This is a genomic window from Paenibacillus sp. FSL H7-0323, assembly GCF_038002725.1.
GTDB lineage: Bacteria > Bacillota > Bacilli > Paenibacillales > Paenibacillaceae > Paenibacillus_AQ > Paenibacillus_AQ odorifer.
In genome coordinates, this window is the sequence record NZ_JBBODB010000001.1 from 1,787,383 (window position 1) to 1,845,053 (window position 57,671).

The 57,671-nt window shown below is 42.8% G+C and carries 55 protein-coding genes, 2 pseudogenes and 1 other annotated feature (2 of these 58 only partly in view); of the genes and pseudogenes, 11 read left to right on the forward strand and 46 right to left on the reverse strand.

Going from position 1 to position 57,671, the window contains the following annotated elements; translation table 11 throughout:
• The 8 genes from MHH89_RS08200 to MHH89_RS08235 all read right to left on the reverse strand — a co-directional run.
• On the reverse strand, window positions 1-421 hold the 5' end (the start) of the coding sequence (locus tag MHH89_RS08200; RefSeq protein WP_340033163.1) for an SDR family oxidoreductase. The gene continues 446 nt to the left of window position 1, outside the view; only the first 421 of its 867 coding nucleotides appear in the window; it begins with the start codon at window positions 419-421; the stop codon falls past the left edge of the window.
• A gap of 2 nt (window positions 422-423) precedes the next feature.
• Window positions 424-927 carry a hypothetical protein gene (locus MHH89_RS08205; protein WP_175619959.1) on the reverse strand — a complete coding sequence of 168 codons (504 nt, stop codon included), beginning with the start codon at window positions 925-927 and terminating at the stop codon, window positions 424-426.
• Window positions 928-1,043: 116 nt separating this feature from the next.
• On the reverse strand, window positions 1,044-1,604 hold the full coding sequence (locus MHH89_RS08210) for a MarR family winged helix-turn-helix transcriptional regulator (RefSeq protein WP_076279322.1): 561 nt from the start codon (window positions 1,602-1,604) through the stop codon (window positions 1,044-1,046).
• A gap of 200 nt (window positions 1,605-1,804) precedes the next feature.
• Window positions 1,805-2,671 carry a GNAT family N-acetyltransferase gene (locus tag MHH89_RS08215; RefSeq protein ID WP_340033164.1) on the reverse strand — a complete coding sequence of 289 codons (867 nt, stop codon included), beginning with the start codon at window positions 2,669-2,671 and terminating at the stop codon, window positions 1,805-1,807.
• 130 nt (window positions 2,672-2,801) lie between these two features.
• Window positions 2,802-3,036, reverse strand: a binding site (T-box leader).
• A 196-nt stretch (window positions 3,037-3,232) separates the two neighbouring features.
• A complete protein-coding gene (locus MHH89_RS08220) occupies window positions 3,233-4,225 on the reverse strand; it encodes a helix-turn-helix transcriptional regulator (protein WP_341086801.1) in 993 nt (330 codons plus the stop codon).
• A gap of 524 nt (window positions 4,226-4,749) precedes the next feature.
• A complete protein-coding gene (locus tag MHH89_RS08225) occupies window positions 4,750-5,205 on the reverse strand; it encodes a DinB family protein (RefSeq protein ID WP_076281723.1) in 456 nt (151 codons plus the stop codon).
• A gap of 159 nt (window positions 5,206-5,364) precedes the next feature.
• Window positions 5,365-5,853, reverse strand: a complete 489-nt coding sequence (locus tag MHH89_RS08230) for a YfbM family protein (RefSeq protein WP_076130031.1) — start codon at window positions 5,851-5,853, stop codon at window positions 5,365-5,367.
• A 510-nt stretch (window positions 5,854-6,363) separates the two neighbouring features.
• Window positions 6,364-8,619, reverse strand: coding sequence for a type IA DNA topoisomerase (locus MHH89_RS08235; RefSeq protein WP_341086804.1), 2,256 nt, complete (start codon window positions 8,617-8,619; stop codon window positions 6,364-6,366).
• Window positions 8,620-8,781: 162 nt separating this feature from the next.
• On the opposite strand from MHH89_RS08235, the gene MHH89_RS08240 reads away from it, so the two are divergent.
• A complete protein-coding gene (locus tag MHH89_RS08240) occupies window positions 8,782-9,645 on the forward strand; it encodes a pentapeptide repeat-containing protein (protein ID WP_341086807.1) in 864 nt (287 codons plus the stop codon).
• Window positions 9,646-9,660: 15 nt separating this feature from the next.
• Here the strand turns inward: MHH89_RS08240 and MHH89_RS08245 are convergent, their stop codons facing one another.
• The 9 genes from MHH89_RS08245 to pdhA form a co-directional block, all read right to left on the reverse strand.
• Entirely contained in the window at window positions 9,661-11,373 is a 1,713-nt protein-coding gene (locus tag MHH89_RS08245) for a proline--tRNA ligase (protein ID WP_341086809.1), read from the reverse strand.
• 399 nt (window positions 11,374-11,772) lie between these two features.
• On the reverse strand, window positions 11,773-13,260 hold the full coding sequence (locus MHH89_RS08250; protein WP_341086811.1) for a glutamate synthase subunit beta: 1,488 nt from the start codon (window positions 13,258-13,260) through the stop codon (window positions 11,773-11,775).
• Window positions 13,261-13,495: 235 nt separating this feature from the next.
• Window positions 13,496-13,987 carry a dihydrofolate reductase gene (locus MHH89_RS08255; RefSeq protein ID WP_076130027.1) on the reverse strand — a complete coding sequence of 164 codons (492 nt, stop codon included), beginning with the start codon at window positions 13,985-13,987 and terminating at the stop codon, window positions 13,496-13,498.
• Window positions 13,988-14,068: 81 nt separating this feature from the next.
• A complete protein-coding gene (locus MHH89_RS08260; RefSeq protein ID WP_076279318.1) occupies window positions 14,069-15,049 on the reverse strand; it encodes a thymidylate synthase in 981 nt (326 codons plus the stop codon).
• A gap of 141 nt (window positions 15,050-15,190) precedes the next feature.
• On the reverse strand, window positions 15,191-16,165 hold the full coding sequence (locus MHH89_RS08265; RefSeq protein ID WP_076304095.1) for a S66 family peptidase: 975 nt from the start codon (window positions 16,163-16,165) through the stop codon (window positions 15,191-15,193).
• 151 nt (window positions 16,166-16,316) lie between these two features.
• Window positions 16,317-17,729 (reverse strand): dihydrolipoyl dehydrogenase, encoded by a 1,413-nt coding sequence (lpdA, locus tag MHH89_RS08270; RefSeq protein WP_036687684.1) that lies wholly within the window; start codon window positions 17,727-17,729, stop codon window positions 16,317-16,319.
• A 2-nt stretch (window positions 17,730-17,731) separates the two neighbouring features.
• Window positions 17,732-19,369, reverse strand: coding sequence for a 2-oxo acid dehydrogenase subunit E2 (locus MHH89_RS08275; RefSeq protein WP_341086812.1), 1,638 nt, complete (start codon window positions 19,367-19,369; stop codon window positions 17,732-17,734).
• 106 nt (window positions 19,370-19,475) lie between these two features.
• Complete coding sequence (locus tag MHH89_RS08280) at window positions 19,476-20,453, reverse strand: alpha-ketoacid dehydrogenase subunit beta (RefSeq protein ID WP_038571553.1); 978 nt, start codon at window positions 20,451-20,453, stop codon at window positions 19,476-19,478.
• A 15-nt stretch (window positions 20,454-20,468) separates the two neighbouring features.
• On the reverse strand, window positions 20,469-21,536 hold the full coding sequence (gene pdhA, locus MHH89_RS08285; protein ID WP_038571556.1) for a pyruvate dehydrogenase (acetyl-transferring) E1 component subunit alpha: 1,068 nt from the start codon (window positions 21,534-21,536) through the stop codon (window positions 20,469-20,471).
• Window positions 21,537-21,801: 265 nt separating this feature from the next.
• Between pdhA and MHH89_RS08290 the strand changes: the two genes are divergently transcribed.
• Window positions 21,802-22,533 (forward strand): alpha/beta hydrolase, encoded by a 732-nt coding sequence (locus MHH89_RS08290; RefSeq protein WP_076279314.1) that lies wholly within the window; start codon window positions 21,802-21,804, stop codon window positions 22,531-22,533.
• A gap of 137 nt (window positions 22,534-22,670) precedes the next feature.
• On the opposite strand, the gene MHH89_RS08295 is transcribed toward MHH89_RS08290, so the two are convergent.
• Complete coding sequence (locus MHH89_RS08295; RefSeq protein ID WP_340977033.1) at window positions 22,671-23,135, reverse strand: low molecular weight protein-tyrosine-phosphatase; 465 nt, start codon at window positions 23,133-23,135, stop codon at window positions 22,671-22,673.
• A gap of 165 nt (window positions 23,136-23,300) precedes the next feature.
• Between MHH89_RS08295 and MHH89_RS08300 the strand changes: the two genes are divergently transcribed.
• Entirely contained in the window at window positions 23,301-23,942 is a 642-nt protein-coding gene (locus MHH89_RS08300; RefSeq protein WP_036687693.1) for a thiamine diphosphokinase, read from the forward strand.
• 294 nt (window positions 23,943-24,236) lie between these two features.
• The gene (locus tag MHH89_RS08305) at window positions 24,237-24,737 is read left to right on the forward strand and encodes a C40 family peptidase (RefSeq protein ID WP_076128433.1); all 501 of its coding nucleotides are present in this window, start codon (window positions 24,237-24,239) and stop codon (window positions 24,735-24,737) included.
• Window positions 24,738-24,782: 45 nt separating this feature from the next.
• Here the strand turns inward: MHH89_RS08305 and MHH89_RS08310 are convergent, their stop codons facing one another.
• The 18 genes from MHH89_RS08310 to MHH89_RS08395 all read right to left on the reverse strand — a co-directional run bounded on the left by MHH89_RS08310 (window position 24,783) and on the right by MHH89_RS08395 (window position 42,771).
• Complete coding sequence (locus MHH89_RS08310; RefSeq protein WP_076128431.1) at window positions 24,783-25,502, reverse strand: response regulator transcription factor; 720 nt, start codon at window positions 25,500-25,502, stop codon at window positions 24,783-24,785.
• 116 nt (window positions 25,503-25,618) lie between these two features.
• Window positions 25,619-26,659 (reverse strand): ThiF family adenylyltransferase, encoded by a 1,041-nt coding sequence (locus MHH89_RS08315; RefSeq protein ID WP_076302608.1) that lies wholly within the window; start codon window positions 26,657-26,659, stop codon window positions 25,619-25,621.
• A 73-nt stretch (window positions 26,660-26,732) separates the two neighbouring features.
• The gene (locus MHH89_RS08320; RefSeq protein WP_036687697.1) at window positions 26,733-28,286 is read right to left on the reverse strand and encodes an ABC-F family ATP-binding cassette domain-containing protein; all 1,554 of its coding nucleotides are present in this window, start codon (window positions 28,284-28,286) and stop codon (window positions 26,733-26,735) included.
• A 114-nt stretch (window positions 28,287-28,400) separates the two neighbouring features.
• Window positions 28,401-29,894, reverse strand: a complete 1,494-nt coding sequence (locus MHH89_RS08325) for a serine/threonine protein kinase (protein ID WP_341086814.1) — start codon at window positions 29,892-29,894, stop codon at window positions 28,401-28,403.
• 123 nt (window positions 29,895-30,017) lie between these two features.
• A complete protein-coding gene (locus MHH89_RS08330; RefSeq protein WP_076184506.1) occupies window positions 30,018-31,034 on the reverse strand; it encodes an SAM-dependent methyltransferase in 1,017 nt (338 codons plus the stop codon).
• 47 nt (window positions 31,035-31,081) lie between these two features.
• Window positions 31,082-31,867, reverse strand: a complete 786-nt coding sequence (locus MHH89_RS08335; protein WP_282579836.1) for an ABC transporter ATP-binding protein — start codon at window positions 31,865-31,867, stop codon at window positions 31,082-31,084.
• On the reverse strand, window positions 31,864-32,187 hold the full coding sequence (locus MHH89_RS08340; RefSeq protein ID WP_038571558.1) for a thioredoxin family protein: 324 nt from the start codon (window positions 32,185-32,187) through the stop codon (window positions 31,864-31,866). Before MHH89_RS08340 ends, MHH89_RS08335 begins: the two co-directional genes overlap by 4 nt.
• Window positions 32,184-32,528, reverse strand: coding sequence for a cyclic-phosphate processing receiver domain-containing protein (locus tag MHH89_RS08345; protein ID WP_076128423.1), 345 nt, complete (start codon window positions 32,526-32,528; stop codon window positions 32,184-32,186). The genes MHH89_RS08340 and MHH89_RS08345 overlap by 4 nt, the downstream gene beginning before the upstream one ends.
• Window positions 32,525-33,388, reverse strand: coding sequence for a deoxyribonuclease IV (locus tag MHH89_RS08350; RefSeq protein WP_341088800.1), 864 nt, complete (start codon window positions 33,386-33,388; stop codon window positions 32,525-32,527). The genes MHH89_RS08345 and MHH89_RS08350 overlap by 4 nt, the downstream gene beginning before the upstream one ends.
• Window positions 33,378-34,193, reverse strand: a complete 816-nt coding sequence (locus MHH89_RS08355) for an Fpg/Nei family DNA glycosylase (protein ID WP_076133771.1) — start codon at window positions 34,191-34,193, stop codon at window positions 33,378-33,380. Before MHH89_RS08355 ends, MHH89_RS08350 begins: the two co-directional genes overlap by 11 nt.
• A 45-nt stretch (window positions 34,194-34,238) precedes the next feature.
• On the reverse strand, window positions 34,239-35,027 hold the full coding sequence (locus MHH89_RS08360) for a TIGR01457 family HAD-type hydrolase (protein ID WP_076128417.1): 789 nt from the start codon (window positions 35,025-35,027) through the stop codon (window positions 34,239-34,241).
• Window positions 35,028-35,320: 293 nt separating this feature from the next.
• Window positions 35,321-36,259, reverse strand: a complete 939-nt coding sequence (rnz, locus tag MHH89_RS08365; RefSeq protein WP_076279308.1) for a ribonuclease Z — start codon at window positions 36,257-36,259, stop codon at window positions 35,321-35,323.
• Window positions 36,260-36,402: 143 nt separating this feature from the next.
• Window positions 36,403-39,780: a methionine synthase gene (gene metH, locus MHH89_RS08370; protein ID WP_370511261.1), complete on the reverse strand. Its 3,378-nt coding sequence runs from the start codon at window positions 39,778-39,780 to the stop codon at window positions 36,403-36,405.
• 179 nt (window positions 39,781-39,959) lie between these two features.
• Window positions 39,960-40,385 carry a FixH family protein gene (locus MHH89_RS08375; protein ID WP_038571571.1) on the reverse strand — a complete coding sequence of 142 codons (426 nt, stop codon included), beginning with the start codon at window positions 40,383-40,385 and terminating at the stop codon, window positions 39,960-39,962.
• Between the two features lie 262 nt (window positions 40,386-40,647).
• The gene (locus MHH89_RS08380; protein WP_340951278.1) at window positions 40,648-41,433 is read right to left on the reverse strand and encodes an HAD family hydrolase; all 786 of its coding nucleotides are present in this window, start codon (window positions 41,431-41,433) and stop codon (window positions 40,648-40,650) included.
• A gap of 34 nt (window positions 41,434-41,467) precedes the next feature.
• Window positions 41,468-41,989 carry a hypothetical protein gene (locus tag MHH89_RS08385; protein WP_076128411.1) on the reverse strand — a complete coding sequence of 174 codons (522 nt, stop codon included), beginning with the start codon at window positions 41,987-41,989 and terminating at the stop codon, window positions 41,468-41,470.
• A 49-nt stretch (window positions 41,990-42,038) separates the two neighbouring features.
• On the reverse strand, window positions 42,039-42,248 hold the full coding sequence (locus tag MHH89_RS08390; RefSeq protein WP_036687717.1) for a DUF896 domain-containing protein: 210 nt from the start codon (window positions 42,246-42,248) through the stop codon (window positions 42,039-42,041).
• A 109-nt stretch (window positions 42,249-42,357) separates the two neighbouring features.
• Window positions 42,358-42,771 (reverse strand): LysM peptidoglycan-binding domain-containing protein, encoded by a 414-nt coding sequence (locus MHH89_RS08395; protein WP_076128409.1) that lies wholly within the window; start codon window positions 42,769-42,771, stop codon window positions 42,358-42,360.
• 251 nt (window positions 42,772-43,022) lie between these two features.
• Between MHH89_RS08395 and lexA the strand changes: the two genes are divergently transcribed.
• The 4 genes from lexA to MHH89_RS08415 all read left to right on the forward strand — a co-directional run bounded on the left by lexA (window position 43,023) and on the right by MHH89_RS08415 (window position 45,498).
• Window positions 43,023-43,649, forward strand: a complete 627-nt coding sequence (lexA, locus tag MHH89_RS08400) for a transcriptional repressor LexA (protein WP_036687720.1) — start codon at window positions 43,023-43,025, stop codon at window positions 43,647-43,649.
• Window positions 43,650-43,827: 178 nt separating this feature from the next.
• Window positions 43,828-44,166, forward strand: a complete 339-nt coding sequence (locus tag MHH89_RS08405; protein ID WP_076217985.1) for a L,D-transpeptidase — start codon at window positions 43,828-43,830, stop codon at window positions 44,164-44,166.
• A 150-nt stretch (window positions 44,167-44,316) separates the two neighbouring features.
• The gene (locus tag MHH89_RS08410; protein ID WP_139329870.1) at window positions 44,317-44,697 is read left to right on the forward strand and encodes a hypothetical protein; all 381 of its coding nucleotides are present in this window, start codon (window positions 44,317-44,319) and stop codon (window positions 44,695-44,697) included.
• Between the two features lie 222 nt (window positions 44,698-44,919).
• Complete coding sequence (locus MHH89_RS08415) at window positions 44,920-45,498, forward strand: hypothetical protein (protein ID WP_076217986.1); 579 nt, start codon at window positions 44,920-44,922, stop codon at window positions 45,496-45,498.
• On the opposite strand, the gene MHH89_RS08420 is transcribed toward MHH89_RS08415, so the two are convergent.
• From MHH89_RS08420 to MHH89_RS08440, 5 genes are all read right to left on the reverse strand, one after another.
• Window positions 45,499-46,275 carry a methyltransferase domain-containing protein gene (locus MHH89_RS08420; protein ID WP_076279302.1) on the reverse strand — a complete coding sequence of 259 codons (777 nt, stop codon included), beginning with the start codon at window positions 46,273-46,275 and terminating at the stop codon, window positions 45,499-45,501.
• A gap of 37 nt (window positions 46,276-46,312) precedes the next feature.
• A complete protein-coding gene (locus tag MHH89_RS08425; protein ID WP_076184438.1) occupies window positions 46,313-47,095 on the reverse strand; it encodes an MBL fold metallo-hydrolase in 783 nt (260 codons plus the stop codon).
• Window positions 47,088-47,585: a cupin domain-containing protein gene (locus tag MHH89_RS08430; protein WP_341086823.1), complete on the reverse strand. Its 498-nt coding sequence runs from the start codon at window positions 47,583-47,585 to the stop codon at window positions 47,088-47,090. The genes MHH89_RS08425 and MHH89_RS08430 overlap by 8 nt, the downstream gene beginning before the upstream one ends.
• A 35-nt stretch (window positions 47,586-47,620) precedes the next feature.
• Complete coding sequence (locus MHH89_RS08435; RefSeq protein WP_076184440.1) at window positions 47,621-47,824, reverse strand: DUF5316 domain-containing protein; 204 nt, start codon at window positions 47,822-47,824, stop codon at window positions 47,621-47,623.
• Between the two features lie 426 nt (window positions 47,825-48,250).
• Window positions 48,251-48,940 carry a hypothetical protein gene (locus MHH89_RS08440; RefSeq protein WP_076309784.1) on the reverse strand — a complete coding sequence of 230 codons (690 nt, stop codon included), beginning with the start codon at window positions 48,938-48,940 and terminating at the stop codon, window positions 48,251-48,253.
• A 1,416-nt stretch (window positions 48,941-50,356) separates the two neighbouring features.
• On the opposite strand from MHH89_RS08440, the gene MHH89_RS08445 reads away from it, so the two are divergent.
• On the forward strand, window positions 50,357-50,833 hold the full coding sequence (locus MHH89_RS08445; RefSeq protein ID WP_076220480.1) for a ferritin-like domain-containing protein: 477 nt from the start codon (window positions 50,357-50,359) through the stop codon (window positions 50,831-50,833).
• Between the two features lie 2,027 nt (window positions 50,834-52,860).
• Here the strand turns inward: MHH89_RS08445 and MHH89_RS08450 are convergent.
• Window positions 52,861-53,643, reverse strand: coding sequence for an SDR family oxidoreductase (locus MHH89_RS08450; RefSeq protein WP_341086824.1), 783 nt, complete (start codon window positions 53,641-53,643; stop codon window positions 52,861-52,863).
• A gap of 286 nt (window positions 53,644-53,929) precedes the next feature.
• Window positions 53,930-54,697 (reverse strand): nucleotidyltransferase domain-containing protein, encoded by a 768-nt coding sequence (locus tag MHH89_RS08455; RefSeq protein WP_076220482.1) that lies wholly within the window; start codon window positions 54,695-54,697, stop codon window positions 53,930-53,932.
• Between the two features lie 186 nt (window positions 54,698-54,883).
• On the opposite strand from MHH89_RS08455, the pseudogene MHH89_RS08460 reads away from it, so the two are divergent.
• Window positions 54,884-55,063: pseudogene (locus tag MHH89_RS08460) on the forward strand (YHYH domain-containing protein); the annotation flags it as partial.
• Window positions 55,064-55,272: 209 nt separating this feature from the next.
• Window positions 55,273-55,548: pseudogene (locus MHH89_RS08465) on the forward strand (tyrosine-type recombinase/integrase); the annotation flags it as partial.
• A gap of 117 nt (window positions 55,549-55,665) precedes the next feature.
• Here the strand turns inward: MHH89_RS08465 and glnA are convergent.
• From glnA to MHH89_RS08480, 3 genes are all read right to left on the reverse strand, one after another.
• Window positions 55,666-56,994 carry a type I glutamate--ammonia ligase gene (gene glnA / locus MHH89_RS08470; RefSeq protein ID WP_036687730.1) on the reverse strand — a complete coding sequence of 443 codons (1,329 nt, stop codon included), beginning with the start codon at window positions 56,992-56,994 and terminating at the stop codon, window positions 55,666-55,668.
• Window positions 56,995-57,027: 33 nt separating this feature from the next.
• The gene (locus tag MHH89_RS08475) at window positions 57,028-57,438 is read right to left on the reverse strand and encodes a MerR family transcriptional regulator (RefSeq protein ID WP_019910684.1); all 411 of its coding nucleotides are present in this window, start codon (window positions 57,436-57,438) and stop codon (window positions 57,028-57,030) included.
• A gap of 62 nt (window positions 57,439-57,500) precedes the next feature.
• Window positions 57,501-57,671 carry the 3' portion of a methionine gamma-lyase family protein gene (locus tag MHH89_RS08480; protein ID WP_076302617.1) on the reverse strand. 1,104 nt of this gene lie beyond the right edge of the window, so 171 of the gene's 1,275 nt are visible here — the last part of the coding sequence; the start codon falls outside the window, past its right edge; it ends in the stop codon at window positions 57,501-57,503.

The following is a 57,671-nucleotide window of genomic DNA, read 5'->3' on the forward strand; positions in this document are numbered from 1 at the left end:
CATAAGGGCGCAATACGGTATGGGTGATACCCGATACCCTCAACGTGTTCTCAATTTCTTGATGCCAGCCCGCCACTGCCACTGGAGCGCTCTGCTCAAAGGCTGGACTGGATATTTTTACGATATGTTTGATTCCAGATTCGGTGGCAATCTGAATGATTGAGGTTTCCAATTCGATTTGTCTTGGACTGTTGGACATGGCAAGGAAGAGCTGGCTAGCATCTGTAAACGCGCGTCGCAGCGATTCAGGATCGGAAGCATCTACCCTTGCGACCTCAGTAGTCGATCGGCCTTTTTCTCCGATTTGATCACGCAACTTCTCTGGCTCTCTACTCAGCGCCCTGACAGGTACACCAAGATCAACCAAACGTTCCAAAAGCGCACTTCCAATCGTACCTGTTGCTCCCATAATAACTATCATTTTTATCTTCTCCTTTTGGATGAAAAATTAGTTGTGACGGCAAGTCGCCACCGCCATGTCACTATCGTGCTCGCTATGAATCCAGACAACGGGAAATCGATCCAGACACGATTTACCCAGACCAAGTGATTACTCGGTATCATAATTTCTACTACAACAGATGTTACCCATGCAGCGTATAGCCCAAATGAGGACCCGGCCATTGCGAATACCCCTACCACAACCAAGTGAGGTGCACCGATGACCCATCGCAAATGGCCCACTCGACTATGCAACAAAAGTCCAATCATCAAGGCCATCAAGGCGGATGCACCGCCAATAGTGGTCAATGCCGCTATTTGAAGCCCCCTATCTGCAGTAACCAATCCCCCGATACCTGCCATAATGGCAGGAGCAGCATAGGCCATTACAACTTCACGCCATAGTACAAAAGTCTTTTTCTTGGAACCAACAGCCTTGATGCTGTAAACATCATCTGTCTGATTCGGGTATTTCATCTGGTTCATTTACTTGCTCCCTTCTTCTTTGAAATAGTTCAACGATTGATTTCAGCGAACTATAATTAGGCGCCTAACTATATAAGAGTAAAAATAGGCTAGCTTCACTAGCCCAATTCTACTCATTACTGATGTTTCCCCTTTGGTTTCGAGCCTAATTCGCCCGTAAGTGCTGAAATGCCTTGTGTAACTCGACCTAGCAAGTCGAGAAATACGCTGCGTTCTTCGATGTTGAGCAACCCCACCATAGCTTCCAGCCGAGCGAAATGCTCAGGAGCCATTTCACGGAGCTTCTTCGCTCCTTCTTCCGTTAAAACTACTGATTTCTGACGGCCATCGTCTGAGCTTAATCGCCGAGATACTAGCCCATCTCGTTCAAGAATGTCGATAAGACCAGTCACTGTAGCACGTGTAACGCCTAGATGCTCCGCTAATTGCGAAGGCAACTCTTCTCCTTCGTTATCTTCAAGATCTGCCAATAAACGATAACGCCCTGTTGATAAACCGAATCTAGAGAAATGAATCTCCGAGGCGTGTCCAAGCATGGCTCCCGCTGCCATTAGCCTAGACGCGACGAGTATAGCCTGTGCGTCTATGTCTAGGTTATAGCGATCAATCTGACGCTTGGATTGTACAAGCGAGGGAATAGCCTCAATGTCGTTTATTTTTTTATTATTGTTGTTCATATATGTAGTATGGTCCCTAACTACTTTTGTGTCAACTCATTTTTTTATACCTCGTCAACCCCGGAGTTAAACAGTTGGATTTGGTTGTAACTCTATATTTCTCCCAAAGCTTGATCAATCGACCTTCAAGATCTTCAATCCGTAGTGAATATTCTGCTCTTATTTTCAAAAGTAGTAGAAGTTCTGTCCGCATCATTCTACTATTCAAATTTTAACTGAAGCGAATCACAGATTGGCATATAGCCTATCTTTTGATAAATGCTATTAGATGTGGGATTTGCTAAGTCGGTATATAAGACGCATCTAGTAAACCCTTTATCCAATGCAAGTTGGCTTATTTGCGCCACAATTGAAGTTGCGTAACCCTTTCCGCGCTCATATGGAGGGGTATATACAAATGCCACGCCAATAGCCGTCTGCATCTCCCTTGTATATCCTGCCATAGAAACGGGTATCCCGTTGTCCTCTAAAATATATAGTTTTTTCGATGCTATTCGGTAGAGGTAAGGGTCTGCATCTTGCGGGATGGACATTTCTGTTTTACCATAACTCCCCGCTGCATAAAATGCTTCAGCCCAGTATGGGAAAAAGTGAATATCCTTTTTATCTAGCAATCGAATGATACCAACCTTTTGAATGTCTGGGTTTACTGCCGTAAGTTCATATATACGTTGGGTCATGATTGTTTTAAAGGTTGTTCCCTTGCGCAAAGTATATTCTTTGGCAAAATACTCTGCCAAGGTTTTTTCGGTCATCACACCTGGAATTTCACGGTCTTTCAGCCCATCTACCAGACAGTTTATAGCTTCTGGGTTAATTATGTTGTCTGTTGCATAAAGCGTAATATTGTGTGGCGGTGTCATTATGGCGGTAAGTTGTATGCCCCTAGCATCTGAAATCGTTACCATAAGCCAATTTACAGGGTCACGCCAGTCTGTTTTGTCTTTTCCTTCATGTCCAATTATGATATTGCCAAGAGGAATCAAATTTTGTGCTTCATGACGCATCAACATACCATAGGTATCATTGTAAAACTCATAGACATCCGTATACAACTTGAATTGCATTGCAATATCCCCCTTTCATCTGGTCAACGTTTTTCCGGATTTTTCGAACTAATCGTTCTTCTTACGGTTTGTTCATTTTTCGCCTGCCAATTTAATAATTAATTTATGAAGACGCAAAAAACCCCATCCCATTAGGGACGGAGTTGCTCCGCGTTACCACCCTGATTGACGTTTATAATAAACGCCCTCTTTGCCATCGTCCAACAACGATGCTTCTTTGTAACGGTAGAATCCCGGTCCCATCTACTATAATTCGGGGGACTGCTCTGAGGTGATTTTTGGATTCGGATATCCGCTGCCTCGCACCAACCGGCAGTTCTCTGAACGGCTTTTCCAGATCTACTTGTCCTCTTCATCGCATTTGGTAATTATTAATTAAGTTTAATATAAGACAATAGGAATTTTCTGTCAATAATTCAAACAACAATAAGGACCTTTAAACTTATATTGCTTCTAAAGCAGATAATCTAACTAATCATGCGACGATATGAATGCGGAGACTACACTCCGGTCTGCTTATTTTCTTCATCAGCACATAGCACCAACCTTTTACTTACCTGCTTAATCTGTTTCGATTAGCTTAGAGGTCAACTTCACTACTGGCCTGATATACTTCAAAAACCGCTCCGGATCGTGATAAACGTAAATGATTCTCCCAGGGGAAGTATCAAAGCAGTAACCAGTGTCTGCAAAATTAAAAGTTGCCATTGCCCTTTCCATCTTTTCCTCTACACTACGATTTTCCTGCTCATAATTGAATGGTCCATGTTCAAAAACAATATACTCGGCTTCGAGAACATCAATCATAAGCATTTGTGGAGGTACTTCACCTTTATAATCAAAAGGAAGACGTACACCAAAACACTCTGTACGTGGAATACCCCAATCGCAGAGTCTGCCATCCGGGTCATTAATGTAAGCCATAATCTGACCGCTGCCACCGTTAGATTCACTCCCGCCATCGTCATCCAATTTGCCCTTGATACTATCGAGTAAGCCGCAAATTGTTTCGCAGTCCTGTCCCGTAATAAGACTTTGCTTTTGCCAAAAATCCCAATACCCATTACTCTCATAGTTTTTAATGTGCAAAAATTTGTGAGTGGGAATGGTTACAAAATAAATGTTAAGATCATCTGTAGATTTCATCATACCAATCTCTCCAAATCCGAAAAAGTAGCGGTCGAAAGAGTTTATTTTTGTACGAAGGGCGACAGGCATAGGCTTTTTCCGGTATTCACTTGGAGTTACACCATATGTTCCCTTGAAAGCCCTGGTAAAAGCTTCATGTGATGAAAAACCATAATCAAAAGCAATATCCAAAATGCTCTTTTCACTATCCCGAACCTCTTTTAGTGCAAAGGCTAATTTTCTATGCCGTAGATAATCCCTAAATTGCATTCCCGATATTTCCTTAAATTTTCTCGTAGCATGAAATTCGGAATAACCTAACTTGTGAGAAAGAAATCGTAGCGTTATTGCTTCACTGTTACGATTCTTAATACACTCGTCAATTTCATTAACGATTATTTGGATTTGCTTGTGCCACTCGTACAATTGGTCTGTTCACCTCGTTTCAACCACTCTATAGTCATTGTAGAGTAATGGAATTTGCATTGCTTGATTCTACTTGCGGAAAAGAGATGACAATTCAAACGTTTTGGTCCTACTATTTCGGAATCTCATCATGAAACGGTACCACTATTTCGTTTGTATCGTTAAGGAATACATATTGAATCTCAGATTTCCTCTTTGCATTTAGTGGTCGGTGTATAACCCTATCGTTCTGTCAAAGTTATTTCCGCAAGCAGCTTAAGCGTGTCATGCATTCGGAGGATGGACAAGAAGCATGGAGTATCGGGAGGCATTAAACAAAAGGGCTCGGACCCGTTGAGACATGGGAGTGAAAATCACATGCCCTTACAGTTGTTCCAAGCCACCGCCTCTTCAATTTCCTTCTTATCTCACATTTAGCTAAAGGTAAAATCCTACGAATTCATGAGCCTGCATGAGTAAACTAAATCATTTCGGAGGAGTTCAATGCCCATCTCATTCCGGGTAATGGTGATGATTAGACCCTGTTAGAGTCTGGCGAACGTGATGTAATCAACTTGGACAGGTTCTGCCAATTCCATCCGAAGTGCCCGGTTGATCTGTCCCCGGTGATATTGCCCATGTAAAATGACCTGCGACAAGATATCCCGGACGGACGTTTGGAACGGGACTCCGTTCTGGTTCGCATAATCGACCCTCACGTCCAAATCAGATTCCTCGAGCCCTTCGATATACACACGATATTTCTCGGCGTTTTCTTCGAACTCCGTTCGGATCGCCGTCAGGTCCTCTGCTTCCTCCCACAACGAATATTGCGCACTACCCTTGCCCTGCAATCGGGACAGCCAGACTCGTTCCGCAACCGCGACATGCCGAACCAGCTTCAGAAGGTCCTTGTTCTTCATCTCACTCTCCTCGAGCGCTTCTAAGATTTGTGCGTCCGCCCAGTACAGGTGGTCCATCATACACTTGATCGTCTTCATTTTCGTTTCCCCCTCTTCGTCTCATTGGATTAATTGAACCTACCGTTTCCCGTAATTGGTCATTTATTTCACAAATCATCATAATCTTCATCAGTCAAAGGTTCTATTTTTTATCTCGCTCAATGGAATCAGGAGACGTGTGTCGTCTTTTGGTTAGAATCAGAAAATATAAAAGATGAGACCTTTGCCCTCGGCTACAGTTTGGCTGTAGAAGCGCCGGATTTCGTTAAAATGCTGTAGCAGGTAGGCAAAGAACGCATCCTTATCCTCGTCTGAAACAATATCAGGTTCAAGAGGATATACTTCTTCCTTAACCATGGCCGGGAAATCATACCGCAAGCGGAGCTGCGCTTCATCCAGCTCAGAAATAACCTGATGCGCTTCTGCAACTTGCTTGGCACGTAAGGAAAACGCCCCGAATGAGCCAAAATCGATGCCTTTGTCTGATGTCAGCGGAACAACATAACTAAGAGGGGCATCTCCATCGGAAATAACTCCACAAAGCAAGTAGTGAATCGCCTCCCAGGATCTATCAATGTCCAGTCCGGGATAATCGTCTATTTTCAAGCTATTCAATGCAATGTCGCCTGTAACAATTTGCTGCACTAGGTTGTCATCCATAGCAAAGTAATATCCACGCATTCCCATGTTGTCATCCTTCCTTCCATTCTAGTAGTGACTATACTGCCCTATCATAATGTAACCTCTGGATTTATCCCGCAGGATAGAAAAAGAGTGAAGATCAGCCCCCTACGTAATCATAATATCTTGTCTGCACAAGTTACTACATCCCGTTTAAGATAGGTATGTCCTACACTCTTTAACTAATGAATTTTATGTGTAAAATATATAGTCTCCCACAGCCGACACTGAAACCATATCCCATATACGGCGAGTCCGACTAATAGTCTTGACTACGGACCCAGCTGAAGCTATTGGCGAATTTATTGCCGTTGGAGCAAGTTTGCGGACTCCAGTGCTGCTATTCTCCCGCAAGCGGTGCATATATAGCCCTTTTCATGCCAATAACGACTATGCGGTCCGATAGCAGTCCAAAAAGGACGTATTCCCGCGTTTTGGGTCATCTGTGTCCGCTAGCGGCTTCGTACATGCAAATGTGATGTAATCACCCGTGTTCCATATAAACTTCCAGTCAGACTATGACTCCACTGTTAATTGACCCGTATCCATATTATTAAGCACAAGTTTGCCTTCCAGCGGGGTGCCGTCTTCGCTCGCAAGCTTCAGCTTACCCGTACGGCCCTTTTCAATTAATGCCTTTACTTGTGTATCTGTAAGGGTACGCCCGTGGTTCTCTTTCCAGATCACGAACTTGCAGCCTTCTTTGTAATGAGAGCAGCCGTAGCCTTTTTTACCCATAAAAATCATCCCGCCACAGCCAGGACGCGGGCAGTTTCCGATAATTTTCGGACCTGAATTTGCTGATTCTTCTTCGTTAGCTGGTTTACGTTTTCTTGGCGCGGCAGGTTTATCGCTACTTTTACGAGATGTACCTCCACCACTCCGACCTTTAGCCCCTGTATTCACAGAAGGAGTTTCCCCTTCAAAAGAAGTTTTGGACGCCCGAGACTGCACACGAACCTTGTCCACGATCATACAGGCAAATCTTTTTACATTCTCCATAAATTGTCCGTCCGACGCCGTTCCTCTTGATATTTCGTTCAAGCGACGTTCCCACTGGCCGGTCATTTCAGGTGAAGTCAACAGCTCGATGCCCGCTCCACGTATCAGTTCAATAGCCGTTCGTCCTTTTTGCGTGATGGCGATTTTTTTGCCTTGCATTTCAATGTATCCGACATTCTTAAGCCGTTCAATGGTTGCTGCTCGTGTGGCTGGAGTACCCAGCCCTGAATCCTTCATAGCATCCCGAAGCTCTTCGTCTTCAATCTGCTTTCCGGCACTTTCCATCGCTCTAAGCAGCGTGCCTTCCGTATAGTGTTTTGGCGGCTGTGTATCTTTCTCTTTAACGATAGCGTCACTACAGATCACCTCATCTGCCGGAGCGATTGCGAACGGTTCATTCACTTCAATCTCTTCGTCTTCCTCATCATCCTTGTTTTTTCCCTTGGACGACTTCGCTTTATCTTTTTTCTGGTCCGCGTAAATGACCTTCCAACCGAGACTTAATAATTCCTTAACAGTAGTTTTGAACTTTTCGTCCTCTACATCAGTCATAACCGTATGCACTTTATATTCCGCAGCCGGATAGAACTGTGACAAAAAGCGCCGCACAATCAAATCATACAGCTTTCCCTCATCCGCACTAAGCCCTGTTGCTTTCCGATATGTAGGCAAAATCGCATGGTGATCCTCGACCTTGGAGGGATTGCAGATAAATTTGTTTCCTTTATGAACGAGATTACGATTCGCGCCCTTCACCCATTCATCATAAGCCGTCCCTTGGAGCGCAGATAAAGTCTTATGCATCTCCGGAATATTTTGTTCTGTAACATAGTTAGAATTCGTCCGCGGATAGGATATCACCTTATGCTTTTCATATAATGCTTGTGCGATATCGAGTGTTTTTTTAGCGGAAAAAGCGTACTTCCCATTCGCCTCCCGCTGCAGCAGCGTTAAATCATACAGTTTATTCGGATACTCTTTCGTTTCCTTAACCTCATAAGAGTCAATTCGTCCCGGTTTTCCTTTGACCTTGGCAGCCAGCGCCTCCGCCTTCTCACCATCAGTGAGGCGGTCACCCTGCCACATACCTTTATAAGTCATTTCATTTTGTGTAAAATGGCCCTCCACCTCAAAAAACTTAAGGGATGAGAACGCCTCAATCGTCTTCTGGCGATCATAAATAAGTGCAAGTACTGGGGTCTGAACTCTCCCCACAGACAGCAGAACATTATGTTTCGTAGTAAATGCACGTGATCCGTTCATACCGATTAACCAATCGGCTTCACTGCGCGCTTTTGCCGCTTTAGTTAGATTCTCGTACTCCGCCCCATCCTTTAGCTCTTGAAAGCCTTTGCGGATTGTCTCTGGTGTCAAATCGGAAATCCACAGCCGTTTCACAGGATGTTCAAGCTTCAAATGCCGCTGAATGAGCGAAAATATATGCTGGCCTTCTCGCCCGGCGTCACAAGAATTTACCAGCAGATCGCTTCGTTTAGCCAGCTCTCCGATTACCTTCAGCTGATCAATGGTCCGCGCATTAGGAACCAGCTTGAATTGGTCCGGAATAATGGGAAGATCATTAATATTCCATTTTTTGTATTTTACATCATATGCATCCGGCTCAGCCAATCCGATTAGATGCCCTATTGCCCATGTAATAATGTACTGCTCCCCTTCAAGATAGGAACGGTAATTTTTAGCCTTTGGTTCTATTGCGGCGGCGATATTCCGCCCCATGTCCGGTTTCTCCGCAATAATAAGTGTCTTCAAAAACATTCGCTCCTTACCTTCTCGTTCTTAAGTCCAAAACAGGTCCAGTACTCTATTATAACATTAACCTCGCTTTTTTTTAATCGACCGGACTTTTCATAATCTTTCGTTTGATTTAAAATAAGTTGGTATAAGCGTTCATATATCGGAGGGAAACAAACCTTGTATGAGAATCACAGATTTACAGAACCTTTTTCAGATCGAAACCTCGCCGCCCTGAAGGCGGATTGTGAGCAGTGCTTTGGCTTGTGTTGTGCCGCATTACCTTTTGCTGCTTCCGTAGATTTCGCTAGAGACAAAGACGCTGGACAGCCCTGTCACAATCTACAGTCGGACTTTCGCTGTGGTGTACATACAGAGCTAAGAGAATTAGGATACCGTGGTTGTACGGTCTATGACTGTTTTGGAGCTGGGCAAAAGATTTCTCAAGTCACTTATGCTGGAGAAGACTGGAGGAAAAAGCCGAAAACTGCGAAGCAGATGTTCGAGGTATTTCCGATCATGTGGCATTTGCACGAGCTGCTTTGGTATTTACATGAATCTTTGAACTTAAAAATAACCCGTACAATCCATACGGAGCTGCAAACAGCTCTCGATGAAACGGAACAACTCACTTTACTTAATCCTGAAGCTCTTGTAAAAGTGGATGTTGCCGCTCATCGAGCACAAATCAATATGTTACTGTTGCAGGTCAGTGAGCTTGTACGAACTGAGGCTCGCCGTAAACTAAAGAAATCAGCGAAGAATTTCAGTCGAGGTGCCGACCTTATGGGAGCTAAGCTCAAAGGAGGCGATCTTAGAGGCGCCAATTTGAGAGGAGCCTATTTAATAGCCGCAGACCTTAGGGACGCTGATCTCAGAGGTGCAGATCTTATTGGGGCAGACTTTCGCGATACTGACCTCAGAGGTGCTAATTTAGCAGAAGCTCTCTTTCTCACTCAGGCACAGATCAATGCGGCAAAAGGCAATACTCTCACAAAATTACCAGCAACACTCTCCTGCCCTGATCATTGGCATTCCCATTAAATGAAAAAAGATCATTTATATCAGCGGTGAATAGAATTGTTTGATCCGAGACACAGCTTCCATAATTTCTAAGACTTCTTTCCCCGCTGTGTTTCGTTTCAGATACTCTACTCTTCCCTGTGATGCTTCCTTGCCCACAACTATTGATAGAGGTATCCCGATCAAGCTTGAATCTTTAAATTTCACGCCAGCGCGTTCATCCCTATCATCAATCAGCGTCTCTATGCCAAGCTTGGTTAGTTGATCATAGAGACCTTCTGCAACCGTCTGATGCTCACTATGCTTGACGGACATTATCAAGATATGAACCTGATAAGGTGCCAATGCTGCTGGCCACATTAATCCATCCTCATCATGATGCTGTTCAGCAATAGCGGATAAAAGCCGTGAGATACCAATTCCGTAACAGCCCATAATCATAGGTTGACTTTTGCCTGAAGAATCTAAGTAAGAAGCGCCTAGCTTTTCACTGTATTTAGTACCTAATTTGAAGACATGACCCACTTCAATCCCTTGATGAAAATGCAGAATACCCTCCAAACAATGCGGACAAACTTCATTTTCTGCTACATTCCGAAAATCCCCCACATGCTCAAGCGAAAAATCTCTGCCGGGTACGACGTTACGGAAGTGATAATCTTTTTCTCCCGCCCCTGTAATCCCTTGAGTCATATCAGCTACTGCCGCATCTGCTAGGACAGTAAGCGTTAAGCCTACAGGTCCTACAAATCCACTTTCAACGCCCGCTAAGGATTTCACAGACTCGTAGTCAGCAAGCTTAATCTCATTCGTTCCTAAATATTTACTTACCTTTATTTCATTGACTTCATGATCACCCCGGACCAGTACAGCAAAAATCTGTCCGTCACCTTCATAGATTAATGTTTTGATAATCTGGTCTGGCCGGATATCTAGCTCCTGCTCTAGTTGCTCAATTGTGCGCAAATCAGGAGTGAGGAATTTCTCTATCTCCGGTACTTGTATGACAACTTCATTTTTCACAGGCCGCACGGACTCTGCCTGTTCCAGATTGGCCGCATAATCACAAACGGTGCATGCAGCAATCGTATCCTCCCCAATATCAGCTAGCGCCATAAATTCATGACTGCCGCCCTCGCCTCCAATCGCACCGGAATCCGCATGGACAGCACGGAATTTCAATCCACATCGCTCAAATATCCGGTGATAAGCCTCGAACATTTGGATATATGATTTATCTAGACCTTCCAGGTTTGTGTCAAAAGAGTAAGCATCCTTCATCAAAAACTCTCTGCCTCTCAGCAGTCCAAAACGTGGTCGGCGTTCATCTCGGAACTTGGTCTGAATCTGATATACGGTAATAGGAAGCTTTCGATAGGAGCTGATCTCATTCCGGACGAGTGTGGTTACTACTTCCTCATGTGTAGGACCTAGTATGAATTCCCGCTCATGACGATCCCGCAGCGTCATCAGCTCCTTACCGTATACCTCATACCGGCCTGATTCTTTCCAGAGCTCCGCAGGCTGCATAGATGGCATCAATACCTCCTGAGCCCCAGAGACATCCATCTCATGCCGCACAATCGCTTCTATTTTCCGTAAAACACGTCTTCCAAGCGGTAAATAAGTATACACACCCGCTGCTAATTGGCGGATATATCCCGCACGCAGCAGTAGCTGATGACTGCTTGTCTCCGCCTCTGAAGGTGCCTCACGCAGAGTTGTTAATAAAAGATTACTTTGACGCATATTTGTACCCTCCCTAAAAAATGAACGCTCTAAACGCAAAAAGACACATTCGTCAGGGACGAATGTGTCGTGATACCACCCTTATTTAACCGCCAGTCCGTACATAGTCTACACTTGATTTGGCGATCCTCGATCGAATAACGGCCGATTCCGGCAGCGGTTATACGCTGCAGCTACCCAGGCAGGATACCATCCACACGTATTTGAGGAACCTTTCAGCCGGTGAGTTCCCTCTCTGTTCTAACGCTACTAGGATCGTAAGTCCTTGGTCAATGCTTTTGTCATTTAAATATTGTATTAAATCTATATGAAAATAATATTTCCGTCAAGCGTCAGCTCCAAAAAAAGCCGCTTCTCCAGCAGGTAAACTGCTTTTGAAACGGCTTCTTGAATTAATGCCTAGACAAGAACGCTTGAGCCCATCAGGTATTTATCCACTTCACGTGCAACTTCGCGACCTTCATTGATGGCCCAGACCACCAAGCTTTGACCACGACGCATATCGCCAGCAGCAAACACTTTATCCACGTTCGTATTGAATTTGCCGTAACGTGCTTTCACATTGGTACGACGATCAGTCTCCAGGTTAAGCTCCTCAACAATATCTTGCTCCGGTCCATCGAAACCAATAGCGATGAGAGCGAGTTGAGCAGGATATACAGCTTCCGTTCCAGGAACGGGCTGGTAGATTTTACGACCTGTCTCATCCACGATCCGGCGGATCTGCACCGTATGAAGCTCCTTCAAGTTCCCCTCTTCATCCCCAACAAATTTAGTGGTCATGATAGAGAATTCACGCGGATCATCGCCAAAAATAGCTTTCGCTTCTTCTTGCGCATAATCCAAGCTGTACACATTCGGAAATTGTGGCCAAGGATTAGCAATCGGATCCCGTTGCAGAGGCGCTTTTTCATGTGTACCAAATTGAGTGATACTGCCGCAGCCATGACGAAGCGCTGTGGCAACACAGTCAGATCCTGTATCCCCGCCACCCAAGACGATTACATCTTTACCGTCAGCGGATACATAGTTACCATCCTCCAGATTGGAATTCAAGTAACTCTTGATCGTGCCATTTAAATAATCCATGGCATACATAACGCCCTTAAGCTCACTGCCTTCAATGTTAAAACGGCGTGCTTTAGTAGCTCCACCACACAGAACGACCGCATCATACTCATCAACAAGCTGCTGAGCCGGAATGTCTTTACCAATCTCAGTGTTCACTACGAAGTTAATCCCTTCAGCAGCCAGCAAATCTACACGACGTTGTACAACTTTTTTATCAAGCTTCATAGTAGGTATTCCATATGTCAGCAGTCCGCCAATGCGGTCACTGCGCTCAAATACAGTTACAGAATGTCCAGCCTTGTTAAGCTGTGCTGCTGCGGCAAGTCCAGCAGGTCCAGAGCCTACGATTGCAATTTTTTTGCCAGTCCGTTTCTCCGGAGGATTAGGTACAACCCAGCCCTCTTCAAAACCCTTATCAACGATCGCAAGTTCAATTGTTTTGATGGTTACCGGCTGTCCGATCAGGCCCACTGTGCAAGAGCCTTCACAGGGAGCGGGACAAATACTGCCTGTGAATTCAGGAAAGTTGTTTGTCTTATGCAGACGTTCCAGTGCTTCTTTCCAGAGTCCGCGATACACCAAGTTATTCCACTCCGGAATTAAATTGTGTACTGGACAACCTGAGGTCCCGCCAGCCATATCAATACCTGTATGGCAATAGGGGGTTCCGCAATCCATACAACGTGCGCCCTGTGTCCGAAGCTCGTCCTCGGATAAATGATGGTGGAATTCTTCCCAGTCCTTTACCCGCTGCTCAGGATCCCGATCACCTGGGAGCTGCCGTTTATACTCCATAAAACCTGTAGGTGTAGACATGTTTACGTTTCCCCCATCCGTTCTCTTCGTGTTGAAGTATAGTACATTGTAGCATATTGCGGCTTCGTATGGTTGTCAGCAACGCAATGAAGTACCTGCACATTCTATTCTATACCTATACATAATCATTTCTAATTTTAATTATAGTAACATTCATCACTTTTGCACAGTAATGGATAAATCTACTGATTATTTGTACTATTTCACATGTTATGTCAGAGAAAACGTTTTATTGCTATTCCGTACGTTCATAAACAAGGAAACGGTAATCATACGGATTCTTCTCATCACGAATTCCCTTGATATTGGAGACCTCTTTCCACATCCTCCAGTCAATCTCAGGAAACCGGGTATCTCCTTCAAAATCCTGTTCGATCTGCGTCAACATCAACTTGTCAGCATACGGCAACATCAACCGATAAATTTCCGCACCACCGATTACCATCAGCTCATCTTCTTTTCTACCCTCGCTGAGAGCCTCTTCAAGCGTGTGTAGAACCTCTGCACCTTCAGCTGAATAATCAGTATCCCTAGTTAGAATTAGGCTCGTTCTGCCCTTCAAGGGCTTGCCTCCGAGCGAATCCCATGTTTTGCGGCCCATTAGCATTCTTTTGCCCAATGTTTCTGCTTTGAAATAAGCAAAATCCAGCGGCAAATGCCAAGGCATATCGTTATCTTTTCCTATGACATGATTGGCACCCATTGCCCATATTAAGCTAATACTCATGAAGTTCTCTCCTTCCTCCATACTAAAGTAAAAAACTATATTGCCAAAAATTATATTTGCGAATCTTCATTTACAATTACGTTATACTGCGATCGGCGCTTTTATCGAAGGATGCGGATTGTACCCCTCAATGACCAGATCTTCCAGTTCAATATCAAAAATTGATTTCTTCTGTGAATTAATAACCAGTGTAGGCAGTGCTCTTAATTCTCTTGATAATTGCTCTTTCACTTGCTCAACATGGTTTGAATAGATATGCGCATCACTAATGCTGTATACAAACTCGCCTACTTCTAGCCCACATTCGTATGCGATTAAATGCGTAAGCAAAGAGTAAGATGGAATATTGAAGTTTGCCCCGAGAAAAGAGTCCGCACTGCGTTGCAGCAAGTGACAGCTTAGTTTACCATTTGCAACGTAGAACTGGAACATAACGTGGCAGGGCGGTAACGCTGCTTTGCTTCCTTTCGTCCCAGCATTTATAACATCTTCCGGGTTCCATGCGCTGACAATTAAACGCCGAGAATCAGGATTTGTTTTGATCTGATGAATAACATCTTGTAATTGGTCGATTGATTCGCCAGTTGAAGATGTCCAATTCCGCCATTGCTTACCGTAAACGTTTCCTAGCTCGCCATATTTCGCAGCAAACTCATCATCTTCTAAGACACGATCACAGAATGATTTCATCTCTGCTTGATATAATTGATTAAAATCTTCATCAACTAAACAACGATTCCCGAAGTCTGTCATATCCGTGCCTGCATATTCGTCCGATTCAACCCATCTTTTAAAAGCCCATTCATCCCAAATATGATTATTATTTTTCAATAAATAACGAATGTTGGTATCGCCTTTAATAAACCACAATAACTCACTTGCAATTAAGCGAAACGGTGTACGTTTTGTTGTAAACAGCGGGAAGCCTTTTGATAAATCAAATCGCATCTGATAACCAAATACACTAATTGTACCAGTTCCTGTACGATCTTCTTTTTTCACACCATGATCCAAAATATATTGTAAAAAATTCAAATAGGTTTGTTCTAACTCATTCGTCAAAGTATTGCACCTCCGTAATATTTCACCTCATATATTATATCTGAAAAATCCGATTTTTGTAGAAGGTAAGATAATTTTTAAATATATTTAATAATCGGGTTACCTATTCAATTATAAAGGATTGATTCAGCAATTGTATCTCTACTCCGCTATCCTAAGCTCCACTCTTGCCCCATAAGCCCGAAGGCTTGCTTGTCCACCCACAGGAAAGGTAATCATCGGCGATGTATGTCCAAAGTCCACGTCTGCAATCACAGGAATATCGGATAATTCTTCTTTTGAGCGGATAATTGTGGTCAGCTGCTTCTTTGACATACGCGATTCTTTTTGGAACCTGCCGATCACCAACCCTTTGACCTCTTCAAACTCAGGCTGATGAATTAGGGATTGCAGATCTCGATCAAAGGTTGCAGGTGCTGACTCATAATCATCCTCAATGAACAAGATAGAATTTTTTAAACTTGGCATATACTCTGTTCCCTGCAAAAGATTTAAAGTGCATAAATTGCCACCAATAATCGTTCCTTTCGCTTCCCCATCATTGATAATGAACGGACCTTCATTTTTAATAAATATCCGGTTTTCCTGATCCAGATACCACTCATCATCACTCCAATGCCTGGAAGGCTGCACTAGAATTTCTTTATTGTCCATCATCAGCTTGCGGAAATATTCGATGGTATATTCATTATCGTGGAGCATCGCAAATGTGGAAAAATGCGGTCCGGAGTATGTAACTAATCCTGTTTGAGCATAAATCGCATTACTTAGTGCAGTAATATCCGAATAACCACATAAACGCTTTGGATTCTCTGCAATGATTGAATAATCTATATAACGCAGGAGCTGGTTACTATTGAAGCCCCCAATGGTCGTTAATATTCCTTTCACTTTGGGGTCTAAAAAGGCTTCGTGCAAATCCTCAATTCTCGAATCAATAGAAGAGGAAACAAAATCATCCGTCTCAAAAGAATTTGTTGAAATGGATATCCGAAAACCTAACCGTTCAAGCTGCTCTTTAGCGATTTTTCTTTGCTGAGCATCGATTAATGACAAACTTCTGGAAGGAGAGATAATACGCAGCTCATCTCCAGGCTTTAATTTATCAGCTCTCATCATTGAACCTCCCTATATTTATAAAATACAGATTAAGTAATTGCTCTTCCTCCCAGTATATCTCTTTTCAAAAAAGTGGAAAACACAAAAAAAGGCGGAACGCATTTGCGTCCGCCTTTCTGTTGCCTGCTAGAGCAATTTTGGAGAAAAATTATTTCATTACATGAATTGGGTGACCTTCAACCAATTCAGCAGCTTCCATGACGATTTCGCCAAGGGTTGGATGCGCATGAATAGTCAAAGCGATATCTTCAAGCGTTGCGCCCATTTCGATTGCCAAACCAAGTTCAGCGATCAAGTTGGAAGCTTCGATACCAACGATTTGAGCTCCCAGTACCAAATTGTTCTCGGAGTTAGCAACAATTTTGATGAAGCCTTCTGGGCTGTTCAAAGATACTGCGCGACCATTTCCTGCGAATGGGAATTTGCCGCTTTTCACTTTGTAGCCTTTGTCTTTTGCTTCTTTTTCAGTCAAACCAACGCTTGAACACTCAGGATCTGTAAATACAACAGCTGGGATGACTTTGTAGTCAACAACAGATGTAAGTCCTGCAATTGCTTCAGCAGCGATTTTACCTTCGTAAGAAGCCTTGTGAGCCAAAGCAAGACCTGGAACAACGTCGCCGATAGCGAAGATGGTAGGAATGCTTGTGCGTCCTTGGTGATCAACTTTGATCAATCCGCGCTCGTCGAGCTCAAGACCGATCAGATCCAGACCAAGTTCACCGTCAGTGTTAGGACGACGACCTACAGTTACAAGCAAGTAATCTGCTGTAACTTCTTTGGACTCGCCACCAACAGAGTATTTCACGGTTACTTCTTTGTCGTTCTGAACAGCACTTTCAGCTTTAGCGTTAGTTACGATTTCGATGCCAGTTTTAGCCATGTTTTTCGCAACAAGACGAGTCATATCTTTATCGAAGCCTGGAAGTACAGTATCCAAACCTTCGATGATTGTTACTTTAGTGCCAAATTTAGAGTACATTTGACCAAGCTCGGCACCGATGTATCCACCACCGATTACGATCATGCTCTTCGGAATTTCTGGAAGTTCCAGAGCTTCAGTCGAAGACAGAATACGTCCGCCGAATGGGAAAGGTTTAAGTTCAATTGGACGGGAACCTGTAGCAATGATGCAGTGTTTGAAGCGGTAACGTGGAGATTCATGATCATTGAACACACGTGCTTCTGTGTCGCTGATAAACATGCACTCGCCGTTAAATACTTCAATTTTGTTGCCCTTCATCAAGCTAGTCACACCGCTAGTCATTTTTTTAACTACGCTGTTCTTGAATTCTTGAGTTTTGGCAAAATCCACTTTAACATTCTCAGCTGTAACGCCGAAAACTTCACCATGCTGTGCGGATTCAAATTGATGCGCAGCAGCGATCAAGGCTTTAGAAGGAATACATCCACGGTTCAAACATACACCGCCGAGTTCCGATTTATCCACGATGAGGACTTTTTGGCCGAGCTGGGCGGCACGAATTGCCGCCACATACCCACCAGGACCTGCACCAATGACCAATGTATCAATATCTAGTGAAGCGTCTCCTACTACCATAATTATACCTCCATAACCAGCAGCTCAGGATTATTGAGCAGCGATTTAATGTAGTTCATAAAGTTTTGAGCAGTCGCACCATCGATAATACGGTGGTCAAAGCTGAGTGACAACGCCATTACTGGAGCAACTACGATTTCACCATTTTTCACAACTGCTTTTTCACTGATACGGCCAGTTCCGAGGATAGCCACTTCAGGGAAGTTGATGATTGGAGTAAAGAACATACCGCCAGCAGAACCGATGTTACTGATGGAGATCGTGCTGCCCTTCATTTCGTTAGCAGACAATTTACCGTCACGGCCACGAACGGCCAAGTCAGTGATGCTGCTAGCAATCATCCAAATGCTCTTACGGTCAGCGTCTTTGATAACTGGAACGATCAAACCGTTTGGTGTATCAGTCGCGATACCGATATTGTAGTATTTCTTGTAGACAATTTCGCCTGCTTCTTCATCAATCATAGCATTGAGTGCTGGGAATTGACGGGAAGCTGCAACAAGTGCCTTAACGATGAATGGAAGGTAAGTAACCTTAACGCCTTTTTTCTCAGCAATAGGTTTCATACGTGTACGGAATGCTACCAGTTCAGTAACATCTACTTCATCCATGATGGTTACGTGTGGAGCAGTGTAAGCCGATTTAACCATTGCGTTGGAGATCGCCTTACGAATACCCTTGAATGGTACACGTTCTTCTTCAAGACTAACGTTACCGCTAGCTGCTGCAGGTGCTGCTTTAGCTTCGGTTTTAGCAGCCTTAGGAGCTTCAGACGACGCTGCTGCTGCAGGAGCTGCTGGTGTAGAACCACCTTTCAAGAAGGCTTCTACGTCTTCACGAGTGATTTTACCACCTTTACCAGTTCCGTTCACTTTGGAAATATCCACTTTTTGCTCACGAGCAAATTTGCGAACGCTTGGTGTAGCCAAAACATCGCGGTCAGGAGCTGGTGTTACACTTGCAGATCCGCCTTCTTTAGCATCAGTAGGGCTTGTTGCTGCAGGGGAAGAAGTAGTGTTTGCACTTCCTTTTGCTGCATCGGCTTCAGCAGATGCATGACCTTCTTGTTCAGGAACGTCGCCTTCAGCAGCGATAATAGCTACAACTTCGCCTACGCGGCAAACTTGGCCATCTTTAGTCAGAACTTCCAATACAGTACCATTCACTGGACATGGAACCTCAACTACCGCCTTGTCATTTTGAACTTCCATGATGATGTCATCATCCGTTACCTTGTCACCGGCTTTGATATGCATTTTGATGATTTCACCTTCATGCAGACCTTCACCCAGCTCAGGGAAGCGATATTCAAAATTCGATGCTTTGTTAGATGCTGGAGCAGCTGGCGCTTGAGCAGCAGGAGCTTCAGTAGCAGCACCCTCTTGATCAGGCACGTCACCTTCTGCTTCGATAATAGCCACTACTTCACCGACACGGCATACTTGACCGTCTTTAGTCAGAACTTCCAATACAGTACCGTTTACTGGGCAAGGCACCTCAACTACCGCCTTGTCATTTTGAACTTCCATTACGATATCATCATCCGTTACCTTGTCACCGGCTTTGATATGCATTTTGATGATTTCACCTTCATGCAGACCTTCACCTAGTTCAGGAAATCGGTATTCAAACTTTGCCACTTTGAAAACCTCCTCGTGAAATTGGGACTAACCTTATGATTTAAACTTTATAAGATGAAACAACGTTGTCATCCATATGGATGACAACTGTTTCTCGTAAAAATATTTAGAATTCCAAAACTTTCTTCACGCCTGCAATAATACGTGCAGGGTTTGGAAGCCATGTATCTTCTATTTGTGCGAATGGATACACAGTATCAGGACCTGCGATACGAAGCACAGGTGCTTCCAAGTGCAGTAGTGCTTTTTCATTGATTTGTGCGATAACTTCAGCAGCTACACCCGCACTCTTTTGTGCTTCTTGCACCACGATAGCACGGTTAGTCTTCTTCACAGACGCTACAATAGTATCGATGTCGATTGGACTTACAGTACGAAGGTCGATAATTTCAACATTAACGCCTTCTTTTTCGAGTTGCTCGGCTGCTTTGGTAGCTGTATGTACCATCAGCCCGTAAGTAATGATCGAAACGTCAGAACCTTCACGTACTACGTTCGCTTTACCAAGTTCAACTGTATATTCACCTTCTGGCACTTCAGCACGGAATGCATGATAAAGGTTCAAGTGCTCCATGAAGAAGACAGGGTCATTGTCGCGGATAGACGCGATTAGAAGTCCCTTAGCATCATATGGGTTTGAAGGAATTACAACTTTAATCCCTGGGCTTTGTGCGATCAAACCTTCGAGTGAGTCAGTGTGAAGCTCAGCAGCCTTAACTCCGCCACCAAAAGGAGTACGGAATACTACTGGAGCGTTATATTTACCGCCAGAACGCCAGCGCAAACGCGCTGCTTGAACAACGATTTGATCCAGTGCTTCAAAGATAAAACCTACGAATTGAATTTCAGCAATCGGACGGAAGCCTTGTACACCAAGACCAAATGCCAGACCGCCGATAGCGGACTCAGCTAGTGGTGTATCAAAAATACGATCTTCGCCAAATTCCTTTTGCAGACCTTCAGTTACACGGAAAACGCCACCTACATTACCAACATCCTCTCCGAAGATAAGAACGTTAGGGTCACGATTCAGTTCAACGCGCATCGCGTCGCGAATCGCTTCTTTCATATTCATTTGTGCCATTGCCTGATATCCCCCTTATTCAAAATCGGCTTTTTGCTCTTCCAGATGTTTAGGTGTTACTTCGAACATACTGTCGATCAAGCCAGGTATTGTCATTTTTTCGGTTTGTTCAGCTTTTTTGATCTGCTCGTTAACAGTAGCTTTCGCTTCATCCTTCACGCGCAGTGTATCTTCTTCAGTCCAAAGACCTTTCTTCTCCAAATACTTGGCAAGACGGGCGATTGGATCCTTTTCACTCCATTGTCCTTCTTCTTCTTTCGAACGATATTTACTTGCATCGTCAGAAAGGGAGTGTGGACGGAAACGGTAAGTTACAGCTTCGATCAATGTAGCACCTTCGCCGTTACGTGCACGTTCTGCAGCATCACGTACAGCACTGATTACTGCAAAGATGTCCATACCGTCAACCTTAATCCCTGGAATACCAGCTGCAACCGCTTTGTGTGCGATCGATTTGGAAGCCGTTTGTTTAGCGAACGGAGTCGTAATCGCATACCCGTTGTTTTGAACAAAGAAGATTACAGGCAGTTTAAAACGACCAGCAAAGTTCAAGCCTTCGTAGAAGTCACCTTCTGAAGAACCGCCATCACCAGTGTAAGTAATTGCAACATTCTTTTGTTTTTTCAATTTGAAGCCCATAGCAATACCAGTAGCGTGCAGGATTTGCGCACCGATGATAATTTGTGGCATCAATACATTAACCCCGTCAGGAATAGCTCCACCATGTTGGTGACCGCGGGAATATAAGAAAGCTTGGTACAATGGAAGTCCGTGCCATACTAGCTGCGGAATATCACGGTAGCCTGGGCATAAGAAGTCTTCTTTCTCCAAAGCAAACTCACTACCAATCATGGTAGCTTCTTGACCGGATACCGGTGCGTAGAAACCAAGGCGACCTTGACGGCCAAGGTTTACTGCACGATCATCCCAAGTACGGGTAAATACCATACGATACATAATTTCTTTCAGTTGATCGTCGGTTAAATCGGGCATCTTATCCTTATTGATAATTTCTCCATCCGGGGAAAGTACCGATAGAGCCTCGACGTCCTCTGTATACACTTCATAAGGAACTTTACTCATTATCTTCACCTCAATAAAAAAATTTGAATATCAGCTGCCTCTGTTATAATATTATTATACACCTGTTTAGTTACTTTCGTCAAAGAAATACTTATAAAATTTATATTCCTTCAAATTTTGTATGTATAACAGGTGAGGAAATTTTATATAACAGTTTAACACTTTTCCAACAAGTAAATGATTAATAACACAGTTACACATTTAATAATTTTAGCGTAACCCTGTGTGTATTGCAAAATTCGACAAGAAAGGTGACGTGACAACGATGAGCGATTCTGTTTTTCTGAAACGCACAATTGTAAAAGAAACGCTTTGGAGTGAACATCTGCAGGAGGAACGTAAATTACGTATCTATCTGCCCCCAGGCTACAATGAAGTTCTGAGTTACCCCGTGGTGTACTGCCAAGACGGAGAAGAATTTTTCAACTTTGGACGCATTGCTACACTTGCTGGACAACTTATTATAGAAGAAGATGTCGAGCCCTTCATTATCGTTGGTGTAGAAGTTAACGTCGCTGTTCGGACTCAAGAATACGCTCCGTTCGGCAGCCGATTCAAGGAGTACCTATCTTGCTTTTCCGAAGAGATTATTCCCTTCATTGAAAAAAATTATCCCGTACGCCGTACACCCGACGAACGAATCTTAGCCGGTGATTCCCTTGGAGGCAGCGTCTCCCTCCATCTCGCTCTTGCTTATCCAGCTATCTTCACACGTATCATCAGCCTATCCGGTGCATTCTATCCCGAATCACAAGCCATGCTGGCTAAAGAAGAAGATCTCTCCTGGCTCAACATTAATATGGTCGTTGGACTGCAGGAAACAGATTACCAGACTGATACAGGGACCTATGATTTTGTTCAGATGAACAGAGAAACAAAAGCATTGCTTGAAGCACGTGGAGCTACCGTATCCTACCGGGAGAAAGACGGTCGTCATCTCTGGGGCTTTTGGCAAAAGGAACTCCCTGAATCTCTACTCTATTTTTTAAACACATAATGCCTTATTGATAGAAGCAAAAAATGAACATCTAAAGAACGTATGTAGATTTCAGCCGTGTTTACGCTTACAGTTTAATCCAGCAAATTTCCTTAATTTACTTTAATACTAATCAGAGAGGCTGGAACCCAACCGGGTTACAGCTTTTCTCTTATCACCATTTCTAGCAACACGTCACAGCCTGCATTGATCAAATCATATACCTGTTCAAAATTACCTGTAAAATAAGGGTCTGGTACTTCTCTCAATTCTTCCTCAGGCAATAAATCCATGAAGAACAAAAGCTTAGCCTCTTCTCCACCAAGAACCTTTCGAACATTCTCTCCATTAGACTTGTCCATGCAGACGATATAATCAAACTTCTGAAAATCCTCGCTACTGACCAAACGCGCTGCCATATTTGCATAGCTAATCTTGTTTTGATCAAGTATACGTCTAGTCCCTTCATGCGGTTCCTTACCTATATGCCAATCTCCAGTTCCTGCAGAGTCAACCAGAATCTTATGTGAAAGCTCTCGTTCATCAATCTTATGGCGCAGAACGGCCTCCGCCATTGGTGAGCGACAAATATTACCCAGACAGACAAATAGCACGTTTACGATTTCATTCACCTCCCAATTGTTAAAACATTAGTAAATATGAATTTATGCACATAAAAAATCGCACACTATCATTTTAGCGTTGTCTTGGTCAATTGTGCAACTTTTCGATCTGCATTATACTGGGACAGGATAACCAACTAGAGTTTTAGAGGAGGAATGGATGTTATGCCATCCAAACGAGTTGTTATTTTTGCCGGTGGAGAACTATCTCCGGATTATTTCGCTCTATTAGATGAAGAAGATTTTATTATCGGTGCGGACCGGGGTGCATTATTCCTCATCTCACATGGATATATACCCGATATTGCGGTAGGTGATTTTGATTCTGTATCGCCTGAGGCTTTTCAGGATATTCAATCCAAAAGTAAAAAAACAATCACTTGTGACGCCGTGAACAAGGATTTAACCGACAGTGAGATGGCACTCGATATTGCAATGAATCAGCAACCTGATTCTATTTTACTATTAGGAGTTACAGGCACTCGCATTGATCACTCCTTAGCGAGCATTCAAATGATGACAAGGGCTCTGCAACGGCAAATCAATTGCTACGTGATGGATTCTAATAACTATGTGACACTTACCGGATCCCAAACAGTCATTGAAGATTTGGGCTACACCTATGTATCTTTGCTTCCATTAACTCCTGAAGTAACAGGGATTACATTAGAAGGATTTCAATATCCTTTGAATGATGCTACTTTAAAGCTAGGGCAATCTCTAGGTGTAAGCAACAAACTGATTTCCTCCACTGGAACAGTTAGAATACGTAGTGGATTATTGCTGATTATCCAGAGCAAAGACTAAATACATAGTGATATAGAAACATCCTTGTAACTTTTGTTTCAAAATTAAAAAGCCGTTAAATCCTTTATATATCAAGGGGTTTGCGGCTTATTTTATTGCTCAAAATATCAAGTTATTAATTTTTTGTAACTTTTAATGAATTTTTAATAAAACGTTTACAACCCAGGCCCAGCCTCACTTTATTGCTGCTCTACCAAATTTTATGACATAGATAACCTGCTATACTACGAATCAGGCAAGCAAGACAAGCCAAGCAAGACAGATTGATATACTAACTTTGGAGGTACTTACAACATGAATAAACAACAATGGATAAAAAAAGCGATTGTTATAGGAATGGTTACTACAATGGGCTTAGGAACAATGATGGCAACTGGTGTAGGTGCAACTAAAGTTGAAGCCGCTACGGTGTCCAAAGGACAAAGCGTTGTCAATTTCGGAAAAAACTTTATGGGAACTCCATACAAATTCGGAGCCTCTACTTCTACTACTAAGGTTTTTGACTGCTCTTCCTTTATGAAACATATCTTTAATAAATATAATGTATCATTACCCCGCACAGCTGCGGCTCAATCAAAAGTAGGAACTGCTGTATCCAAAGCTAACCTTCGTGTCGGCGATCTTGTATTCTTCTCCAGCGGCAGCAGAGCAACAGGTAAAAATGTAACTCACGTAGCTGTTTACGCTGGAAACGGTAAAATTCTGCACACTTACGGTAAACCAGGTGTTACGGTTTCTGATCTTAATTCTGGTACATGGAAAAAGACTTATCTAAAGGCTCGCCGCGTACTGTAAACAACAGCTCTATAGTAGAGTCTTTTCTATAAAAGAGAATTAGTCTCAGGATGTGGTGCTGCCTTCGGGCACCCTCATTACATATCCTGTTCCGCGAACAGTATGAATCAACTTGTTCCGGTACCCTTTATCAATTTTTAAGCGGATATGCCTGATGTATACATCTACAACATTGGTATCTGCATGGAATTGATATCCCCATACTTGTTTGAGTATTTCCTCGCGGGAACATATAATCCCTCGATTCGCAGCGAGATAATATAGAAGATCGAATTCTTTATGCGTCATCTTTAGCTCGATCCCTTCACGGGTGACCAGCCTGCGGCTGGGATCGAGCATTAAACCATCTACCTTTAACAGATGTTTTAAATTTCGACGCCGACCCGTGAGGGTTAATAAATTTAGAATTCTACATTTAAATTCACCGGTATGTAGTGGTTTTGTCATGAAATCATTCCCTCCGGCTAAAAAGGCCGCAACTGCTCCGTTACCAGATAATTCTTCGGAAATCACCATGACCGGAAGAATCATTCCCTCATCTCTTACTGCGGAAATGATTTTCCATCCTTCCCATGTTCCCACCTCGCCTAAATCAGCAAGCAGCAATACCGGTTCTACTTCAGAAATGGATAAGCGAAGATCTTCGGGATCTTCGCTTTTTGTTATTTGCAGACCGATATCATTAAACACTTTCGCAATAGCGTCTAGTTCTTCCTCTCCTCTTCCGTTTCCCGCAGACATGTACCATATCATTTGCTCACTCACGAAGATCCCCCGTATCCATCAGACATGCATCAGCATCCCATTAATAGATATAGAATCCCCGGAAAACAAAGAGACCATTCCTATGAAATGGCCTGAGGATTTGTTTATTATGCTTTTTATCCAAAATATCGATGATAAAAGCTACGGGCAGCGGCAATATCCTTCGTTCCATGGATCAATGCCCGGCCATCTGCGAAGATCACCATCCGGTAAGGACCTTCCTTAAAGGAAATCAGATAAGGATTGCTCTCTACCTCACCGTCTCCTAAACGAGACAGACGACTGGCTGTTTCCTGCAAGTTAAGTTTCTGCGGCCGGGCAGGGCGGATCTGTACGGTATCCCTGCCACAAAGCACATCACTTCGTTCCGTATTTAAGGCTGTTAGATAAGGGTAGATCGGATGAGTCCCACAAGAAGGACAATTCTCCTTTTTAGCACTTTTCACGCCAATTTCTTGATGTTCATTACGCCATACATCGAAAGTCAGCAGTTTATTTCGTAATTGGTCCTTACGGTTACCGAGAAGCTTTAACGCCTCAGCTGTAGCATTTGCAGTAACCAATTGCACGGCCTGTGGGAGAATACCCGCTGTATCACAGGTATCTCCCCCTAGTGGGACTGTACCTAAAAGACAATGAAGACATGGCGTTTCTCCAGGCAAAATCGTATATGTAATTCCATAGCTTCCTACACATGCTCCATAAATCCAAGGGATATTATTCTTTTGGGCAATATCATTAATGATGAGACGTGTATCGAAATTATCAGTCCCATCCATAATCAGGTCCACCCCTGAGATGAGTCCTTCCAGCTCTTCCTTCCGCACATCCATAACATGCGCTTCTATGACAACCTCAGAATTAATCTGCTGCAGTCTGTTCTGGGCTGCAATGGCTTTTGGAGCTCTCTCCTGCGCATCCATCTCGGTATACAGCTGTTGGCGCTGCAGGTTACTCCACTCTACATAATCGCGGTCAACGATAAGAACATGCCCAACCCCACAGCGGACTAATGTCTCTGCAATCCCTGTACCTAACGCACCCGCACCAACTACAAGCACTTTTGATTTTGCAAGACCCTGCTGTCCTTCAGTTCCAAACGGCGCGAAACGTATCTGTCGTGAGTATCGATCTTCTCGCCCAGCGTTATGAAACATACATTATCTCCTCCCCATATCCAAAAAGCGGAGAACAGCAGGATGTCTGCTATTCTCCGGATTTATGATTATTCTATACCTGTACAGCTGACCACTGCTCAACATCCCAAATTTTCGTAACCCAATCTTCATAAAAATCAGGTTCATGAGATACAAGCAGGACTGTGCCTTTATATTCTTGCAAAGCGCGCTTCAACTCTGCTTTAGCAATAACGTCAAGGTGATTGGTAGGTTCATCGAACAGTACCCAGTTGCTTTCGCGCATCAAAAGCTTACAAAGTCGCACTTTCGCTTGCTCCCCACCACTCAGCATACTAAGCGGACGTGTAATATGTTCATTTTTTAGGCCACAGCGTGCCAGATGTCCACGAACTTCGTTCTGAGTTAAACTGGAGAATTCATTCCAGACATCCTCAATGGGTGTAAGACTAGCTGCTTTCACTTCTTGTTGGAAATATGCAGGGTTCAGATAATCCCCAAGATAGGTTTTGCCGCTGTATGTTGGGATCACTCCCAGAATTGTCTTCAGCAGTGTCGATTTACCCACACCATTGCAGCCAACAATAGCAATCTTCTCTCCACGTTCAATGACCATATTTAGCTGTGGCAGCAGCGGACGATCATAACCGATCTCGAAATCAATTCCCTCGAAGACGGTTTTCCCGCTTGCCCGGCTCTCTTTAAACTTAAAGGTCGGCTTAGCAGCTTCTTCAGGCCGATCAATTCGGTCCATACGATCAAGCTGCTTCTCACGGCTTTTTGCCCGGCCTGAAGTTGAAGCACGCGCTTTATTCCGCTGGATGAAGTCCTCTTGTTTTTTGATAAAATCTTGTTGCTTCTCATAGGCATCGATATGCTGGTTTTTGTTCATCTCCGCCATATCGAGGAATTTCTCATAGTTCGCCGTGTAACGGGTCAATTTACCGAACTCTAAGTGATAAACGACATTAACGACTTTATTCATAAACTCAGTGTCATGCGAAATCAATATAAATGCATATGGGTACTGTTTCAAATAGTTGGTCAGCCAATCGATATGCTCAACATCCAAATAGTTGGTAGGCTCATCAAGCAATAGTACATTGGGTTTCTCCAGTAGCAGCTTCGCCAGCAGCACTTTGGTTCTTTGACCACCGCTGAGAGAAGCAACATCACGATCTAGCCCAATCACGGACAGGCCTAAACCATTGGCCATTTCCTCTACTTTTACATCAATCAGATAGAAATCTCCGATATCCAGTTGTTCCTGAATGTCTCCCATCTGCTCCAGTAGTACTTCTAGTTCCTCAGGCGAAGCATCACCCATCTGCTCTGTGATCTTCAGCATTTCCTGCTCCAACTCAAGCAATGGCAAAAAAGCGTCCTTTAGAACATCGCGAATCGTTTTGCCCGGTGTAAGAATCGTATGTTGGTCCAAATAACCGTAACGCACCCGAGGGGTCCACTCTACTTTACCATTATCCTTCAAAAGCTTTCCTGTCAAAATATTCATTAGCGTCGATTTACCAACGCCATTTGCTCCAACAATTCCAACATGTTCTCCTGGTAACAACCGGAAAGACACGTTCTTGAACAATGTCCGATCCCCAAAATTGTGGGAAACGTCTTCTACAGTAAGTAAACTCATAAATTCTCCGCAAGCTCCTGTCTATACTTAAATAATGCGTAAATCAAATCACGTATAAATATATATTTTATCATACTTTAGCGGAACACTGAATTAAATGTTAGTCCCAATAGCCTATCTTAAGAAAAAACCACGGCGTTTTCCAACGTTTCGCTCGCCCTTAATGTCCCCTAACAGCTCAGCAATTACATCTGCCAACTTCCCTTTTTGTAAAAATGGATCTTGCTGACACGGTAGATTATAAACTCTATCTATACCTAAAGAATTTCGCAATACTTCAACAGATTGGTATTCAGCAAGTGGTAACCCCACTCTCCATTCCCGTTCAGGCTGCAGCCCACTCCGTTTAATCCATAATAAAGTTTCCTCCAATCGCCAATCGGCGCCAGAAGCAATCAGAATGGGAATATCGCTATGCTTGATTTCTTCCAGCGCTCCATCAAATCCACCCGTTCCCAGATCTAAGACAACAAATTGATAAACCCCTCTCATAAGCTCTGCTACATTCCCATGGAGAGGTCGCTTCCAGTAATGAACCTTCCTCCAGGAAAATGCAAGCTCAGGGCTCTTAGCAGGAACTGAAGCGCTCTGCGCGTCAAGCATACTGTGCATGCGATCATAAACAGATGAATCTGGAGATAGATCAACCCAAGCTGTTGAACCGATCTGTCCCAAATAACTGCTAATCGCAAATGAAGTATGTGTTGTTCCAAGTCCCGACCCTACTCCAAGTAAGGCGATCACTTTAGCCTTCCGTTTATCAACCACTAGGGGCACAGACACTGCTAAAGGATTACCTTCATCCATATCATTCTCCACATGAACGAGTGCTTGAATAACAGCTGTTGCCTCCTGATATCTTTCCTCCGGATGTGGCCGTAATAAACGTCTAATTATAGGAATAAAAGCTGCGGGAACATGGTCACGCAACTTATTTTCCATTCCAGACTCCCAGTGGCTGCATAAGCCTCCGGTAGCCATATACAAAAGTAACGCACCAAGACCATATAAATCAGAAACCGGCTGACTCTGCCCATTCCCATACTGCTCAGGAGCCGCAAATCCTACTGTACCAAGCTTCACCGTATCTTCAACGATTCCTTTTCTAAAATTCCGAGCGATTCCGAAGTCGATTAACATCAATTCTTTTTGCTTAGTTAACATAAGATTGGAGGGCTTTAAATCACGATAAACAATGGGCGGATGATGACCATGCAAATATTGCAGAACTTCTAAAAGCTGTTTAGCTATTTGTAGGATGAACTCACAAGGTAAAGGTCCGGGATTATCCTTCATCAGCTGACTTAAAGTTATCCCTTCAATATAATCCATAACTAAATAAGAATACCCTTCTTGATCCGAAAGATAGTAATCAACAATACGGGGAAGCCGCGGGTGATCCAGACACATTAGCATCTCCGCTTCAGCTTTAATGTCTGAAGGCATCTCATCTGAGCTTACACTTTCTTTTACAGCCCAGCGTTTCCCCTTTAAACGCAGATCCTCCGCAAGATAGACAATACTCATTCCACCTGTTCCAATCTGATCAATAATTCTGTATCTGGCGTCCATTATCTGCCCTACCCCAAGCTTCGATGCAAAATTCACCTGAACTTCCCCCTTTTTCACATAAAAAAAGAGAAAGCTTCCGCCATTAACGTTGTTACCGCAGATTACGATAACGTTAATAACGGGATGCTTTCCCTTAAGATTTTTAAATTAGGATCTAACTTAGTATTTAATCATATAAAGTGTTATTTCGTCACGATTATGAAACAGCTGCTTGGCCCGTTGAATCTGCATACGTTCGCCCTCAAACATTGCAATGATCTCTTTGATCATCGCTAGTGGTTTCTTATGCATCAGCTTCACAGTCACAATCGCTGTTCCGCCTGGGGACAGGCTGTGCAGCAGCCCGGTTACAAGCTTCGCCATCAGCTTAGGACTCCAGCTCATATCACATACAAGCAGATCAAATTCATTATCGCGGAATTTCACTTCTCCGGCATTTTTGCGCAGGATCTTCAGACCCGGGTAATTACGCAGCGATTCATGCATCAAAGCAGGGTCAACCGCTGTTACCTTCATTCCACGCTCCAGCAAGAAAGAAGTCCAGCCCCCTGGAGAGGCACCGATATCAAGCGCATTACGGAAGCTGTAAAAAGGAATAGCGAACTCCTTCTCCGCTTCCATCAGCTTGAACTTAGCACGTGAGATTTGTCCGTCTTCCTTGCGGAAACGGATTGCACCGCCATTCCAGCCGGATAGATTCTCTTCTGGTCTGGACACTCCTGCATATAAGGCATTCCCGTCTGCGTAGACAGAAATGACCCATGCCGGATCTTGTACTGTAAATTCTGCACCCAAGCTCTGCAATTGCTCCTGCAGCCATTCACGAAGTTCGCCCGGACTTTCCTGCCAGAAGGAAGGATCCCCTTTACGAACATTTAAGGATACTTTCTCCCCCTCTAGCTCACTGCGGCGGCTTAAATAAACAGCCAAACGCTGCAGCGCATCCATGGTTCCTTCATCCTGAAACTGCACAGGCTGTATATGACGAAGGAAAATGGGCAGATTCTGTGTGAGCAATCGTGATACTTCCTCGGGTTCAGACTGCAAGGTGGCTAGAAAGATTTCTCCCGGCAGCAGCAGCGTACTCTTCACTGCGCCGAACAAGCGCCGAAGCTCTTCCTGAGCATATGGCGCAAAGCCGTGATTAGCTGTACAAATATATCGGGAGTACACCATTTCTTCCGGAGCAGTGGTCTGCTCTTCGTTATCATGTCTTAATTCGTTCAAATCGTTTTGCCTCCAGGTCTAATTTTAATCCAGGGACGACCGCTATCCCATTCTACATCAACAGGAATATCATAGGTGGCCAAGATCATTTCTTTGGTTAATACTTCTTCTTTCGGTCCGGAACCAGCTAGCTTACCGTCGCGAATTAAAGCAACATGTGTAAAAAGCGGGACAATTTCTTCCACATGATGAGTTACATATACAACGGAGACATTACGTTGTCTCAGCTTGTCTACTTCAGCCAGCATTTTTTCTCTTTCGTACAGATCAAGACCTGCACAAGGCTCGTCCATAATCAGTAGTTTGGGGTCAGCCATAAGACATCTTGCCAGCATTGCTTTTTTTCGCTCTCCCTGTGACAAGGTTCCAAAAGGATGAAGTGCCATATTGCCCAGATTCATATCCTCTAGCAAGCGGATTGCCTTCTCCTTCACTTCGTGTGGAATGCTCTCGTAGAAACGCAAATAAGCGTAAGCTCCTGTAGCTACAACCTCCCACACCGGATCATTTAAAGACATTTTCTCCATTAAGGAAGGACCAATATAACCAATCTCTTTACGAACCTCGCGTAAATCACATTGACCATATTTATTCCCCAATACCTCAACAGTTCCTTTGCTAGGGAATAAATAACCTGTCATAATCTCCAAAATGGTTGTTTTGCCCGAACCATTTCGTCCCAAAATGACCCAGTTTTCGCCTTCCTTCACTTCTAACGACACATCGTCCAAGATTAGGCTTTCTTCTCTGCGCAGAGATAAATGTTGTAATGAAATGATCATGATATAACACTCCTTATGTATTCCAGAATCCGCTCAACTGAAACCATTGAATAATAAATATGCGGATCCTCTATCCGGTCAGCAGAAGCCACAAGTAGAGCAGGGACACTGGTAATACGGTATTGTTGGACCAGATTAGGCAACATGTTCACATTTCCGGCAACCATTTGGAGTTCAGCAGGCAATAGATGTGCCGCTACTTCCAACATGCGTTCTGTAGCCTTACAGGTACCACACAGCGGAGTATGCAAAAATACTACCAGCGGTTCTCCCGGTCTCGTGAGTATCTCCAGTAAATCCGCTTCATTCATTTCCTTCATTTCAGATCCGTCTCCCCAGCGATATCATAAAGCTTATCAGAACTTAGGGGACCATTAAACAAGATCATCCCCTCAGGTTTAGCCGCGTATAAGATTTCATACATTTCTTTTCTCCCTAAAACACTGGAGGTGTGTAGATAGATTTCACGGGGGTACAGTCCTTCCAGAACAATCCGTCTGGCCACTTCCCCACCAGAATAATCATCCGGTCCCATATCATAATCTAACGATAAAATACCAACCTCACACTCACGCAGCATCAGAAGACATTCTTCTGTTGTCCTGGCTAAAGCAAATCCAAGCGGACCTTTACGGAGATCGTCCATATAGATATGAATCACTTTCTAGCCCCCGCTTCAAACCAACTGCGAACAGTAGCTATTTCATTCCGATGACTGCCATCTGGACCCTTTTCAGTTTCCAAAACAACAGATTTTTTACGTAATGGATCAGAAGTTATTAAGCGCTTAAGACCCTCTTCGCCGATATAACCTTTTCCTATTCCAGCATGCCGGTCCCGTCTCGAATCAAAGGGAAACTTAGAATCATTTAGATGAACAGCTACAAGATGCGGCCAAAATCCAAGCTGGTTTCCTCGTTCAAGCAAGTCTTCCGTATGCTCAGGATTCCAAATTCCCGCTGCAAAAGCATGACAGGTATCCAGACAAAATCCAATCTTCTCGGGAAACTGGCTAAGCTCACGAACCTTCACCAATTCTTCAAGTGTAATCCCTTCAGTACCATGGTTGCCCGCTTGATTCTCGATTAGCAGCTTGGCGTTACCTTCCCAGGACTCCAGTGTCTCATTCATACATTGTATAATATTTTGATAGCCTTGTAACGGATCCATTCCAGCAAAATGTCCAAAATGAACAACAATACCTAAGGAACCGCAGGCTTCAGCAATTTCCAGATCATTAAGTAGGGAGTCTACATACACCTTTCGAGGGGTAGCGTCATCCCTATTCGCAGCCATATTGATTGCATAAGGGGTGTGGGCGATAGAGGTGATCCCTTTTTCTTGGCAAAAGAGTGCACAATCCCTTGTATCTCGAATATCAACCGTCTTTAACTTCAGACTGCGCGGATTTTTCGGAAAATATTGAAAACTTGTTGCACCGCTCTCCCAAGCAAATCGGGCAGCTCTCCCATATCCACCACGAATGCTGACATGAGCCCCTATTTTGGGTTTAGGCTTCATGCTGACAGTCTGGGCAATAAAATACTTTGCGTCCAGACAGCTCTGTTTTGATAATCGTTCCCCCATCGCGTAGGCAGGGTTCACCCTCACGGTCATAGACTTTACATTGGTCATTATAAGAACCCGTAACCGTATCACCGGTCATAAAAGGCATTTCCATGTATCCGCCAATCTCTGTCGCATCAGTCAATACTTTTTGAATGCTTTGATACAGGCGGGAAATGGCTTCCGGTGATAAATTCTGCACTAAAACTGAAGGCAGAAGCCCTGCGTCAAAAGCAATCTCATCCGCATAACAATTTCCAATACCCGCCATTACATGCTGATTCACTAACAGACTTTTTAACGCACCACGCCGCCCTTTTAATATTCCTGCAAAACGTTCCGGCGTCATCCGTCGATCCAGCAGCTCAGGTCCAAGCTTACCCATCGTTGCTTCGCTTTCCTTCACGGATACTAAATGTAAGAACCCTAACCGCAGGCCCATAAAATAAAGGATCTGATCACCAAATGCGATTTCTACTTGCGTATTACGATCCGGCCGTTCTTCTTCTGAACCATAAAAAAGCAATCCACCCAGCATTAAATGCAATAGTAATCTTCGTCCATCATGGAGATGAAACAAAATATACTTGGCGCGCCGCTCTACAAAAACAACACGCGCACCGATCAAGGCATTAATGAAAGCTTCTGTTTCCATGTTAATTGTTTTTTCTCTGTTCACAATTACATTAGTTATCGGAACATTTATAATACGCTGGCTAAGCAGCTGTCTATAATTCTCCATTTCCGGCAATTCTGGCATACTCATCGTCCCCTCTAAGTTGGTGAAGTAATAAGACCCTAGCTATTATACACCGAGAAACATTTTAAGTTCAGCTAAATCGGCACATATTTCATCGGGAGTGATCCCTGTGATGCTTTTATAGTGCTCCAGGTTCTCTGTAGTGGTTAAACCGGTAAGAACAAGGATTGTACGACAGCCCGCATTAACACCGGCAGCGATATCCGTACGCATATTATCCCCAACAACAGCAGCATGTTCAGGTTGAATGTTCAGAAGATCTGTCGCATATTTGATCAGGTGGGATTCAGGTTTACCGATCACTACTGGCTTCACTCCACTGGCAGCCTCAATTGCTGCACCAATCGTACCCGCACCCGGCATAACCCCATCATCTGATGGTAACATTAAATCTGGATTGGTGAGCACAAACTTTGCCCCGCTCAAAATCCAACGCGAAGCTTGAGCTAACGAAGCATAATTAAAAGAACGATCGATACCTTGCACCACATAATCAGGGGATTCTGTGACGATTTGGAGCCCTGCCTCAATGCAAGCCATACGCAGTCCCTCTTCTCCAAGTATCGCCACTGTAGCCCCAGGTGATTCCTCAGCTATGTAACGTGCGGCTGCCATAGAAGAGGTACATACCTCCTCAGCTTTCGCCTCAATTCCCATTCCACTTAAGTGGGCAGCAACGTTAGCTGCCGTACGCGATGAGTTATTAGTAACAAATAAAAAAGGGATATCCGCTTCACGAAGAGCTTTTATCAGCAGATCAGCACCGGGAATCATTTTATGCCCATGGTACAATGTACCATCTAGATCAATCAATAATCCTTCAATTTGTTCCATCACTAACCCCTCAGTTTCCACAATAAATTTAATTAATATAATAAATAAATAATAGTATTAACAAACTCGTAGCCTTTGCCCTGCTTGGATTTACAGAAAAACTCAATCCCTTTAGGTGGAAGATATCACCTACTGATTTTCGGCAATATGTCCAGCCATTCGTTCGTCTTTTACTCCGTGATTACTTTAAATCTAACACACTTCGTCGAATGAAATCGAACAACCGTCCCATCCAGCATTTTTTAGCATAGCACTGTCATTTCCTGCGCTTTCCCGGAAAATAATCATTCCCCCTATTGCCCATTTAGTCTGCGAGGTACCGGATATGCATTAAATTCCTCAGCTAATAATGTCTCTGGGAATAGGAGTCCAGCTTCCTCAAGCAAAGGAATTAACTCTTCATGCGAGCTGTAACGAGAACTGAAATGAGTCAGCAACAGCTGTCCTGCTTTGGCTTCTTTTGCTAACTCTGCAGCCTGACGGGCTGTACTATGATGATATTGATACGCCATGTCAGCCAGATCATGGGCGAAGGTTGCTTCATGAACGATAAGGTCTGCATTAAGAGAGAGTTCTAAGGCTCCCGAACAAGGTCTTGTATCTCCAAGGATAGTAACAATACGTCCTCGTTTGGGTTCCCTGACAACATCAGCAGCACAGATTCGCACACCTTCATCCGTAACAACATCTTCACCTTTTTTTAATTTCCCATAAATCGGTCCCGGTTTTAAACCATAACTCTTAAGCAATTCCGTATTGAGGCTTCCGGGACTATCCTTTTCCGTTACCCGGTAGCCATAGCTGTCAATCCGGTGCTCAAGTAATGCAGCCTCAACTTTAAAGCTATCATCCTCGAATATAATTCCTCCTGTATGCTCTACAATCTCAATCTTATAAGGAATTCGGGATTGGCTCACAGCTAAGGAGATCTCTAGGTATGCTTTTAATCCAGGGGGTCCGTACACCGTTAACGGCGCTGTCCCTCCCTGATAACCACGACTTGATAATAGACCTGGAAGACCAAATAGGTGATCACCATGCAAGTGGGTAATGAATAGCTTTTCCAGCTTTCCTAGCCGAATCGGTGAACGAAGAACCTGATGTTGTGTACCTTCCCCACAATCGAACATCCAAATACTGCGACGTTCTTCCAGCAGTCTTAATGTAACGGACGTTACATTGCGTTGTAGCGTTGGCACACCTGCATTAGTACCTAAAAAATATAAATCCATTCTTTTTCCTCCCTTCTGCTTATTGGCTCAACCATCTCTTTTCAATTCTAAACGACCTTCTTCCAGCAAAAAACCCCCCAGTTACGGGAGGTTCCGCTGAAAGGGATACAATCCCCTACAGACCAGGTATATAAATGAAAGAATTACAGCTTCTCTACATTAAAATACTGCGCTTCTGGATGGGCAAATACCATAGCCGAAACGGAAGCTTCGGGCTCCATCATAAAGCCTTCTGTAAGGTGAACACCGATATCCTCCGGAGATAACAACTTAAACAGTGGACCTTGATCTTCTAAATCCGGGCATGCAGGATAACCAAATGAAACACGGATTCCTTGGTATCTTGCCCCATGTCTTTGCTTCATCGTCATATCCGCCGGATCCGGGAAACCCCAAGTATCGCGCATCATATGATGGACGCGTTCCGCCAGTCCTTCTGCCACTTCAAGTGCAACCGACTGCAAGGCGTGTGAACGCAGATAATCTCCGCTTTCTTTCAGCTGAGTAGACAATTCACGTACACCGTGACCTGCTGTTACAACTAGGAATCCAACATAGTCCATAATACCACTGTCAACAGGTTTCAAGAAGTCCGCCAAGCACAGATGAGGCTCTACCCCTTGTCTCGGGAAAGTAAAGGTATGCAGGATCTCGGACGTATTCTGTGGATTATACACTATAATATCATTCCCTTGCGATTGTGCAGGGAAGAATTGATACATAGCATGTGGAGTAATGGTACCCTCTAGCATCGCTTGATGGAGAATATCGTCTACGGTACCCTTCAGTTCAACAGTCCGCTGATCTCCAGCAGCTAATTGGGCTTCTACAGAACCCCGTAACCCCAAATGATGACCCAGCAGCATTTGCATATTCACATAGGGGATAATATGCCCCAATGGATAGTTACGCAGTACGTGGCGTTCTAAATCCGGTGGAACAAATACAGGTGCATCTGGAGATATTTTGGAACGCACTGCTCTGGTTAGTTTCGGCAGTTCTTGCTTAGGCGCCACCGCAACCGCTGCTTCTGCCTCCACACGAATTTCCTCGGCAATCTTCTCCCGTTCTTCAGGGTTCATAAGCCGATTGGCAATATCCAGCCCGTCCATAGCGTCCTTAGCATACAATACTAGACCGTCATATTCTGGACGAATACGGGTCTTCGTAAATTTACGGGTCAAAGCTGCGCCGCCGACCATAATCGGAACATCGATCCCTGCTGTACGTAAATCCTGAGCGGTGAGGACCATCTGCTGAGCAGATTTCACAAGCAGCCCGGACAATCCTATCGCATCAGCTTTTTCTCGACGGAAGGCTTCGATAATGGTCTCTGGTGGTACTTTTATACCCAAATTAATGATCTGATAACCATTATTAGAGAGGATGATCTCCACTAGATTCTTACCAATATCATGCACGTCCCCTTTTACGGTTGCCAGCATAATTTTCCCTTTAACCGCTGTCTCATCCTTCTGCATAAACTGCTCTAGATGATTGACAGATGCCTTCATCACTTCAGCGCTTTGCAGCACCTCAGCAACAATCAATTCATTATTATTAAATAACCGGCCGACTTCCGACATCCCTGCCATCAGCGGTCCATTGATGATCTCCAGCGGACCAGATTTAGTCAATGCTTCATTAAGGTCAGGAATGAGTCCTTCCTTCGTACCTTCAACCACATAGGAAGCTAAACGTTCTTCAAGTGACAGGTTGGAAATCTTCTCTTTTTTCTCTACTTTTTTACCACGGAAAGCAGCTACAAAAGCAGAAAGCGTCTCATCATTCGTATTATAAATCAGTTCCTCAGCAAGATGACGTTCTTCAGCAGGAATGGAAGCATACCGCTCCACTTTCTCTGTATTTACGATCGCATAATCCAATCCAGCTTTTGTACATTCATAAAGGAATACGGAGTTCAACACTTCACGTCCCGCTTCCGGCAATCCAAAGGAGACGTTGCTGATGCCCAAGATCGTATGAACACCTGGAAGTGCTTCCTTGATCAAACGAATGCCGTCAATCGTTTCTTTTGCTGAACCGATATATTGTTCATCTCCGGTTCCTACAGGGAACACCAACGTGTCAAAAATAAGATCTTCTCCTGCTAAACCGTACTTATTCACTAGCAAGTCATAGGAGCGTTTAGCCACTTCCAGTTTATCTGTCGCCTTAATGGCTTGTCCCGTCTCATCGATGGTACCCACAACAATAGCTGCACCATATTTATGAATGATCGGCGTCACCAGCTCGAATTTTTCTTCACCATCTTCAAGGTTAATGGAGTTAATTATCGCCTTACCTTGACAGTACTGCAAAGCCAAATCGATAACCTTAGGATCGGTAGTATCGATCATCAGGGGTACTTTAACCTTTTTCACAACCAGTTCTAAGAAAAGCTTAATATCTTCAATCTCATCACGGTCAGGGTCTTGTACACACACGTCAATAACCTGTGCCCCACTCTTCACCTGAGCACGGGCAATTTCTGAGGCTTCCTCATATTTACCTTCGACGATAAGACGTTTAAATTTACGAGAGCCAAGTACATTCGTACGTTCACCAACCATGTATGGGCGGTTGTCGTTCTCAATATAGATAGGCTCAATGCCTGAAAGTGCAGGTGGATGATTACCTGTCAGCGGGCGTGGAGGATATTCAGAAAGTGCTTCCTTCATCGCACGGATATGCTCTGGTGTCGTTCCACAGCAACCCCCTGCAATGTTCAGCCAGCCTTTTTCGGCAAAGGCTGCAATCTTGCGAGCTAAAGAATCTGGAGATTCATGATAATGTCCGTTCTCATCCGGCAATCCTGCGTTTGGATAACAGCTCACGGCTGCGGAGGAGATCTCCGAAAGCGAACGAATGTGATCCCGCATAAACTCAGGACCAGTCGCACAGTTGAGGCCCATAGAGATAGGCTTCAGATGTTCTAATGAGATATAAAATGCTTCAATATTCTGACCCGCCAATGTAGTACCCATTGGTTCAATTGTTCCGGAAATCATAACCGGCAATGTGATGCCAGTCTTTTCAAAAGCATTACGAATACCAATACTTCCAGCTTTAACGTTAAGTGTATCTTGAGAGGTCTCCAGCAGCAAAACATCTACTTTACCGTCGATCAATGCCACTGCTTGTTCCTCATAGCTATCAACTAACTCTTGGAAAGTAACGCCTCCAGTTACTGAGAGCGTTTTTGTTGTTGGACCCATAGCCCCCACGACGTATCGCGGACGGTCAGGTGTGTCATATTTGTCTACTGCTCTGCGAGCCAACTCTGCTGCCGCTAGATTGATCTCACGTGCCCGCTGAGGAATATCATATTCAGCTAGCACAACAGAGGTTGCACCAAATGTGTTAGTCTCAATGAGATCAGCCCCTGCTTCGAGGTACTGCTCATGAATCGTCTGAATGACTTCTGGACGTGTTAATACCAGCATTTCATTACAGCCGTCCAGCTCATCGCCTCCAAAATCTTCTCCAGTAAGAGGCACCTGTTGGATCATCGTGCCCATTGCGCCATCAAGGATCAAAATCCTTTGTTGTAAGCTTTCCTCAAGTGTATATTTAGCCAACTAATAGTCCCCCCAGTAAAACATTAGAGTAAGTTTAGCAGAATAAAGGAATTTCGAAAAGCCTTCCTTTCCACTCTGCTTTATCTGTTATTGCTCAGTAACCTTTGCGAACCTTTGAATCATGGTTTCACAGACAGCTCTTTGCTAGGCATAGAGTGCTGTGTCCGGGCTGTCACATGTGAAGTGACATTATATTGTCCTTCCTTTTCAAGGGTCCCTTCTGCTTGATAGACTCCTTTACCAATTAGCTTTCCCTTAAGCTCTATTTTCTGTCCCTCATCATTTTTATTCACAATTTCGAACAGAACCTCTTTTGCATCATCTACTGCCTCGTTATCTTGGGTCACCACAGCTTCAAAGGTTACCTTTTGATTTACAACAACTTCTTCAGGACTCCATTGTAGTTCGACTTTGATAGGTTCCATAGACATGTTCATATTCATGTTATGTATTTCTGAATGCTTGGTTCCATTTGAAGAACATCCACCTAGTACTAGAAGTGTTGCACCTAATAATACAGCGACTAATTTCTTCGATCTCATCATTCGGAGCCCTCCCAATCATTATCGAATAATAAAAATCTACCAATTCATGTTATACATCTCCATCTATTATACACATTATTATTGGTTTTTCAGTATTTTGCATCAATTCCGCATTAGTCTTGTGACTTAAATCATTTACTTAAAAATCTAATGAAATCCTTATGTTAGTATGTATGTACAGAAAAGCAGCGAGTTTCTTAGGATCTCAGAAACTCGCTGCTTTTATAAAGTCTTTATATTGGAGCTAATAGCTCTGTATATCTTACAAGGATTGAACTAGTGGAAGAAGTTCCTCAAGGTGATTGATTTCATGATCCGGATGAATATCAAGACTAGGTGCTCTACCTTTTCTATTAATCCAGACCGCGGTCAACCCTGCTGCCAGCCCCCCACGGATATCCGTTGTCAGCTTATCGCCGACCATAACCGCTTGCTCAGGCGTTACATCAAGAAGCTCTAAAGCATGCAGGAAAATTTCCTTATCCGGTTTGCCTTTACCAAAGCTTCCGGAAATCACAATATGATCAAAGAAAGGAATTAACTCGGGCACACCATCTAGTTTCTCTTGTTGCAGTGCAGGACAGCCGTTCGTAAGTAGCAAAAGCTTCACTTGACCCCGTAACTGTTCCAGTACATGCATTGTTTCTTCATAGATGTATGGACGTTTTCTGCGCTCTGCTGCGAATTTAGTTGCCAAGGTCTCAGCTAGTGCTTCGTCTTCCACCCCTAACACTGCAAGTCCGCGACGCCAAGACTCTTTACGATATACCGGTGCAAGCTGCTCCAATTGACGGAATTCTGGCTGTTCACCTGCCGTAAAGTTAGCCCAGAGTGCTTCATAAGGATTAATTCCGATCATCTTTGTAAATGGGAACGTCTCATAAGATTCATACAAGCTACTTGCTTCCTTACGAACTGCAACTTCTAGTTCTTGTGGATCGATCGTATCCCCGGCGGCTTCACAAGCAGAACGAAATGCTTCTTCGACGCTCCGATCATCCCACAGCAATGTATCATCAAGGTCAAATAGTACAGCAGAAATTGGCATTACAGGTCTCCCTCTCCCTTTAACTGGTCTAGTTCTATTCGTGAACTACTTCAATGTTGTGAGCTTTAGCAAATGCTTCTAATCGTGTACTCATCGCATTAGTATCATAGCGATTCATAAGTTTTGTGAAAATCCATTTCGTACGTTTCCCTTTGTGCTTAATGACTACAGCTCCACGCGAAAGGGTGATTTTCTCAATATCTGCAGCTGGAAGTCCGCGTTCGCGATTGAATTTAATAGTGGACAGTCTTGCTTTTTCCACCTTCAAGTACGGACGACGGAAGAACAATAGCGCTGCCAGCAAATAGTACAGTACTACTCCCAGCCAATTAGCCAGCATGCCATTACCTTTGGCCTGATCAATAGAACCAACTACCCAAAACATAGTGCCAAGTATCACTAACACTACCGGAAATGCAATGTTGCGACCTTTAAAGACTTCGGCATTCTGGGTAGGAGATTTAGAGGCATAAATCGTATCCTTGCCTTGCTTCTTTCTTTGCTTGTTGATTTGCTGTGTGTTGCGTTGAACCATTCTTTCCCAAGAACGGGCCATGTGCGTTCCCCCTAGTCATCCTGAAATATCTATGAAAAGGAACAGCGAGCTAATGTTTAAGCCCCTTGTTACCTTGTTCATGCTCATCGTTATCTACTACTTCAATAGTATTTAATTGTGCTCGGAAGTTATTGCGGATATTCCCCAGGTAAATTTCACGAAGCTTGGCGCGTTCCGCCACTTCCTCTTGATTAAGGCCTACGCTCTTCTGTTTGCGTGCCAATTCGTTAATTCGCGCGACCAACTCATCAATATTCAATACTTTCCCTCCCCCTATAAATTAATTCTAACTCTGCCATGAGAAAAAGAGCTTGTCAAGGTCTACTCCCTGCAAGCTCTACTGGTCATTCTATTATGTTCTCAGAAAATTAATAAATAGGTAAAGTAAGTATGTCTCCAGCGTTAATTTGACTACTCTTAATCCCACTTGAACGTTTAATTCCTTCTATATAAACAACTGTCTTCATATCAGCTGGTTTATTCTTAAGGGCAATACTCCATAGTGTATCTCCACGTTCAACCACAATCCGCTTCTCTTCCTTCATTATAGTCGTCGATCCTGCAAATACATTTCCCACTACTGTTAGGCCAGATAATACTAGCACGAAAATCAATATTAACTTAATAAAGAAATCTTGACGGAACAACGAAATCATCCCTCCAAGCAAACGTTCCGTTATCTCTTTCACCTTAGCGGAATTACGGGCAACGTCATTATGTCCTATAGATTCAACCACTGGGGCCTTATCGTAGATGCTGCGGTATGTACTGTATTTTAGCATAATCATCATCCTCCAAACACTTGTTCTTACTTTCGAATTTATAATAACACGAACATGTGTTTTGTTCAATACTATTTCAGAACAATTGTTCTCTTTTTTTCGAGAGACTCAAACGGTTCATTTTATTATCATTCATCTACCATTTTTTAACTCTAGCAGATTAATATTTATAATAGTTAGAACTTATGTTTGTGCGAACGGTAGTTCTATGTTATAATTTTCCCAAACATTACTATATGGGGTTGATTCCAATGTCAAAGATTTCAAGTCGCCAGCTGGCGATCCTGGAATTTATACGAAGCGAAGTCCGCAGCAAGGGTTATCCACCTTCCGTCCGGGAAATTGGAGAAGCTGTTGGCCTTGCTTCCAGCTCCACAGTTCACGGTCATTTGGACCGGCTTGAGAAGAAGGGACTTATTCGTCGAGATCCAACGAAGCCACGTGCAATAGAATTACTAGGCCAAGAGGATTCAGAGAATGTTCACCAATTCGCGCAGACCATCTCACGGATTCCTGTCGTAGGTAAAGTTACCGCCGGGGTACCTATCACTGCTACAGAGAATATCGAAGACTACTTCCCACTTCCTACTCACTATGTAGGTGACAACAAAGTATTTATGCTGTCTGTCATGGGTGATAGTATGGTTGACGCAGGCATTATGAATGGTGACTATGTGATTGTTCGCCAACAACAAACAGCGGACAACGGAGATATCGTTGTAGCCATGACCGAAGAAGATGAAGCAACCGTTAAGACCTTTTACAAGGAACGTGATCATATACGGCTTCAGCCGGAGAATCCAGCTTATGAGCCGCTTCGCCTTAATCGCGTAACTATTCTCGGAAGAGTCATCGGATTGTTTCGAGATATCCACTAAGTATGCACTTCTAACATAAAAGGCTGTTCCGCATATGCGGAACAGCCTTTTTTCTACGTTTTTTTGCTTTTCCAACCACTTACGAACATTTGTTCCCAATGGCTAAAATGGCCATTTTCTATGAATAACCCTTTAGGCGTTCTGCTCATATCCTAATTAGAAAGGAGTGTTGCGTATAATGCCCAACTACCGAATTATTGTAGATCTGACCCAACGAATGTTATATCTTCTGGACAATGATATTGTGATTAGAGGTTACCCTGTCGGCATCGGTAAGATGTTAACCCAATCCCCAGTGGGTGAATTCACTATTATTAACAAACAACCCGACCCAGGGGGTCCCTTCGGTGTGTTTTGGATGGGACTGTCTAAACCACACTACGGAATTCATGGAAACAATGACCCTTCCTCCATTGGGAAAGAGGTGTCCCACGGCTGCATCCGGATGTACAACGAGGATGTGTTAGCACTCGCTGCTATTGTCCCTATAGGCACACGAGTAACGATAAGAAATTAAATTCGAATGGAGGCTCGGCAACCCCCAAATCACATTAAAAAATGGGGGTCATTACATAAGTAAGTATTTTTTCATTAGCATACTAGGAGTTTCGTGATTATATGTCGAATATTGTTAACAGGATTGCAAATTGAAAAGGATGTGTTTAGTTTGAATAATTCAAAAATTAGAACCCTCGTCGATTTTAAAGTCGATGCACTGGGTAAGCTGTCCGGTTTACTTTTAAATGATGAACAAGCTAGTGGAAAAAAAGTGAATTTGCTCACCTCTTTTGGCAGCATTCAGGGAATCGTCTCTCCAACCGTCTCCAACAAAGAGGATGTATTTGATTTAAAATCTTTGATGGATGATGTAATTGTAGACGAATACATATCTTATTTGGGAGCAGAACACCCTGATAAAAATTTCAGCTATAACTTTGTTGTCCTCAATGACGTTACTGTAAGACCTTATGCTAGTTATGGGACTCCGATCGAATACAAACAGCTGATTGTTTATACCGATCATATCACTGCCTTCAATTTTCTATAGGTTTTCATAATCATCTTAAAAAGCACCCTTGCAGCAACCCCCAATTTTGCATCATTTGCAGAATCGGAAGGTTTCTCTGGGTGCTTTTTTTGGGTTAATCGTGAAGCCGATCCTATAATTCCACGAATTTCCCTTTTAAAAGATACTAGTGGAGATCATTCAGGCATATCTTTCAATAAGCAACAATTTGAGTCTAATGAGATAACTAGGAGGTGTGATTATATGCTGATTATCTTGATGTACTTATTTGCTATTTTAGGAGTTGTTTTAATTCTAAGTGCCGCCATTATAAAATTGAAAACGCTATCTGCTTCATCTGAAATTTCTAAGCTAGTTAATGCGACCTCATCTTTTAACATCAGCTTCACCAAAACATTCATTCCCCCCAATCAATCTCACTTGATTGCACTTAACGAGCCTAATAAAAAATTGGCAATCGGTACCAAAAATCCGAAGAGTAACAAAAAAGCAGTAGCAAAGCTATACTCTTTTGATAATGTAATGGGATCCGAGATTGTGGTTAACGCACTCACCCTTTCAAAAGTCTCCAAAAGACATCAAAACAGCAAAACTACTGCAACAAGTGCAGATATTAACGTCCTTAAGGAAGCTGATGAAGAAGCTAATGTGATTGAAGAGCTTACGCTTAAAATATATATGAACAGCAAAGAAACGCCTGTGTATTGTATCTCCTTCTTGCCGGGTTTATTGCCTATTCAACAATCCGACAACCAGTACAAGGAAGCTTACTCCCAAGTACAACAATTACATGCACTGTTCAGGTCAATCGTATCTGAATAATTAAGTTGTTTTTTGCGCAATAAGATGTGTGAAAATAGCAACGTCCTTGTATGGAGATAAACTGCTTAACTTAAGCTCTAGCTCCACCATTTCTACATGCCATTGCTCATCCATTTTTATTTCATTATCCACAATATATCCGTAGATATTATGTATTCCGTATATACTTCTAATCTCATAACCACACTCCGCGAGCCATTCCACTAATTGATCTTTTGTATAGATGGTAATGTCTGTTTGAATAATGCCGCTATATTCCTGCGTGTTTCCAATACTGTCTATAGCCCCCATAGGATCTTTATTCATAACGGCTTTTTTCATCACTTTTGCCACTGGATTATGAGTTATAAGAGAAAGCATTCCGTTTTCATTTTGTTTTTTACTAATGTCCATTAACAATTGTTTTGGATCATCGAGATATTCAAGCACATTATGGCAAAAAATCCAGTCATATCCGTCCGCTAATACATCTGCATCTTGTAGCGTTGCCGATCTAAAGGCTATGTTAAGACCGTCTTTACATGCAGACTCTTGCGCAATGACTATCATCTCTGGAGTCGGATCTATCCCTGTAACTGTATAACCTTTTTTTGCGAATTCACGACTGGTTATCCCAAAACCACAGCCGATATCTAAAATAGATTGAACCTCTTCAGAGCTGCAGTGATTGTCAATTTGCTGCCAAGCGGAATGATAAAACAATCTCCCCCAAGGCATTTTAATGTAGTTTAAATAAGAATCCATTGATCTAGCAAAAGCCTTTGATGTAGACGCCATATCGCCATACCCCCATTTGTTTTCGACATAAAAAAATCTAAAATTGCACACTAAACCCATCAAACTGGTGAATGCCCGTACCATGTGCCACTACCTTTTGCTCACGTAACTCACGAACCGCCTTTTTGACCTCTTGTAAAATAGATGGATCTAAACCCAGTGTATTATGAGAACCGAATACTTGGGTAACTCCTGGAATTTCCGTAATCTTTTCTAAGGAGGCCACTAAATCAACCGGACTAGTCGAAGGGTAAAAGGCATAGATTGGCGTAACGTCATACAATAAATCACCTGTAAACAGATATCCGTTGGCATGATCAAAAAGGCTGATATGACCTGGCGAATGACCTGGTGTGTGGTATATTTCTATTTTACGCCCGCCTATGTCGAGCACATCCCCTTCTTGTAAAAGAGCTGTTGGCTTCCCTTGAAAAGGTATGTAGGTGTTAGGATCAAAGGTTTCAGGAACAGGAAGGGTGATGTCCCGGCTCATATCTTTTCGAATCTGGGCAAGGGACAAGCCTTTTATTCCGTTAATCAGCCAATCCTCATCCGCTTTATGAACATAGATTGTCTCGAATTGCCCATGACTGCCAATATGATCTGCATGCACATGCGTAGTTATGACAGCGATAGGTAAATCCGTTAACTGATCCGTTATTCTTTTTATATTATCAATACCTAATCCCGTATCAATTAACGCGGCTTGTTTTTGCCCCAAGAGTAAAAAAGAATGCACCTTTTCCCAATGTCCATATTCACTGATTGCATAGGTGGTCGGATCAATTTCCGTTACTGTAAACCAACGATCTTTAATCAATTACGCCCCCCCCATTCCATTTTCCCCTTACATGCTCTTCTCCCTTACAATAATCCGCCTGTTCATCTGCTTGATAGATTTCTTGATAGGGCAAAATGTTGATTTTGCCTGAGTCTGGATATTCGCAAACATCTATTCCCTGATTCGTTCGGAGATCCAGATACCTGCATGGTGCATCGGAATGATTATAAAGCTGGTGCGCCCCTTCCGGTCCCATTTCAAAAAATATTACATCCCCTTCAGTAACCTCCGTAAAACCCTCGGGTGTTCTTAACATCGCTTTTCCCGCTAAAATCACAAATATTTCTTCAGCATTTCTATGAAAATGATAAGGAAAAGAATATTTATCAGGATCTAAAGATCTGATATCAAAAACTAAATGCTTGGAGCCCACCATTTCAGCTAACCTTTCACTCGTATGCCAAGCAAACTCTGGGATCGGGGACTGTTTTTGTGTAAAAGAGACCGTATTTTCATTAAAAATCTTCACCATCTGCAACACTCCTCCTTATGTTGTGCGTTCATTTACAACAAATAAAGAATCCCAGCTACAGCTAATGAAATAAGACCACCTAAAGCGGACCAATTCGCTACTTTGTTTTTAGCTTTACGGTCTTGCTTAGATTCCGAATAAAAGTTACCTCTTTGTTGTGTACCTGTCGTGAAGGCTCCAACACATATACCTGAAATTATAAAGAAGCCCAATCCTATGTAAATAAAAATTTGCATGAACTTACTCCTTCCCAGGAAAGAATTAGTTATCTATATATAAGATATTTTAACATTAAATCCCTCTACTACGTGCCATGACTTTCGGACCCAGATGACGCTATTTGCTAATTTTGAGCCTTTGAAGCATGGTTTCGGACTCCAGTGACGTTATTCCTAAGGATGAGGCTCATATTGAGCGTTTTTAATGCCAATAGCGACTATGGAGTCCTTTAGTATCCCAAATGTGAGATAAAGCTCCATATAAGGTCTGTTGGGTCCTATAGCGGGCTCATATGCGAAATTTGCAACCTCAGCAAACGAAAATTGGCGTTCGAATGAAGTAAGGTACCAAAAAGAAGAAGAAGTGTGCCAACAACCATTTTTTTGATTATGGTTATGGCACACCCCTTCTACTCCGCACAACTCCTACGGCTCTGATCACACTTAATTCCTTTCAAGTTCAAGTGTTGCCAGTGAAACCATCACCCAAGGTGCAAACTTATTCGACGAATCCCCCTTAGGATTGTGTATCCGAAAAAGAAAAGCTTCCCCCGCCTGATTCTTCCAGACCATATAATCTTCTATCCCTTTATCACCGGTTGCCTGCAGATATAATTCTGCAAAACCTAGAGGATGTTCAATTAGTTCCCCGCTATGGTCGTTTGCTTTGCCAATTGCAGAAAGCTCGGTTTGTCCCTGCTGCTTCAAAGCTGTGAGATCGTAACCGGCAGGCAAGTGTTCAATTTGGGCATAATAGGTTGGATCCTTAGTCAATAATAAACGATTAGACTGCGAGTCTAGTGTGAAATCCTGAAAGACATACAGGGAATATCCATCACCTTGCTCAAGTGTACCTTCTTGCCCTGAAATCCCTCCCTCCTGTTCACCAAATGCTTTGGTCTTTGGCCGATCGGATGTTAGAGGATCAGTGGCCTCCGGACTGGCGGACTCCTGCACCTCCATAGAAGGAGTAGCAGAAGGTTCAGGAGTGGTTGTAGCTTCGACAACTGGCATAGGCGCTGCACTTGACGCTGTAGGTTTTGCCTCGTCTGTTGTTTTATTGTTACTACATGCACCGAGAATTGAGGAAGACAGAAGAATACTAGTAACTGTAGTTAATAATATTTTTTTCATTACGCACCTCCTTATTACTATATTAGTTATTACCCACATGAGTGACGTGTCCTCTTAATCTTCAAACCTTTTCTTCATTTTTATTGCTACGGATTGAAAAATTTCAAACAATCGACTCGTTCTTATTAACAGCTATGGAGTTGTGCTCGAAATTCAAATTGTTCCCGGACGATTCGGGCACCTACTATCTTAATTAATGCCACCAGATTCCATAAAGTGACCCATGAGATCTTAGTTCTTCTCGGTTTCATAAGGTTAATTGGACTGAGCAAGAGCAAGGTAGACGATACAACAATTAAAGTGAAAAAACTTACAATCACTTTTACTTTAACACTTTTAGAATATACAAAAATAATAAAATAGCGACTCACAGCCAACCGCGGGGGGTTCTGTAAATCGCCATTCTTAATGATCTGTAACTCAGGTCTTGTGTCAATACTCTTTGATAAATTCTTTTATAGTCAGAGCGATGCGGGAATATAACCAATGACTGACCATGACTATGTATAATCGTCTATAGAGTTATTTTTTTGATTTATAACTTCTTACTAATAAACTAATACCTTTAAAAATCAAAACCACTAATATCCCGAAAATTATCAAAGTTAATATTAAGTTTGACCAAACTATATCCAAATTCACTCCTCCGTCTCTGCATTTAATTCTTCTATCTCCAATGATATCCCATTATTTATGATAAATGAACAACTTCTTACACATCAAAATTATTAGCCTGTATAATATCCTCGATTAACAAACTGTTTGTAGGCGTTTTATAGGTATATCATAAATGATACTCAAAAGGCCAGCAGGCTGCCTATACAAAAACAAAGTAAACCCTCAATGGCAAAGGCGTTAAAGTTTTATCAGTTTAAGATTACAGTTAGATTACAGTTACTAAAGCGGCACTTAGTCACTAAGCTGCTGATATCACTAAAAGCTAGATTAAATCCACGTTCATCTTCCCTGAGCTGCAGCTCCCACATAGCCCGTTGACTTTGTTGATTCCACAACCGGAGGAGCCCGTAAAAGCATGATAATCCCATCGCTTCAAACACTTTAAACCAACAATTTAAGATTCTCAAACCCAACAGGGTTTGGGTCATTGTCATTATATATATTCCTTGCCGGGGATGTCGGTTGTATCTGGCTAGCGTAATGAATCTGTGAACACGTGAAATCATAGGATGGCGACTGGAAAATTATAAGGAAAACCAATTGTGCGCAAACGTCGATAAGGTATCTTTCACCTGCTCGTTTTGCTGAGCAATTTACTAGAAAATCTATTTCTTACCGTCCACTTTTTTGACTTTGGTCTAATTAAGAAAAAGTAAGAAGTGAGATCATGCTCATACAATCAGTTAGCGAGCATATGATTGTTGATAGAATACTTATAAATTATTGGAGGTTTTGCTAATGTATATGGTGTATCCTTATTGGTTCAGATCTCAATTTGTCCCCATTTGGGCAACTTCAACTCAAGAGGCTCTTGAATTAATGAGGACTTCAGTCCAAGGTGAACGAAATGACGAACTTTTTTATGACCAACTCATTCAACTTGCTCCGAATAAAGAACAAGCTGAAGTTATTACTTCTATTCGGAATGATGAACGTGGGCATAATCTTATGTTTCGACAAATGTACAGAGAATTGACAGGACATGAAGTGACAGGAGTTAGCGACGAAGTCCCTGAACAAGTTAATTCGTATAACAATGGTTTGCAAAAAGCCTTTCAAGGTGAATTGTCAGCGGTTGAAAAGTATCGAAAGATATGGTTCGGTCTTCCGTATGGCGTTTATAAGGATACTTTATATGGCATTATTCTCGATGAGCAAAAGCATGCAGCGAAGTATAATAATTTATTGATACTAAATTCAGCTGCAAATCAGTAGTCATTGTATCGACTGCCCTTCAGAAATCACAACTTTACTTTCATAATATTAAGCGTGTCCCCTCTGCCTTCTCTCGAGTGCAAATGTAAGTCTTATCTTGTACCTGTGTCATGACGGCGCCTTCCCTAACACGTTGAACTCATCCACATTCTCGATCCAATCAAATGTCCCGCCCACGATGTGTGTGAACGATGCGTCAGCTCTATCCATACCACCATTATTCCCCGCATTTCTTTCTGATACTTCGTATATGATCGAACGTTTACTTTCCAACTGTCGAACTATGGTCTGCAGCACAATTCCTCAAAAACCATATTCTTTGCCCTCATCCTAATAATCCACTTTTCGCTATACAGCTAAGCTAGATGGTGTTAAGCCTTCTGGCTTTTTTACATTTTAGTCAAGAACGAATTCAAAGGTAACGCATGCTTTGGATTCGCCTTTGAATTGATTATCGATAACGAAACATACGAGTGAAATTTATCAAAAGTTGCCGAGCTCGCAATTCAAAAACTCAATCATTTGACTGAGTCATAGCATTCTCCATTATAAGAGGCTAGAAGTTTCACCTGTCGCGAAAATGGCTTGTCCCAAGTTGGAGAGCATTCTTATAGTCCAATTCATAAAATCGTTTAGCCAGCTTATTACCCCTTTCAAGCTTTGGAATAACACGTTTAGGTCATGGTAGCATAAGAATCACAGCGCACATACACACATATTTCAAAGAAAATAAATGAAAGCAGTATGGAGAAATTTGAAGCTCATATGAGAAGTATCCTCGAATGATCACTACATTTTTGGGGGGCATTACAGGGGCGTCCATAAACCTCTACAATATCTCCTATCCTTACCCCCACACACAAAAAAACTCAACACCAAAGGCGTTAAGGGTTTAAAGGTTCTAGTAAAGCGTCATATATTGGTTTCTTTCCAACTCATGAACCTGAGTACAATTTACAGTTTGCCTTTTTTTAATGGTCTGAATAGTACCTAACTCCGTTAAAATAAAGGGTTCTCTGAGAAAACGATTACGGATTTCAATGTCTTCCTTCTATTATTTGTGAGCATTTTGTGGGCGTTTATGTGTGCAGGAAATATAGCCCAATTTTCAATCAGAAGAGGTACTACAAATGCAATTGAAGATTTCAATCTAGGGAATAGAATCCAGAATATCGCTATCTTAAAAGTGGCTTGAAAATCGTATTGGGAGAATCATCGCCGTTAAAATTAACTTTAGATATCGGATAACCATCGCTAATTGGCTTCGTTCCGGAATCATTGGTGGATGTATCATAGGATCCATTGCCTCCGTGAGGGAAGAAATTTAATGTATGAACAAAAACCCTGCTACCATCATGGTCAGCAAGGTTTTATTATGACGCTTACTCGTAGAGTTGATTACAGATAAAACAAAATTTTTTGAGCAATAAAAGAGCAGTTCAGGTTATCCCTGTGATGACTCTTCTACATGGTACAACTCCTAACAGCAGCAATTCAATGTTACACAGCTTATCTACTACTAAAGGACAAGAAAAAAGGAACCATAAAACGTCGCCCGCGCGGCAAACGAAAATAGTTTCCCGGAGACGCCACTGATGCTACCGATACAACGACAGAACCATTACTCAAATGACAGGGCTGCTTACTTTGGAATGTCCCAGAGAACTTTTGAAGAACAAGGAGCACCCCCTAAATTATGAGATGGGAAGATTTAAAGCCGGGACAGTCCGTGCATATCTGTGACAATCACGATAGCGGATTTGGTGGAAGGTGCGGAAGTATTGTAGCTATTGGTACTTTTATTGGTATCAGCGAACGTATAGGTGCGTTGATTGACATATATGAACCGTTACTAATAATTATTTAACCAGAAGCCCTCGAAGAAGTCGACTTCGAATCACTGCCACCAGGATGGGCTGAATTTGATATAAGACCCATCAAATTATAATGCCTCGTCAGCATTATCACTGACGAGGCGATTTTCACAATCGTATTAGCTAGGTGTCTCATTGAGCTATCGTTCTCCGTTAGTTGAATCCACCCGTGGAATGTAAAACTTGGCCGGTAATCCACTCCCCATCATCGGTGGCTAAGAATGCAACCAGACGAGCTGCATCCTTAGGCAATCCTACTCTACCTGTTACAAATTGCTTAGATAACTGCTGTCGTAGGTCAGGAGTCATCCAGCCGGTGTCTGTGGGTCCAGGATTTATCGCATTTACGGTGATGCCTTTCGGACCCACCTCTGCTGCAAAAGTTCGTGTGAAAGCATCTATTGCCCCTTTCGTTGTGGCATACGAGATTTCACCAGCCATGGGGTCTAGTGATTGGCCCGATGTCATATTAATAACTCGACCACCTGCCGATTGCGTAAACCGTCTAGCGAATTCCACACTAAGCATAGTTACCGCCCTAACATTAATTGCGTAGTGTGCATCCAAAGACTCTGGGGTAATCGTGGTTAAGTCATCGTTAACCGAATAACAAGCATTGTTAACAAGAATGGAAGGTTCTCCTAGCTTCTGCTCAACGTTATTTAATAAATCCACAAAGCTTTCAGGTGCAGAAAGATCCATCATTAGGTGTTCGCAACGAACGCCCATGGCACGTATTTCCTCACAAAGTTGCTTTTGCTCCTCGTTATTGCTACCCCAGGGCATCTGTTGATCGTAACTAACCCAGTGTGTAAAAAATACATCAGCGCCTAGATAGGCCAACTCTTTGCACACTGCAGCACCGATTCCTGTGCTGCGACTTGCACCTGTTACTATTGCGATTCGACCTGTTAATCTGCCAAGTGTAGTATTCATGGGCCTTTTCTCTCCTTTTTATTTTGAAGTCGCATTAAACTGCGGTGACTATTGTGCAAATCTGCCCGTTACTTCAATGAAAACAGCAGGCTACCGTAGCGCCTGCTCATTAATGTGTATTATTCAACTAAAGTTCCCGTTAGCTCAATAGTCTTATGTTTTAATTAGAGTCGCTGCTTATAGTTGTGAGACTTGCCGAACACCTAACGCAGTGACGTCCAGACGGGCTTAGGGGGCTGGATGTGGTCACTCGCTTCTCAGAGTGACCCGGAGCGTCAATATGGTGTTAGCCGAAGGAAGTTCTGGAAGCAGCCATTGTATTTAAGGCGTTCTCAAAATAGCTATATACTTCATCTGCAATTCCCAGAAACTCTTCAACAAGTACATTACTATCCAAGTAACAAGCATACAGATAATCAACTAAAGCGGAGTCAATGTCACAATAGTTTAATATGGCATTCTTCATCTTAATAATGTCATCTTGCCATACACCTGTATCTTCTAAAACCAAAGAGTATAATGCACGAATTAATCTCTTAGAGTAACCTTTAATATATCTAGTTTTCATTGTGTTATCACTAGCATTAGAAAGTAAACTATGTATACGATCTACTTCCTCCTTGGTCTCTGTATTTAAGTCTAAAATGAACTCTGGAGAAATAATTATCGGTGGTACTTTTTCACCAACGTCATGACCATATATGCAAACACAAATTATCTTTACCCAAAAACCCCACTCATTTGGTTTACTTAATACATCGTCAATCGAGCAAATTATCGTATCAATCTTAGTTACTATTGGATATTCTTCCAAAAGCCTGTCTTTAATATTTGACAATCTTTCGTAATCAATATCTTTGGGATTTACACATACAATAGTAAAGTCTGCATCTGACTTAAAAGGTTTAGCAGTTCCTTTTGGAATCGAGCCACACATATAAATGCTATGAATCTTACCTTTGAATTCGGTAAGTATATTATCTATATACTTATCAACAAAATCCTTATATTCACTTTGTATTTCAATTCTATTTATAACTTTTTCTAATATCATATAGACTCCTCCTAAACTAAGAACTTCTTTCGGCTAACGCCTTTTTGCGAACTTCGTAAATTCGTCATGACTTAAATTATTCGCGAAATCATTCAACTATCCTGCCCAGTTAGCTTAATAAGGGATAAGTGAAAATGTATTCTGATAGACTACTCCAAGAATCAAACATTGGGGTATTTATTTTTTATGAAAAGAATTATTGTTCCAATCTTCATGTCACTTTTCTTATTATTGATGCCTGTACTTGCTGAGGCACATCCAGGACGCACAGATGCAAATGGGGGTCATTATTGCCGCACAAATTGCGCAAAGTGGGGACTGGAAAACGGAGAATACCATTACCACAACGGTGGAGGTTCAGATTCTAAACCGGCTGCCACATTTGTAAGACGTTAGATTTTTCAGCTGAGGATGAAGCAACTCTATTCGGAGATACAAAAACGTTTAATTCGCAACGAACGATAAAAATTAGTCAATCTATCATTAGCGATCTAAAGCAACACATTAAATATCAGAACCAAAATAAATTAGCTTAGAAGGGTTCCTATAAACATAAGTTAAACTTAGTTCTTTCTAGAGATGATGGTAATTTCATGCCGAAATCTTCTTTATTCAATTCTTTTTCGCGAATTTTGAAACGTATTGGTCTCCCGGCGATGCCGATTCATTCTTTTCGTCACACTCATGCTGTTCTTATACTTGAGGCTGGTAACGATATGAAGTATGTACTAGAACGTTTAGGTCACGGTAGTATGAGAATCACAGCGAACATATACACACATATTTCAAAGAAAATAAATGAAAGCAGCATGGATAAATTTGAAGCTCATATGAGAAGCATCCTCGAATGATCACTACATTTTTTGGGGGCATTACGGAGGTGTTCATAAACCTCTACAATATCTCCTATCATCCTTACCCCCACAAAAAAAACCCTCAACGCTTAGAGCGCCAAGGGTTTAAAGGTTCTAGTAAAGCGTCATGTATTGGTTTCTTTCCCACTCATGAACTTGTGTACGATAGATATCCCATTCGATTTCTTTCAGCTCGTAGAAGTGAGCCAGCGCATGTTCACCGAGAGCCTCGGTAATTACATGGCTGCGGATCATTTCGCTTAGCGCTTCTTTCAAATCGGATGGCAAGCTTGGGATGCCTTCTTCAATACGCTCTTCCTCAGACATCACATAGATGTTACGGTCAATTGGAGCTGGAAGATCAAGCTTACGCTTAATTCCGTCTAGCCCTGCTTTCAACATAACAGCAAGTGCGAGGTATGGGTTAGCTGCCGGGTCCGGGTTACGAACTTCAACACGTGTGCTAAGCCCTCTCGAAGCTGGGATACGAATCATCGGGCTACGGTTACTTGCAGACCAAGCTACGTAACAAGGTGCTTCATAACCAGGAACAAGGCGTTTGTAAGAGTTCACTGTTGGGTTAGTAATCGCTGCAAAAGCACGAGCGTGCTTCAAAATACCAGCCATATAATAACGTGCAGTTTTGCTCAGACCTAGCTTGTCACTTTCATCGTAGAACATGTTTTCTTTGCCATTAAACAAGGATTGGTGAGCGTGCATACCAGATCCGTTAATACCAAACAATGGTTTAGGCATAAAAGTTGCATGCAAGCCATGTTGACGGGCAACCGTCTTCACAACGAGCTTAAAGGTTTGAATTTGGTCAGCAGAAGTGATCGCGTCTGCATATTTGAAATCAATTTCATGCTGGCCGGAAGCCACTTCATGGTGGGAAGCTTCGATTTCAAAGCCCATTTCTTCAAGGGTCAATACGATTTCACGACGGCAGTTTTCCCCTAAGTCTGTAGGAGCTAAGTCGAAATAACCACCTTGGTCATTCAATTCTGTAGTTGGGTTACCTCTTTCGTCTGTTTTGAACAAGAAGAATTCAGGTTCAGGTCCAACATTCATCGCTGTAAAGCCCATTTCTTCGGCTTCCTTCAGACAACGCTTCAGGATACCACGTGGGTCTCCAGCAAATGGAGTACCATCCGGCATATACACGTCACAAATCAGACGTGCAACACGGCTATCAGTCACCCAAGGGAAGATTACCCAAGTATCAAGGTCTGGGAAGAGATACATATCGGATTCTTCAATCCGTACATAACCTTCGATGGAGGAACCATCAAACATCATTTTGTTGTCGAGTGCTTTTTCCAATTGGCTAACCGGAATCTCTACATTCTTGATAGTACCTAACAGATCTGTAAATTGCAGACGAATGAAACGAACATTCTCTTCCTTGGCAATGCGTAAAATATCCTCTTTAGAAAAGCTCACGTGATCCTCTCCCTTTCAAAACTCTGTATATTATTATTTATTAAAAAACCGGGATAACTCACCTTGAATAAGCGATACCTGTCCCGGTCTTTTACCGGAAACTAGTTCTTGCTTCAGCAAACGGTGAAGCTGCGAATCTGATAGCTCTCTACGTCTAACCTCTGTGTCAGGGGTAATCACTGTAGCTTCTTCGGATTCCTTCGAGACTGGGTTCATTACTTGCTTGATGCCAGCAATGTTAACACCCTTTTCAATCAAGGCCTTAATTTCTAATAGGCGCTCAACATCATTAAAAGAGAACAAACGTTGATTCCCAGAGGTACGTGCAGGTACGATTAGACTATGCTGTTCATAATAACGAATTTGTCTTGCAGATAAATCAGTTAACTTCATTACAATTCCAATAGGAAATAATGCCATATTTCTGCGGATTTCATCACCCATGACTCATCCAACCTTCCAATGATCTTTTTCTGATCTCATTGTACATTTCCTAATACAGCGTGTCAATGGTGTGTAAGATTTTCTGACAGTAATTTTCGATCACGCATACTTTGGAGTGCCATCAAAACGCCATATTTGACATGGGAGTAGGTTAATCCCCCTTGCATATAGCCGATAAAAGGCGCACGGATAGGCGCATCTGCCGATAACTCTAAGCTACCACCTTGTATAAA

What these genes read in the sequence shown, in the direction of transcription:
- MHH89_RS08395 (WP_076128409.1), bottom strand. Translation starts at nt 42,771, where the DNA reads ATGCTAAAATACAGTACATACCGCAGCATCTACGATAAGGCCCCAGTG.
- MHH89_RS08205 (WP_175619959.1), bottom strand. Translation starts at nt 927, where the DNA reads ATGAACCAGATGAAATACCCGAATCAGACAGATGATGTTTACAGCATC.
- MHH89_RS08385 (WP_076128411.1), bottom strand. Translation starts at nt 41,989, where the DNA reads ATGGCCCGTTCTTGGGAAAGAATGGTTCAACGCAACACACAGCAAATC.
- MHH89_RS08245 (WP_341086809.1), bottom strand. Translation starts at nt 11,373, where the DNA reads ATGCGTCAAAGTAATCTTTTATTAACAACTCTGCGTGAGGCACCTTCA.
- MHH89_RS08280 (WP_038571553.1), bottom strand. Translation starts at nt 20,453, where the DNA reads ATGGCACAAATGAATATGAAAGAAGCGATTCGCGACGCGATGCGCGTT.
- MHH89_RS08255 (WP_076130027.1), bottom strand. Translation starts at nt 13,987, where the DNA reads ATGAGTATTAGCTTAATATGGGCAATGGGTGCCAATCATGTCATAGGA.
- lpdA (WP_036687684.1), bottom strand. Translation starts at nt 17,729, where the DNA reads ATGGTAGTAGGAGACGCTTCACTAGATATTGATACATTGGTCATTGGT.
- MHH89_RS08440 (WP_076309784.1), bottom strand. Translation starts at nt 48,940, where the DNA reads ATGAAAAAAATATTATTAACTACAGTTACTAGTATTCTTCTGTCTTCC.
- MHH89_RS08420 (WP_076279302.1), bottom strand. Translation starts at nt 46,275, where the DNA reads ATGGCGTCTACATCAAAGGCTTTTGCTAGATCAATGGATTCTTATTTA.
- pdhA (WP_038571556.1), bottom strand. Translation starts at nt 21,536, where the DNA reads ATGAGTAAAGTTCCTTATGAAGTGTATACAGAGGACGTCGAGGCTCTA.
- MHH89_RS08355 (WP_076133771.1), bottom strand. Translation starts at nt 34,193, where the DNA reads ATGCCAGAATTGCCGGAAATGGAGAATTATAGACAGCTGCTTAGCCAG.
- MHH89_RS08445 (WP_076220480.1), top strand. Translation starts at nt 50,357, where the DNA reads ATGTATATGGTGTATCCTTATTGGTTCAGATCTCAATTTGTCCCCATT.
- MHH89_RS08340 (WP_038571558.1), bottom strand. Translation starts at nt 32,187, where the DNA reads ATGAAGGAAATGAATGAAGCGGATTTACTGGAGATACTCACGAGACCG.
- MHH89_RS08315 (WP_076302608.1), bottom strand. Translation starts at nt 26,659, where the DNA reads ATGTTTCATAACGCTGGGCGAGAAGATCGATACTCACGACAGATACGT.
- MHH89_RS08450 (WP_341086824.1), bottom strand. Translation starts at nt 53,643, where the DNA reads ATGAATACTACACTTGGCAGATTAACAGGTCGAATCGCAATAGTAACA.
- lexA (WP_036687720.1), top strand. Translation starts at nt 43,023, where the DNA reads ATGTCAAAGATTTCAAGTCGCCAGCTGGCGATCCTGGAATTTATACGA.
- MHH89_RS08350 (WP_341088800.1), bottom strand. Translation starts at nt 33,388, where the DNA reads ATGAAGCCTAAACCCAAAATAGGGGCTCATGTCAGCATTCGTGGTGGA.
- MHH89_RS08250 (WP_341086811.1), bottom strand. Translation starts at nt 13,260, where the DNA reads ATGTCTACACCTACAGGTTTTATGGAGTATAAACGGCAGCTCCCAGGT.
- MHH89_RS08225 (WP_076281723.1), bottom strand. Translation starts at nt 5,205, where the DNA reads ATGAAGACGATCAAGTGTATGATGGACCACCTGTACTGGGCGGACGCA.
- MHH89_RS08215 (WP_340033164.1), bottom strand. Translation starts at nt 2,671, where the DNA reads ATGCAATTCAAGTTGTATACGGATGTCTATGAGTTTTACAATGATACC.
- MHH89_RS08380 (WP_340951278.1), bottom strand. Translation starts at nt 41,433, where the DNA reads ATGCCAATTTCTGCTGTACTATTTGACCTTGATGATACATTGCTGTGG.
- MHH89_RS08415 (WP_076217986.1), top strand. Translation starts at nt 44,920, where the DNA reads ATGCTGATTATCTTGATGTACTTATTTGCTATTTTAGGAGTTGTTTTA.
- MHH89_RS08300 (WP_036687693.1), top strand. Translation starts at nt 23,301, where the DNA reads ATGCCATCCAAACGAGTTGTTATTTTTGCCGGTGGAGAACTATCTCCG.
- MHH89_RS08405 (WP_076217985.1), top strand. Translation starts at nt 43,828, where the DNA reads ATGCCCAACTACCGAATTATTGTAGATCTGACCCAACGAATGTTATAT.
- MHH89_RS08210 (WP_076279322.1), bottom strand. Translation starts at nt 1,604, where the DNA reads ATGAACAACAATAATAAAAAAATAAACGACATTGAGGCTATTCCCTCG.
- MHH89_RS08320 (WP_036687697.1), bottom strand. Translation starts at nt 28,286, where the DNA reads ATGAGTTTACTTACTGTAGAAGACGTTTCCCACAATTTTGGGGATCGG.
- MHH89_RS08305 (WP_076128433.1), top strand. Translation starts at nt 24,237, where the DNA reads ATGAATAAACAACAATGGATAAAAAAAGCGATTGTTATAGGAATGGTT.
- metH (WP_370511261.1), bottom strand. Translation starts at nt 39,780, where the DNA reads ATGGGCACGATGATCCAACAGGTGCCTCTTACTGGAGAAGATTTTGGA.
- MHH89_RS08435 (WP_076184440.1), bottom strand. Translation starts at nt 47,824, where the DNA reads ATGCAAATTTTTATTTACATAGGATTGGGCTTCTTTATAATTTCAGGT.
- MHH89_RS08375 (WP_038571571.1), bottom strand. Translation starts at nt 40,385, where the DNA reads ATGATGAGATCGAAGAAATTAGTCGCTGTATTATTAGGTGCAACACTT.
- MHH89_RS08330 (WP_076184506.1), bottom strand. Translation starts at nt 31,034, where the DNA reads ATGGTGTACTCCCGATATATTTGTACAGCTAATCACGGCTTTGCGCCA.
- MHH89_RS08360 (WP_076128417.1), bottom strand. Translation starts at nt 35,027, where the DNA reads ATGGAACAAATTGAAGGATTATTGATTGATCTAGATGGTACATTGTAC.
- rnz (WP_076279308.1), bottom strand. Translation starts at nt 36,259, where the DNA reads ATGGATTTATATTTTTTAGGTACTAATGCAGGTGTGCCAACGCTACAA.
- MHH89_RS08475 (WP_019910684.1), bottom strand. Translation starts at nt 57,438, where the DNA reads ATGGGTGATGAAATCCGCAGAAATATGGCATTATTTCCTATTGGAATT.
- MHH89_RS08290 (WP_076279314.1), top strand. Translation starts at nt 21,802, where the DNA reads ATGAGCGATTCTGTTTTTCTGAAACGCACAATTGTAAAAGAAACGCTT.
- MHH89_RS08230 (WP_076130031.1), bottom strand. Translation starts at nt 5,853, where the DNA reads ATGGGAATGCGTGGATATTACTTTGCTATGGATGACAACCTAGTGCAG.
- MHH89_RS08455 (WP_076220482.1), bottom strand. Translation starts at nt 54,697, where the DNA reads ATGATATTAGAAAAAGTTATAAATAGAATTGAAATACAAAGTGAATAT.
- MHH89_RS08335 (WP_282579836.1), bottom strand. Translation starts at nt 31,867, where the DNA reads ATGATCATTTCATTACAACATTTATCTCTGCGCAGAGAAGAAAGCCTA.
- MHH89_RS08265 (WP_076304095.1), bottom strand. Translation starts at nt 16,165, where the DNA reads ATGAGAGCTGATAAATTAAAGCCTGGAGATGAGCTGCGTATTATCTCT.